General features: G+C 62.5%; 61 protein-coding genes and 1 pseudogene (1 of these 62 running past the window's edge). 4 read left to right on the forward strand and 58 right to left on the reverse strand.

Going from position 1 to position 54,401, the window contains the following annotated elements; genetic code table 11:
- The 3 genes from AB5Z25_RS05340 to AB5Z25_RS05350 all read left to right on the forward strand — a co-directional run.
- The coding region (locus AB5Z25_RS05340; protein WP_368134976.1) for a DUF5969 family protein at nt 1-543 on the forward strand (543 nt) is incomplete at its 5' end.
- 20 nt (nt 544-563) lie between these two features.
- Nucleotides 564-1,619 carry a radical SAM protein gene (locus tag AB5Z25_RS05345; protein ID WP_270253453.1) on the forward strand — a complete coding sequence of 352 codons (1,056 nt, stop codon included), beginning with the start codon at nt 564-566 and terminating at the stop codon, nt 1,617-1,619.
- Entirely contained in the window at nt 1,612-2,754 is a 1,143-nt protein-coding gene (locus AB5Z25_RS05350) for a methyltransferase (RefSeq protein WP_217750717.1), read from the forward strand. Before AB5Z25_RS05345 ends, AB5Z25_RS05350 begins: the two co-directional genes overlap by 8 nt.
- 616 nt (nt 2,755-3,370) lie before the next feature.
- Here the strand turns inward: AB5Z25_RS05350 and AB5Z25_RS05355 are convergent.
- From AB5Z25_RS05355 to rpsP, 8 genes are read right to left on the reverse strand one after another with little or no spacing between them, the layout of a single operon-like run.
- Nucleotides 3,371-4,246 carry a pyruvate, water dikinase regulatory protein gene (locus AB5Z25_RS05355; protein ID WP_368134977.1) on the reverse strand — a complete coding sequence of 292 codons (876 nt, stop codon included), beginning with the start codon at nt 4,244-4,246 and terminating at the stop codon, nt 3,371-3,373.
- A 34-nt stretch (nt 4,247-4,280) separates the two neighbouring features.
- The gene (gene glyS, locus AB5Z25_RS05360) at nt 4,281-6,377 is read right to left on the reverse strand and encodes a glycine--tRNA ligase subunit beta (protein ID WP_368134978.1); all 2,097 of its coding nucleotides are present in this window, start codon (nt 6,375-6,377) and stop codon (nt 4,281-4,283) included.
- A 3-nt stretch (nt 6,378-6,380) separates the two neighbouring features.
- Complete coding sequence (locus AB5Z25_RS05365) at nt 6,381-7,292, reverse strand: glycine--tRNA ligase subunit alpha (protein WP_117820562.1); 912 nt, start codon at nt 7,290-7,292, stop codon at nt 6,381-6,383.
- 59 nt (nt 7,293-7,351) lie between these two features.
- Nucleotides 7,352-7,915 carry a signal peptidase I gene (gene lepB / locus AB5Z25_RS05370; protein ID WP_368134979.1) on the reverse strand — a complete coding sequence of 188 codons (564 nt, stop codon included), beginning with the start codon at nt 7,913-7,915 and terminating at the stop codon, nt 7,352-7,354.
- A gap of 2 nt (nt 7,916-7,917) precedes the next feature.
- A complete protein-coding gene (trmD, locus tag AB5Z25_RS05375; RefSeq protein ID WP_368134980.1) occupies nt 7,918-8,676 on the reverse strand; it encodes a tRNA (guanosine(37)-N1)-methyltransferase TrmD in 759 nt (252 codons plus the stop codon).
- 10 nt (nt 8,677-8,686) lie between these two features.
- Nucleotides 8,687-9,178 carry a ribosome maturation factor RimM gene (gene rimM, locus AB5Z25_RS05380; protein WP_233547283.1) on the reverse strand — a complete coding sequence of 164 codons (492 nt, stop codon included), beginning with the start codon at nt 9,176-9,178 and terminating at the stop codon, nt 8,687-8,689.
- Nucleotides 9,179-9,212: 34 nt separating this feature from the next.
- The gene (locus tag AB5Z25_RS05385; protein WP_171021534.1) at nt 9,213-9,458 is read right to left on the reverse strand and encodes a KH domain-containing protein; all 246 of its coding nucleotides are present in this window, start codon (nt 9,456-9,458) and stop codon (nt 9,213-9,215) included.
- Between the two features lie 42 nt (nt 9,459-9,500).
- Nucleotides 9,501-9,842 (reverse strand): 30S ribosomal protein S16, encoded by a 342-nt coding sequence (rpsP, locus tag AB5Z25_RS05390; RefSeq protein WP_022094749.1) that lies wholly within the window; start codon nt 9,840-9,842, stop codon nt 9,501-9,503.
- 201 nt (nt 9,843-10,043) lie between these two features.
- Here rpsP and dinB point away from each other — a divergent pair, with 201 nt between their 5' ends.
- A complete protein-coding gene (gene dinB / locus AB5Z25_RS05395) occupies nt 10,044-11,297 on the forward strand; it encodes a DNA polymerase IV (RefSeq protein ID WP_368134981.1) in 1,254 nt (417 codons plus the stop codon).
- Nucleotides 11,298-11,391: 94 nt separating this feature from the next.
- Here the strand turns inward: dinB and rsfS are convergent, their stop codons facing one another.
- The 50 genes and pseudogenes from rsfS to AB5Z25_RS05645 all read right to left on the reverse strand — a co-directional run.
- A complete protein-coding gene (gene rsfS / locus AB5Z25_RS05400; protein ID WP_035138582.1) occupies nt 11,392-11,847 on the reverse strand; it encodes a ribosome silencing factor in 456 nt (151 codons plus the stop codon).
- Nucleotides 11,848-11,874: 27 nt separating this feature from the next.
- A complete protein-coding gene (gene yqeK / locus AB5Z25_RS05405; RefSeq protein WP_171025201.1) occupies nt 11,875-12,408 on the reverse strand; it encodes a bis(5'-nucleosyl)-tetraphosphatase (symmetrical) YqeK in 534 nt (177 codons plus the stop codon).
- Nucleotides 12,409-12,495: 87 nt separating this feature from the next.
- The gene (gene nadD / locus AB5Z25_RS05410) at nt 12,496-13,173 is read right to left on the reverse strand and encodes a nicotinate-nucleotide adenylyltransferase (protein WP_035138584.1); all 678 of its coding nucleotides are present in this window, start codon (nt 13,171-13,173) and stop codon (nt 12,496-12,498) included.
- A 3-nt stretch (nt 13,174-13,176) separates the two neighbouring features.
- Nucleotides 13,177-14,643, reverse strand: coding sequence for a GTPase ObgE (obgE, locus tag AB5Z25_RS05415; protein WP_368134982.1), 1,467 nt, complete (start codon nt 14,641-14,643; stop codon nt 13,177-13,179).
- 85 nt (nt 14,644-14,728) lie between these two features.
- Nucleotides 14,729-14,986, reverse strand: a complete 258-nt coding sequence (gene rpmA / locus AB5Z25_RS05420) for a 50S ribosomal protein L27 (protein ID WP_006236075.1) — start codon at nt 14,984-14,986, stop codon at nt 14,729-14,731.
- A gap of 33 nt (nt 14,987-15,019) precedes the next feature.
- Nucleotides 15,020-15,394 carry a 50S ribosomal protein L21 gene (gene rplU, locus AB5Z25_RS05425; RefSeq protein WP_035138585.1) on the reverse strand — a complete coding sequence of 125 codons (375 nt, stop codon included), beginning with the start codon at nt 15,392-15,394 and terminating at the stop codon, nt 15,020-15,022.
- Nucleotides 15,395-15,461: 67 nt separating this feature from the next.
- The gene (locus AB5Z25_RS05430) at nt 15,462-16,274 is read right to left on the reverse strand and encodes a TIGR03936 family radical SAM-associated protein (protein ID WP_368134983.1); all 813 of its coding nucleotides are present in this window, start codon (nt 16,272-16,274) and stop codon (nt 15,462-15,464) included.
- Nucleotides 16,271-18,148 (reverse strand): TIGR03960 family B12-binding radical SAM protein, encoded by a 1,878-nt coding sequence (locus AB5Z25_RS05435; RefSeq protein WP_368134984.1) that lies wholly within the window; start codon nt 18,146-18,148, stop codon nt 16,271-16,273. The genes AB5Z25_RS05430 and AB5Z25_RS05435 overlap by 4 nt, the downstream gene beginning before the upstream one ends.
- A gap of 10 nt (nt 18,149-18,158) precedes the next feature.
- Entirely contained in the window at nt 18,159-19,088 is a 930-nt protein-coding gene (locus AB5Z25_RS05440) for a YcjF family protein (protein ID WP_368134985.1), read from the reverse strand.
- A gap of 18 nt (nt 19,089-19,106) precedes the next feature.
- Nucleotides 19,107-20,333 (reverse strand): FtsW/RodA/SpoVE family cell cycle protein, encoded by a 1,227-nt coding sequence (locus AB5Z25_RS05445; protein ID WP_022094759.1) that lies wholly within the window; start codon nt 20,331-20,333, stop codon nt 19,107-19,109.
- 9 nt (nt 20,334-20,342) lie between these two features.
- Nucleotides 20,343-22,412, reverse strand: coding sequence for a penicillin-binding protein 2 (gene mrdA, locus AB5Z25_RS05450; RefSeq protein ID WP_368134986.1), 2,070 nt, complete (start codon nt 22,410-22,412; stop codon nt 20,343-20,345).
- A gap of 13 nt (nt 22,413-22,425) precedes the next feature.
- Nucleotides 22,426-22,992, reverse strand: coding sequence for a rod shape-determining protein MreD (locus AB5Z25_RS05455; RefSeq protein WP_022094761.1), 567 nt, complete (start codon nt 22,990-22,992; stop codon nt 22,426-22,428).
- A gap of 11 nt (nt 22,993-23,003) precedes the next feature.
- Nucleotides 23,004-23,945 (reverse strand): rod shape-determining protein MreC, encoded by a 942-nt coding sequence (mreC, locus tag AB5Z25_RS05460; protein ID WP_368135026.1) that lies wholly within the window; start codon nt 23,943-23,945, stop codon nt 23,004-23,006.
- Nucleotides 23,946-24,023: 78 nt separating this feature from the next.
- Nucleotides 24,024-25,055 (reverse strand): rod shape-determining protein, encoded by a 1,032-nt coding sequence (locus AB5Z25_RS05465; RefSeq protein ID WP_006236061.1) that lies wholly within the window; start codon nt 25,053-25,055, stop codon nt 24,024-24,026.
- Between the two features lie 127 nt (nt 25,056-25,182).
- On the reverse strand, nt 25,183-26,487 hold the full coding sequence (locus AB5Z25_RS05470; protein WP_368134987.1) for a tetratricopeptide repeat protein: 1,305 nt from the start codon (nt 26,485-26,487) through the stop codon (nt 25,183-25,185).
- A gap of 11 nt (nt 26,488-26,498) precedes the next feature.
- Nucleotides 26,499-27,041 (reverse strand): peptidylprolyl isomerase, encoded by a 543-nt coding sequence (locus tag AB5Z25_RS05475; RefSeq protein WP_006236059.1) that lies wholly within the window; start codon nt 27,039-27,041, stop codon nt 26,499-26,501.
- Between the two features lie 107 nt (nt 27,042-27,148).
- On the reverse strand, nt 27,149-28,291 hold the full coding sequence (locus AB5Z25_RS05480; protein ID WP_368134988.1) for a zinc ribbon domain-containing protein: 1,143 nt from the start codon (nt 28,289-28,291) through the stop codon (nt 27,149-27,151).
- A 103-nt stretch (nt 28,292-28,394) separates the two neighbouring features.
- On the reverse strand, nt 28,395-31,118 hold the full coding sequence (locus AB5Z25_RS05485; RefSeq protein ID WP_368134989.1) for an HAD-IC family P-type ATPase: 2,724 nt from the start codon (nt 31,116-31,118) through the stop codon (nt 28,395-28,397).
- 303 nt (nt 31,119-31,421) lie between these two features.
- Complete coding sequence (locus AB5Z25_RS05490) at nt 31,422-32,486, reverse strand: peptidoglycan recognition protein family protein (RefSeq protein ID WP_368134990.1); 1,065 nt, start codon at nt 32,484-32,486, stop codon at nt 31,422-31,424.
- Nucleotides 32,486-32,791, reverse strand: coding sequence for a hypothetical protein (locus AB5Z25_RS05495; protein WP_161160241.1), 306 nt, complete (start codon nt 32,789-32,791; stop codon nt 32,486-32,488). The genes AB5Z25_RS05490 and AB5Z25_RS05495 overlap by 1 nt, the downstream gene beginning before the upstream one ends.
- A 10-nt stretch (nt 32,792-32,801) precedes the next feature.
- Complete coding sequence (locus AB5Z25_RS05500) at nt 32,802-33,215, reverse strand: hypothetical protein (RefSeq protein WP_161160240.1); 414 nt, start codon at nt 33,213-33,215, stop codon at nt 32,802-32,804.
- A 20-nt stretch (nt 33,216-33,235) separates the two neighbouring features.
- The gene (locus AB5Z25_RS05505; RefSeq protein ID WP_117743573.1) at nt 33,236-33,403 is read right to left on the reverse strand and encodes an XkdX family protein; all 168 of its coding nucleotides are present in this window, start codon (nt 33,401-33,403) and stop codon (nt 33,236-33,238) included.
- Entirely contained in the window at nt 33,403-33,729 is a 327-nt protein-coding gene (locus AB5Z25_RS05510; protein ID WP_161160238.1) for a hypothetical protein, read from the reverse strand. The genes AB5Z25_RS05505 and AB5Z25_RS05510 overlap by 1 nt, the downstream gene beginning before the upstream one ends.
- Nucleotides 33,730-33,847: 118 nt before the next feature.
- On the reverse strand, nt 33,848-35,083 hold the full coding sequence (locus tag AB5Z25_RS05515) for an RNA-directed DNA polymerase (protein ID WP_368134991.1): 1,236 nt from the start codon (nt 35,081-35,083) through the stop codon (nt 33,848-33,850).
- A gap of 192 nt (nt 35,084-35,275) precedes the next feature.
- Nucleotides 35,276-35,416: pseudogene (locus tag AB5Z25_RS05520) on the reverse strand (DUF6273 domain-containing protein); the annotation flags it as partial.
- 31 nt (nt 35,417-35,447) lie between these two features.
- Nucleotides 35,448-35,918: a hypothetical protein gene (locus AB5Z25_RS05525; protein ID WP_368134992.1), complete on the reverse strand. Its 471-nt coding sequence runs from the start codon at nt 35,916-35,918 to the stop codon at nt 35,448-35,450.
- Nucleotides 35,919-36,023: 105 nt separating this feature from the next.
- Nucleotides 36,024-36,932 (reverse strand): DUF6273 domain-containing protein, encoded by a 909-nt coding sequence (locus tag AB5Z25_RS05530; protein WP_368134993.1) that lies wholly within the window; start codon nt 36,930-36,932, stop codon nt 36,024-36,026.
- 9 nt (nt 36,933-36,941) lie between these two features.
- Nucleotides 36,942-37,679 carry a hypothetical protein gene (locus AB5Z25_RS05535; RefSeq protein ID WP_368134994.1) on the reverse strand — a complete coding sequence of 246 codons (738 nt, stop codon included), beginning with the start codon at nt 37,677-37,679 and terminating at the stop codon, nt 36,942-36,944.
- The gene (locus AB5Z25_RS05540) at nt 37,676-38,074 is read right to left on the reverse strand and encodes a hypothetical protein (protein ID WP_368134995.1); all 399 of its coding nucleotides are present in this window, start codon (nt 38,072-38,074) and stop codon (nt 37,676-37,678) included. The genes AB5Z25_RS05535 and AB5Z25_RS05540 overlap by 4 nt, the downstream gene beginning before the upstream one ends.
- Nucleotides 38,075-38,095: 21 nt before the next feature.
- On the reverse strand, nt 38,096-41,350 hold the full coding sequence (locus tag AB5Z25_RS05545) for a phage tail protein (protein ID WP_368134996.1): 3,255 nt from the start codon (nt 41,348-41,350) through the stop codon (nt 38,096-38,098).
- Entirely contained in the window at nt 41,351-42,049 is a 699-nt protein-coding gene (locus AB5Z25_RS05550; RefSeq protein ID WP_161160839.1) for a distal tail protein Dit, read from the reverse strand. It abuts the gene before it with no gap.
- Nucleotides 42,046-44,517 (reverse strand): phage tail protein, encoded by a 2,472-nt coding sequence (locus tag AB5Z25_RS05555; protein WP_368134997.1) that lies wholly within the window; start codon nt 44,515-44,517, stop codon nt 42,046-42,048. Before AB5Z25_RS05555 ends, AB5Z25_RS05550 begins: the two co-directional genes overlap by 4 nt.
- Nucleotides 44,507-44,704, reverse strand: a complete 198-nt coding sequence (locus AB5Z25_RS05560) for a hypothetical protein (RefSeq protein ID WP_147356477.1) — start codon at nt 44,702-44,704, stop codon at nt 44,507-44,509. The genes AB5Z25_RS05555 and AB5Z25_RS05560 overlap by 11 nt, the downstream gene beginning before the upstream one ends.
- 152 nt (nt 44,705-44,856) lie before the next feature.
- Nucleotides 44,857-45,150 (reverse strand): hypothetical protein, encoded by a 294-nt coding sequence (locus AB5Z25_RS05565; RefSeq protein ID WP_271731906.1) that lies wholly within the window; start codon nt 45,148-45,150, stop codon nt 44,857-44,859.
- Complete coding sequence (locus AB5Z25_RS05570) at nt 45,150-45,752, reverse strand: phage tail tube protein (protein WP_368134998.1); 603 nt, start codon at nt 45,750-45,752, stop codon at nt 45,150-45,152. The genes AB5Z25_RS05565 and AB5Z25_RS05570 overlap by 1 nt, the downstream gene beginning before the upstream one ends.
- 9 nt (nt 45,753-45,761) lie before the next feature.
- Nucleotides 45,762-46,103 (reverse strand): hypothetical protein, encoded by a 342-nt coding sequence (locus tag AB5Z25_RS05575; protein WP_161160835.1) that lies wholly within the window; start codon nt 46,101-46,103, stop codon nt 45,762-45,764.
- Complete coding sequence (locus AB5Z25_RS05580; RefSeq protein WP_161160834.1) at nt 46,103-46,396, reverse strand: hypothetical protein; 294 nt, start codon at nt 46,394-46,396, stop codon at nt 46,103-46,105. Before AB5Z25_RS05580 ends, AB5Z25_RS05575 begins: the two co-directional genes overlap by 1 nt.
- A complete protein-coding gene (locus AB5Z25_RS05585; RefSeq protein WP_161160833.1) occupies nt 46,389-46,730 on the reverse strand; it encodes a hypothetical protein in 342 nt (113 codons plus the stop codon). The genes AB5Z25_RS05580 and AB5Z25_RS05585 overlap by 8 nt, the downstream gene beginning before the upstream one ends.
- The gene (locus tag AB5Z25_RS05590; RefSeq protein WP_161160832.1) at nt 46,727-47,122 is read right to left on the reverse strand and encodes a Gp19/Gp15/Gp42 family protein; all 396 of its coding nucleotides are present in this window, start codon (nt 47,120-47,122) and stop codon (nt 46,727-46,729) included. Before AB5Z25_RS05590 ends, AB5Z25_RS05585 begins: the two co-directional genes overlap by 4 nt.
- Before the next feature lie 2 nt (nt 47,123-47,124).
- Entirely contained in the window at nt 47,125-47,322 is a 198-nt protein-coding gene (locus tag AB5Z25_RS05595; protein WP_368134999.1) for a hypothetical protein, read from the reverse strand.
- Nucleotides 47,323-47,333: 11 nt separating this feature from the next.
- Nucleotides 47,334-48,221, reverse strand: a complete 888-nt coding sequence (locus AB5Z25_RS05600) for a phage major capsid protein (protein WP_195234083.1) — start codon at nt 48,219-48,221, stop codon at nt 47,334-47,336.
- A 25-nt stretch (nt 48,222-48,246) separates the two neighbouring features.
- Nucleotides 48,247-48,705 carry a hypothetical protein gene (locus AB5Z25_RS05605; RefSeq protein WP_368135000.1) on the reverse strand — a complete coding sequence of 153 codons (459 nt, stop codon included), beginning with the start codon at nt 48,703-48,705 and terminating at the stop codon, nt 48,247-48,249.
- A gap of 230 nt (nt 48,706-48,935) precedes the next feature.
- Nucleotides 48,936-50,207, reverse strand: a complete 1,272-nt coding sequence (locus tag AB5Z25_RS05610; RefSeq protein ID WP_273378171.1) for a VG15 protein — start codon at nt 50,205-50,207, stop codon at nt 48,936-48,938.
- Entirely contained in the window at nt 50,188-51,606 is a 1,419-nt protein-coding gene (locus tag AB5Z25_RS05615; RefSeq protein ID WP_195234079.1) for a phage portal protein, read from the reverse strand. The genes AB5Z25_RS05610 and AB5Z25_RS05615 overlap by 20 nt, the downstream gene beginning before the upstream one ends.
- Nucleotides 51,606-52,892: a terminase large subunit domain-containing protein gene (locus AB5Z25_RS05620; RefSeq protein WP_368135001.1), complete on the reverse strand. Its 1,287-nt coding sequence runs from the start codon at nt 52,890-52,892 to the stop codon at nt 51,606-51,608. The genes AB5Z25_RS05615 and AB5Z25_RS05620 overlap by 1 nt, the downstream gene beginning before the upstream one ends.
- Before the next feature lie 134 nt (nt 52,893-53,026).
- Nucleotides 53,027-53,449: a P27 family phage terminase small subunit gene (locus tag AB5Z25_RS05625; protein WP_217107454.1), complete on the reverse strand. Its 423-nt coding sequence runs from the start codon at nt 53,447-53,449 to the stop codon at nt 53,027-53,029.
- Nucleotides 53,450-53,704: 255 nt separating this feature from the next.
- Entirely contained in the window at nt 53,705-53,986 is a 282-nt protein-coding gene (locus AB5Z25_RS05630; RefSeq protein WP_368135002.1) for an HNH endonuclease, read from the reverse strand.
- Nucleotides 53,983-54,165 carry a hypothetical protein gene (locus AB5Z25_RS05635; protein WP_161160826.1) on the reverse strand — a complete coding sequence of 61 codons (183 nt, stop codon included), beginning with the start codon at nt 54,163-54,165 and terminating at the stop codon, nt 53,983-53,985. Before AB5Z25_RS05635 ends, AB5Z25_RS05630 begins: the two co-directional genes overlap by 4 nt.
- Nucleotides 54,166-54,179: 14 nt before the next feature.
- On the reverse strand, nt 54,180-54,302 hold the full coding sequence (locus AB5Z25_RS05640) for a hypothetical protein (protein ID WP_256441494.1): 123 nt from the start codon (nt 54,300-54,302) through the stop codon (nt 54,180-54,182).
- Nucleotides 54,303-54,401 carry the 3' portion of a hypothetical protein gene (locus AB5Z25_RS05645; RefSeq protein WP_275689377.1) on the reverse strand. It continues 24 nt past the right edge of the window, so the window shows 99 of its 123 coding nt (coding positions 25-123); its start codon lies off the right edge, out of view; its stop codon occupies nt 54,303-54,305.

Below are 54,401 nucleotides of genomic sequence, written 5' to 3' on the forward strand. Positions count from 1 at the left end.
TCTCTGTACGAACTGGTGGAGTCAACCGAAAAGGAGGCGCGTGTCCCCGTTGCACGCGCAGTATATCGTCGTATCCAACTTGCATATTATGACGAGGACAACGAAGCTGAGCCGCAAACGATACCTCTCGTAAACGTTGTACTTAATGCAAACGCAGTAACGAACGCAAACATCATTCTGAACACAAACGGAATGGCAAACGCAAACGCGAATGCTCAAAACAACGCCAACCTTAAGTACGACGTCAACACAATGGGCTATGGATCAGCTATTTTTATGAACAAACCTGATGTTGTTGAACTATCGGAATCGTACAAACAAACTTCTGTTTTCAGGAAATTTGATCAAGAGGGCTTGAGTGCAGCGAGGCAAGCAGCCATGCTTAAAACAGCAATCAAGAATTCCAGCTCCAATACCATCAACCCCGAAGGGGCTTCCAATGGGGTCGCCCGCGGGTATTATCGCTCCGTCGAATTCGAAGTTACTTACTCCGAGAACGAAGGCACCTTGGTAATCACCGACGCCCGTTTGCTCGCGGCATGATTTCCGAAAGCTCGCAGCACGTGCTGTTCCGCAGACCTCGAATGCTGACATTTATAACAACATATAAATGTGGCGCTGTGTGTGATCATTGTCTGATGAGCTGCACTCCGAACAACAGTGACAGGCTTACTCTTCCCCAAATGCGGCAATTCATCGATAGCTTCGCCGAAGTATGCGTCGGAAGTGGTGTTGTTGTGTTTACGGGCGGAGAATGCACCCTTCTTGGCGATGACCTTCTCGAGGCCATCGCATATGCGAATTCTTTAGGACTCTTTACTCGAATTGTAACGAATGCGTGGTGGGCAAAAAGCGAAAGAGACGCAGAAACGTTCCTCAACGAATTGAAGTCATGTGGCCTTGACGAAATCAATATCAGCTGCGACGACTTTCATGCGGAATATATACCCCTCGAGAATGTGCGCAACCTTTGGAACTCAGCAAAAACAATGGGCTTTCAAACTCTCGGCATTGCGGTCTGCAGAGATAACAACAGTACAATCAGCCCGGCATACCTGTGCAAGTACCTTAATGAAGACATTCCACTCCTGCATCAGTTCGACGATAATACCCAGCCTCCCAGCGCGCCAGCCCGCTTCATCACGGATTCAGGCATCACGCGAATTGGGCGCGCACGAAATCTCAGTCTCAACCAAAATGCGCGACCGCAGGCACGTCTCTTAGCGTCACACTGTTCCGACTGCGGCCGAGACTTCGTTATTTCCCCAAACTGCCATCTTGCACCCTGCTGCGGAATAAATGCAGAGGGAACTTGGCTTTTCGATCTTGGCAAAATCAATCTGACGGATGACATTAATGAACTGCAGCTGCTCCTACTTAATTACATACAATACATAGGACCAGGAGGGCTGCTGAAGCACTTGCGCACGAGCGGAGGCCTTTCTTCATTTGGGCGCTCAAGCTACCTCTCTCAATGCGAGATTTGCGAAGACATCGCCCTCTCGAAAGAGGCACAGACCTGTCTTGCAAAGCTAGCTCCTAAACTGGCAGCCGACTTGATTGTCGAGACTAAATTCGAGACTACCTTTATCGGAAATGGGTCTGATATACATGATTGAAGTGCTACCCTCTTTAAATTCGCTCTCGAGTAATCCACTCCGTAGATTGGACACTCTTGGAGTAACAGATTTTTTAGACACACTTGACATATCTATAGATCCTTTTGAATGCGCGCATCGCATCTGGGATCAACTTGACAGGGAGCATCAAGAGATCGTCTCCTTCCTGATGCTAGGTGGAGAGATTGATCTCGATTCAGAAGTGGCAAAAAGAAGTCTGCTGAAAGGCACTGTTGAAACCATAGCCTCACTCGGGCTGCTAAGCAAGCACAATGGCAATGCCTCCCTTTCCGGTTTATCTCTAATCCGATATCATGGCATCTGGCTTTTTGCCGATGCGCCATCACCCTCGCCTTTACTATATTTTGGCTCTGATTCAATTGGGCTCGCTCGTCGGCTAAGCCCATCCCCCGGAAAGAATGCCTTAGACCTCTGCTCTGGACCAGGCATCCAGGCACTCATACTGGCAAAATCTGGAATGCACGTCACGGCGATAGATATCAATCCAATCGCCTCAGAAATCTGCCAACTAAACGCACTGGTCAATGGTATTAGCGAAGATTTAACTGTTCTAACCGGAAGTCTCTACAACGCACTAAACAATATCGAAAGCTCTTGCAGCTATGAACTCATTACGGTGAATCCTCCTTTGCTCCCAATCCCAGAAGACGTACCATACCCCTTCGTTGGCGATGGCGGCCCAGATGGCCTCAACATCACAAGCAAGGTTATTCGAGGTGCAGGAGATAAACTCACTGATAGCGGATACCTCTCTGCAATTGGAATGATTGGCCTTGGAACCAACAATCAATCAGCATTTGAACGAATACAGAACGATTTGTTGCAAGCTGGCCTCAATGGCGTCTTGACAATAATCTCGAGCTTTAACCTCGGACCCCAATCTGGCTGGATCGACGGTATCGCATGCACATCTGTTGCACATGCTCCAGGAAAATATTCCAGCAAAGAGGAGGCTGTAAAACAGATATCGCGCGCATACAAAAAAATCCACTACGACCGCGTCTGCACCTATCACTTGAAGGCGTGGAGGGAGAGACAGCCCTTTCAAAATCCCATCCTAACGATTCAAGACTGCTCCGCAGATGGCAACCCACTTGGCCCCTGGATCCTCTAAAGCATCCGTCATACGAAAGCAGGTCAATAGGCTGCGCGCCACTCTCTGATGACGCGCAGCCTATCTCATTTCCCCCGCGCTTTACCGAGCCCGACTCACACCTCATAGTTGGCACCGGTTTTCAAAATGCAAGATTCCGCATACAAAATCACTTCTTCTGTCTAGGTGGCAGACCTACGATTTTTGTAGTATAAAGTTCCTCTCAATGCCTTCAATCTATTTCGAGATTGAGAAGAACTTGCATCGGGTTTCATAGAAGCGATATAGATGATACGTTTTGTCCTATCTATATTCCGACATACATCAGGTTGCCTCGTCTTTATCGTCATTTCAATAGTCGGCTTGGCCCTTTCCCACATTGCCCCCTTTTTGAACGGTAAATTAATTGACTTCCCGCACGTGGACCTCGTGGACAGGCCCCCTTGTGTAGCTGCACCCGAGGCGCCTCCCCGTCGCCCTCCAGCGCCGGGGTTCCCCTCCATCACGAAGAGGTAATCCCCGTCCGGCCTCGCCGTCTCTGCAACGCCGAGCCTCCCGAGCGACTCGAGGAGGGCGGGCTCGTCCCAGGAGATTTGACAATACTATAGAGACACGTCCCAAATTAGCTACTCAGTAGTTACTGCTGCTGGGCGCGGCGGGCGGCTCGGCGGGCCCTTGCTTCCTGGATCTCATCGAGGTGAGCGATGATCTCGGAGGCGCTCTCCTCGATCGCCCTGCCGTCGGTACGCACTACAAAGCAACCCAGGCGCTTCATGAGAGCACGAGCCTCCTCGAGCTCGCTTCGCACGCTCTCGGGCTCGGCATAGGAGCCGGCGACGGCACGGGCATAGTCGTCGCCCAAGCGGCTATCGCGAATCTCAGAAATAACGTCGACGGTCGAAATCAGGCCAAACAACCGCATCGGGTCTACCTCGTAAATCGACTTGGGCGGCTCCATACCGTGCGCCAACGGAACGTTGGCGACCTTGTAGCCCTGATAGGCCAAATACATCGACAGCGGCGTCTTGGATGTGCGCGACACGCCCAGCAGCACGATATCGGCACCCGACAGATCGTCGCAACCACGTCCGTCATCGTGCTCGACAAAGTACTCCATGGCCTCGATGCGGTGGAAATACCGGTCATCGGTCTTATGGATCACACCCGCCACTCCTTTTGGCGGCACGCCGATAAGCGACGACAGTACGGCAAGCGTCGGGCCGATCAGGTCGACCGAGCGAATGTGCAGCATGCCCAAGTAGTCGAGCACGCGAGCACGAAGCGCCGGATCGACAATGGTGTGGAATACGGCGATATCGCGATGGTCCGCATCGACATGCGGACCCACAAACGAATTAACCTGCTCCACCGAGGTCACCTTAGGCAGACGTAAAACACGAAAAGCCCCTTCATCAAATTGCCCGGACGCCGCAAGCACCACCTCACAAGCGGTATCACCGAGCGAGTCGGAGATAACGATAACGGTGGGACGAGCGGTGACCGGGCAATCCATGCGGGGCTCCTTTTGCGCTTATGCGCAGGATAGCTTACTTTTTGCGGGCAAGCTCACCGATGTTGGCGATGCCGGAGAAAACGGCCTCGAAGCGGTTGAGCAGCTTAAGGCGATTATCGCGGAGCTGCTCGTCCTTGTCCATGACCATAACCTCGTCGAAGAAACGGTCGATGGGGGCACGCAGGGCGGCGAGGGCAGCGAATGCGGCAGGATAATCCTCGGTAGCAAGCGCGGCATCGACGGCGGTCTGAGCGGCCTCGGAGGCGTCGGCAAGCGCAAGCTCGACCTCGCCCATCAGAGCGCGATCGTACTCCGCGCCCAGTTCGGACTTGGAGATATGCGCCGCGCGGGCGTAAGCGGTCGCCAGGTTGTCGAAGGTCTCGGCGTCGTTCTTGCGGGCCTCATCGAGGGCGGCGCAGCGGGCGAAGAAGACCGACGGGGCAATAATGTGCACCGCGGAAACGGCGGCAACGGTGTCGGCCGGGATCTTCTCGTCGCGGGCCATGCTCACCAAACGGCCGTGGAAGAAGTCGCGAACCTGCTGGGCGACCTCGGCGGCGTCGAACTCAATGCCCTGCTCGCTATAGAGCTCGAGCGCAAAGTCGATGAGCGACGTGGGGTCGATCGGCAGACGGTCGCGAAGGATGTTGATGATGCCGATGGCGGCACGACGCAGCGCGTACGGGTCGGAAGAGCCGGTCGGGGGCTCGCCGATGGCAAAGATGCCGGCAATGGTATCGAGCTTGTCGGCGCAGGCCACGATGCAGCCAGCGGTGCCCTCGGGGAGCTCGTCACCGGCAAAGCGGGGACGATAGTGATCGCGAATAGCGTGAGCGACCTCGTCGTTCTCCCCCATCGCGCTGGCGTAGTAACCGCCCATCACGCCCTGCTGGCTCGTGAACTCGACGACGGCGTTGGACACCAAGTCGGCCTTGCACAGGTGAGCGGCGCGAGCGGCGTCGGCGGCCAGGTGGGCACCCAGGTGAGCCTCGCGGGCAATAGCGAGCGCGAGCTGCTCAATACGCTCGGACTTGGCGAGCACGCTACCGAGCTTCTCCTGGAAGGCAACCTTGGCCAGACGCTCACGGAACTCGTCGAGGGAGATCTTCAAGTCCTCCTCGTAGAAGAACTTGGCATCGTCCAGACGGGCACGCACGACGCGCTCATTGCCGTCGATCACGCGCTCGGCATTCTCGGGCTTGCTGTTGGAAACGACCACGAACTCACGCGTGAGCTTGCCCTCGCCGTCATAGATCGGGAAGTAGCGCTGGTTGGTGAGCATGGACTCGCAGATGATCTCGTGCGGGACCTTGAGGAACTCCTCGTCGAAGGTACCGACGAGCACCGTCGGCCACTCGCAGAGGTTAATGACCTCCTCAAAGACCTTCTTGGGCGTATCGACATGGCAGCCGGAACGGGCAGCCTCGACCTCGGCGATACCGGCAAGGATGGCCTCGCGACGGCGCTCGGCAGAAAGCACACCGGCGTCCTCGAGCACCTGCTCGTAAACAGCGGGGCTGGCGACCACATGGTCACCGGGGCCAAGCACGCGATGACCGCGCGTGGTGTTGCCGCTCGTCACGTCGGCAAACGACACGGGCACAACGTCCTCGCCCAGAAGGCAGCAGATCCAGCGGACCGGACGAACAAAGGTCGCATGCTCGTGACCCCAGCGCTGAGAGCGGTAGTTGGGCCACTGCAGGCCAGCGATAGTCTTCTCGCACAGGGCCGTCAGGATCGGGGTGGCCGGGGCGGAAGGGATGTTCTTCTCGGCAAAGACGTACTCACGGCCGTCGGTGTCCTCGCGACGGACCAGATCCTCGGCAGCCACACCGCACTTGCGGGCGAAGCCCTGGGCGGCCTTGGTGGCGTTACCGTCGGCATCGAAGGCGATATTGGCCGCGGGGCCGCGCTTGACCTCGTGAACCTCGTCGGTCGCGGTGGCGACGTCGGCAACGAGCGCAGCCAGGCGGCGCGGGCTCGAGATCACACGGACCTCGCCGTGGGCCAGACCGGCCTCGTCGAGACCCTTGGCGATCATGGTGCCAAGCTGCTTGACGGCATTGTTCAGCGGTGCAGAGGGCATTTCCTCCGTACCGATCTCAAACAGGAAATCCTTAGCGTCTGCCATGGCTTACGCCACCTCGCCTTCCTGATCGGCATTCTCGTTGATTCCGGCGACCTCGGCCATATAGGCCTCGCAGCACGCCTTGGCGACGGCGCGGACGCGCAGGATGTAGTTGGCGCGCTCGACTGCGGACAGCGCACCACGGGCATCGAGCAGGTTGAAGGCATGGCTGCACTTCATGACACAGTCGTACGCCGGCAGCGGCAGCTTACGCTCCAGGCAGGAGTGACACTCGGCCTCGTAGTCGTCAAACTTCTGACGCATCATCTCGACGTTGGCGACCTCAAAGTTGTAAGCGCTGAACTCGCGCTCGTTCTCCAGGAACACGTCGCCGTAGGTCATGGGCGTGCCGTCGGGCAGGTAGCTCCACACCAGATCGTAGACCGAGTTGACGCCCTGGGCGTACATGGCGATACGCTCCAGGCCATAGGTGATCTCGACGGGCACGGGGTCGACCTCGATGCCGCCCACCTGCTGGAAGTACGTAAACTGCGTGACCTCCATGCCATTGAGCCAAACCTCCCAGCCAAGGCCCCAAGCGCCCAGGGTCGGGCTCTCCCAGTCGTCCTCGACAAAGCGGACGTCATGGTCGTTGGGGTCCAGGCCAATGGCGGCCAGCGAACCCAGGTAGAGCTCCTGGGCGTTGACCGGCGAGGGCTTGATGAGCACCTGGAACTGATAGTAGTGCTGCATGCGGTTGGGGTTCTCGCCGTAGCGGCCGTCGGCGGGACGGCGGCAGGGCTGCGCATAGCAGGTGCGCCACTCGGCGGGACCGAGCGAGCGCAGCGTGGTCGCGGTATGGAAGGTACCGGCACCGACCTCGGAGTCATAGGGCTGCATAATGACGCAGCCCTGCTCGCCCCAGTACTGCTGGAGGCGCAGGATGATGTCTTGGAAGGAAAGCGATGAAGCGTTCATGCCTCTAATATCCCCTCGTCGAAACGATTACACGGTTAGGTACTGTACTATAGCGGTTTTTAGTCGATAGCGCCGATACGGTTGAGCGGCCAGTAGCGCACAAGCGACACGGCGATCAAGTCGGAGCGGTCGACCGGGCCAAAGTAGCGGGAGTCAGCAGAATTCTCGCGGTTGTCGCCCATCACCCACACACAGTCGTCAGGAACGGTGTAGGGATAGCTCACCTGGGCAGCGGGCGCCTGAACGGAAAGCGGCCAGCTCATGCCGGTCGTATAGTCCTCATCGAGCGTCTGGCCGTCGACGACGACCTTGCCGTCCTGCAGGTCGACCGTCTGGCCGGCCGTGGCGATGACGCGCTTCACCAGCACGTCATGCTCGGACGTGGCATCGGGGTTGTGGAACACCACGATATCACCCTGCTTGACGGGCTGTCCGAGTTCGAGCGTCACCTTCTGCGCCAGAATCTGATCGCCGATCTCGATCGTGGACTCCATGGAGCCGGTGGGCACCACAAAGGGCTCGACCACAAACGTGCGAATCACGAAGGTGGCGGCGAGCGCAATCGCAACGATTACGATCCACTCAAAGGCGCCCCTCAGGGCAGAATGCTGCGATGGAACCATTCTCACTCCTCGCTCTGCGAATACGAAGCGTCCAGAATCTCTTGCGCGTACGCGCGTTCCTCGGGCGTAAGGTGTGCCGTCTCGATAAGATCGGGACGCCAGCGACAGGTACGCTCGATGGCGTTCTTACGACGCCAGGCATCGACCTTGGCGTGGTCGCCGCTCACGAGCACTGGAGGCACGCCCTCACCATTGAACTCGGCGGGGCGGGTGTACTGCGCATACTCGAGCAGGCCACCGTCCTCGGCGGTCGAGAAGGACTCGTCCACGTTGCTCATCTCGTCGCCCAAGGCACCGGGAATGAGTCGTACGACGGCATCGGCCACGACCATAGCGGGCAGCTCGCCGCCCGTAAGCACGTAGTCGCCGATCGACAGACGCTCATCGGCATACGCATATGCGCGCTCGTCGACGCCCTCGTAACGGCTGCACACAAACAGCAGGCGCTCGCTTTTGAGCAGGCGCTCGGCCACATGCTGCGTAAAGGGCTCGCCGCAGGGGGTAAAGAACACCACGGTGGGCTTGGGACCCTCGGAGCTAATAGCCTCGATTGCCTCAGCAATAGGCTCGACCTTCATGAGCATGCCCTGCCCGCCGCCGTATGGCTCGTCATCGACGGTGCGATGGCGGTCGTGCGTCCAGTCGCGCAGGTTATACGCCTTAAAATCAAAAAGGCCGGCCTTGCGGGCGCGGCCCAAAATCGACGTGGACATGACGGGCTCAAACATCTCGGGAAAGACCGAAAGGGTCTCAATCAGCATGCTGTCCTCCCTACTTGTCCATATCGATCAAGCCGTCCATAACGTGGACGGAAATTGTTCCTGTGTCGGGAAGATCGAGCACAACCTGCTCGATCACGGGAATCAGCACCTCGCCGTACCGATCACCCTCGACAACCCAAACATCGTTGGCGGGCGTCGACATGATCTCGACAATCGTGCCGAGCGAACCAAAGCGCTCGTCGATCACCTCGCGACCCATGAGGTCGGTATAGGCTGCGTCGAGCGAATCGAGCTCGAAGTCGTCACGATTGGCCAGCACATAGCATCCTGTGATGCCCTCAGCGGCCGTCAAGTCGTCTATGCCCTCAAACGAGACCAGATCGCCATCGCCCGTATCGGTGACGGACACGACCGTGCAAAAACGGTCGCGCTTGAGCGCCGGCGGCGTCAAGGCGACGCGCATACCCGGCTCCAATACAGAAGGAAGCCCCCGCAGCGGCTGCGCGAGGACCTCCCCCTTCCTTCCGTGCGGCTTGACCACACGGGCGATGTTTTTGTACTGGGACCTCAAGGTCCTAGCCCAGAACCTCTACCTCGACAGCAGTGTCGAGGCGAGCGGCCAGTGCACGGGCGAGCGTGCGAATGGCCTTGATGGTACGGCCACGACGGCCGATGACCTTAGCGACGTCATCCTCGGCAACCGAAACCTCAATCGTAGAGGCGTCGTCACCATCAATGACCTCAAGGCTCACGGAATCCGGGTCGTCGACGATCTGAACAACGAGATATTCGACGAGATCGGCGATGCGATCTGAGAGCATTGCCTCACCCTCGAGCTGTGCAGCGTCAACCTCAGGCACGATTTACTCCTCGGCGCCCTCAGCGGCCTCAGCGGCAGCCTTAGCGGCCTCGGCCTCTTTGGCGAGCTGCTTCTTGGACTTCTTGACGACGGTCTCGGTCTTCTCGCCCTCGTTGGCGGCCTTGACCAGAGCGGCGACGGCGTCGGTGAGCTGAGCGCCCTTGGACTGCCAGTCAGCGATCTTCTCGAGGTCGAGGTTGATGGTCTTGGGGGCGGTCATCGGGTTGTAGCGGCCAACCTCCTCGATGATACGACCGTCACGCGGGGCGCGGGAATCGGCGACGACGACACGGTAGTACGGACGCTTCTTAGCGCCGTGACGAGCAAGGCGAATCTTGACTGCCAAAGGAAACTCCTCCAACCAAGCAGCTTTAGGCTGCAACTACAAACAAACAGTTGAACATAATACGCCATCGACGCGGGCAGGTGAAGTCCGTGAGACCAACTTCTTCGGTGTAGTCGAGGGCAAATCCATATCTTAGACAAGAATTCGCGATTTGCAAGCGCATCCACGCACCCCACATGAGCTGCGCGGTATACTCATGACATGGAAAGACGCGAACATACATACGGTTATGAGGATGCTGCGGGCGTCACGCCGCCGCCCTGGACGGGTCCGGCGGTGGGCCTGATGGACCTCGATGCATTTTTTGCGAGCGTGGAGATGCTCGATCATCCCGAATGGCGCGGAAAGCCGCTCATCGTGGGCGGAGACGCCGAGTCGCGCGGCGTCGTGTCCACGTGTTCGTACGAGGCGCGTCGCTTTGGCGTGCATTCTGCCATGGCCTCGGCCGAGGCGCGGCGCCTGTGCCCGCAGGCCATTTGGACGCACGGACACTTTGATCGCTACCGCGAGGTGAGCGCGCAGGTCATGGCGATCCTTGCCGATGAGACACCGCGCGTGGAGCGTGTGTCCATCGACGAGGCCTTTATCGATATCACACCGGGTCGCTTTGCGCCCGAAGACCCGCTGCTGGTTGCGCGGCGTATAAGCGACCGCGTGGCAGCGCTGGGAGTGACCTGCTCCATTGGCGTGGGCTGCAACAAGACGGTCGCAAAGATCGCAAGCGAGCGGGATAAGCCGTTTGCGCTGACCATCGTGCGCCCCGGAACCGAGCAGCGCTTTTTGGCCGCACTGCCGGTATCTGCCATGAGCGGCATCGGGCGCTCGGCCGAGGAGCGACTGCGCCGCATGCGCATCTACACCCTCGGCGAGCTATCACGTGCACCGGAATCCACCTTGGCCTCTATTTTTGGCGTCAATGGCGAGCGCATGCGTCAGCGTGCGCTGGGACTCGAAATCTCCGAAGTCACGAGCCTCGATGAAGAGCGAGAGGTCAAGTCGGTCAGCAATGAACGCACCTTTGCTAAAGATCTGACTGAGCGTGGGGATATTGAGGCGGCAATTGCGCTGTTGGGAGAGTCAGTGGGACGCCGCCTGCGCCGTCAGGGGCTGACGGGTGCCACGGTAACGCTCAAGCTCAAGTATTCGTATGGAAGCGGGCGTACGGCACAGCGCCGGCTGCCTCATCCGACCGACGATGAGAACATCTTCGTGGCGGTTGCACTCGAACTGCTCGACAACATCTGGCAGGAAGGCATGCATGTTCGCTTAGCGGGCATCAGCATGAGCGACTTCGACCACCAAGGCGGCATCCAGACCGACCTGTTCTGCGAAGTCGACGACCGCGGAGCCCAATCCAGCGACCGCCGCGACCTCTCCGTCGCCATCGACGCCGTCCGAGACAAATTCGGCGACACCGCCCTTTCCTTCGGCCGCCAATCCCGCTTCAACGATTAGTCCCTGAGGCAAAAAGAAAGCCGGGTAGCTGCGGAAAACCGCAACTGCCCGGCGATATGCGTGAGGGTAGCTAAACCCCGTCTCAAATGAGCTACTAGAGGAGATTGAGGGGGAGCTGGGGGGCGTCTCCCCAGAGTTTCTCGAGGCGGTAGAAGTCGCGGGCTTCGGGAGTGAAGACGTGGACGACAACCGAACCGTAGTCCATGAGCATCCAGGTCTTCTGCTCGCGACCCTCGATGGAGAACGGGTGCTCGCCGCAAGCCTCGGCGACCTTCTCCTCGATCTCGTCGACGATAGAATCGACCTGGCGGTTGTTGGTACCGGTGGCAAGCACAAAGTAGTCGCATACGTCGGAAAGCTCGGTCAGGTCGAGCACCTGAACGTCCTCGCCCTTCTTGTCGTAGGCGGCCTGCGCGGCGGCGCGGGCGACATCCTCGGCGGCGACACCGCTCGCGGACAGCGAGGCGGCAGTGCGGTCGGACGTGGCGACGAAGCTCTTGTGCTCCACACCTTCAAGAATCTGCTCGTCGGTCATGGTCTCGTCGGCCATGGAATACCTCTTTCTAGACAGCCCGAGCTAACGCAGCTGGGCGTAATGGTTGTAAATCGAAATAGCCGTGGGATAAAGATAGCGCCCGGACTGGATCACATAGACCAAACCCTGCGCAAAACAGGAGAAGAACAACTCGTCGAGCGTCGACTCCCCCACCATCTTGCGCAGTGCATGGGCATAGTCGCCGTGGCGGTTGGGCTCGATGGCATCGGCCACAAAGACCACCATATCGAGCGGCGTCATATCGCAGGCACCCACGGTGTGACGGTCGACAGCCTGAAAGACCGCCGGCGACAGCTCGGGAAAAAGCTGCGGAAGCTCATAGGCGGCAACAGGGCCATGCAAAAGCGGCGTCGCGGCAGAAGGAGAGCCGGCAATCTTAATGCCGTAATGCAGAGCGCGCGTGACCAGCTCGTCATCGGAAAGCACCTTGTCCCAGTCGTGGATCAAGCCGGCGGCAGCGGCATCAAAGCGGTCGACGCCGTAGACCTCGGCCAGATGAAGTGCGGTCTCGGCAACACCCAGCGAATGCACATAGCGCTTGCGCTTATCCTTCATGCGAACATCGAGCAGCTCTTGAATGCGCTTGAGCAGCGCGCGCTCATCGCCCTCAAACTGATCCTCTACCGACAACGTAGACCCCCATCACTCAAAATCTTCTTGGCCCAGATCGGCATATAGCCTGCGTTTGCGAATGTAGCCGAGCACAGACTCGCTCGTAAGATAGCGCACGCTCATGCCGCGGGCAACTCGCTTACGAATGTTCGTCGAGCTGATCGCCAGCGCCGGAATCTGAATATAGCGCACGTCGAACGGCAGCCCCGACTCTTTGATTCGGGCACGCGCCGTATCGATATCAAAGCCCGGTCGCGTCGCCGCAATAAAGGTAGCAAGCTCAGCGATTCGTTCGGCATCATGCCAGGTAACAATATCGATAATCGCGTCGGCGCCCGTAATAAAGTAGAGCTTTACCTGCGGCGGGTAAAAGTCGCGAAGGGCATGAAGCGTATCGGCCGTATAGGTTACGCCCGGCCGGTCGATCTCGAACCGGCTCGCCAAAAAGGCCGGGTTCGCGGCGGTGGCGAGGACCGTCATGGCATAACGGTCCTCGGCAGGCGTCACCGGCTTGTCAAGCTTAAAGGCAGGAGAGCCCGCGGGCATAAAGAGCACAGCGTCCAAGTCGAGCGACTCGCGCGCCTGCTCGGCAGTCACCAAGTGCCCGTAATGAATCGGGTCGAATGTGCCGCCCATAATGCCGAGCCTAAACTCCCGCCCGTCCTCTAGAGGAAGCTCGGGCAGACCGATTCCACCGCGCAGCGACATGGCTTACTCGCCCTCCGAGGTCTCGGCATCGTCCGCGGCATCCGCCGCATCGACAACCTCGACGCCCTCATCCGCAGCATCGGCCACGTCAATGGCTTCAACGGCAACGTCCTCGTCAGCATCCTCGAGCTCCTCGTACTCCGAGAAGTCCTCAGCGCCCTCAAAGTCAAAGGCGCGCTGGCAAATGCGGACCTCGTCGCCCGCACGGCAACCGGCCTTCTCGAGCGCGTCGTCAACACCCATACGCGCAAACTTATGCTGCAGGTAAATGACGGCTTCCTCGTTTTCCCAGTCGGTCTGGATGACCATGCGCTCGATGGCACGACCGACCACGCGGAAGGCACCGGGCTCTTCCTGGACAATGCGGAAACGCTTCTCGCGCTGCAGACGGCGACGCTCCCACTCCTCGTCGCGCAGATCGACCGGCTCATCAGAGACCGCCAGCTCGGCGCGAAGCTTAGCCACCTGCTCGCCCACGGCAAGCATCAGCGTGTTGAGGCCGGCGCCCGTAACAGCAGACACGGCAAAGAACATATGGCCATCGTCGAGCGCCGCACGCTTAAGGTCGGCAATCTTGTCGGCCGTGCCCGGCGCATCGCACTTGTTGGCAACGACGATCTGCGGACGCTCCGAAAGCTCGGCGCCATACTGCTCAAGCTCACGGTTAATGATGTGGTAATCCTCGACCGGATCGCGATCCTCAAAACCACCCGTCATGTCGACGACGTGCATGATCAGGGCCGTACGCTCAATGTGGCGCAGGAACTGGTGACCAAGGCCCTTGCCCTCGCTCGCGCCCTCGATGAGACCGGGAACGTCGGCAACGACATAGGAGTACTCGCCGGCACGCACCATGCCCAGATTGGGCACGAGCGTGGTAAACGGGTAGTCGGCAATCTTGGGACGGGCGGCACTCATGCGCGCGATGAGCGATGACTTACCCACCGAGGGGAAGCCCACGAGCGCGGCATCGGCCATAAGCTTCATCTCGAGCTCGATCCAGTGCTCCTCGGCAGGTTCGCCCAGCTGGGCGAACGCGGGCGCGCGGCGCACCGACGTCACAAAGTGGGTATTGCCCAAACCGCCGGCGCCACCGGGCGCCACGACGACGCGCTCGCCGTCGTGCACCAGGTCGGCAATCTCGAACATCGGGGTCTGCGTCTCGGGGTCGAGCTCGCGCACCACGGTACCCATAGGGACCTTGAGAATCAGGTCCTCGCCGCTCTTACCGTTACGACGGGCACCCTGCCCGTGCGTGCCGCGCTCGGCGCGGAAGTGATGCTTAAAGCGGTAATCGATCAGCGAAGACAGCTGAGCATCGGCCTGGATGACGACATTGCCGCCACGACCGCCGTCGCCGCCATCGGGGCCGCCCTTGGGGACAAATGCCTCGCGCCTAAACGACATGCATCCGGCTCCGCCGTCGCCGCCGCACACGTTAATGCGGCTGATATCGGTGAACTGTGACAACAGAATCGCCTCCTACAAAAAAGAGGGAGACCCTTGAATCCTAAAACTCAAGTGCCTCCCACATATGTGCTCTATGAAGGGTGAATTACGCGTTCGCGAGCGGGCGTACGCTGACCCTGTGCTTGATACCCTTGTGGAACTCAACGGTACCGTCGACCAGCGCGAACAGCGTGTCGTCCTTACCACGGCCAACGTTCTCACCCGGGTGGATGTGCGTGCCGTGCTGACGGACGAGAATCGTGCCCGTGGTTACCGTCTGGCCGGCATAGCGCTTCGTGCCAAGGCGCTGACCGCGGGAGTCACGGCCATTACGGGAGGAACCGAGTCCTTTTTTGTGTGCCATTGTGTATACCTACTCTTTCGTTACGAGTGTAATCTACTCGGCGACGGGAGCCTCGGCAACAGCCTCAGCCTCTGCCTTGACAGCCTTCTTGGCGCGGGAGGTAGCCTGAACCTTCACGATCTTCAGCTTGGTGAGCTGCTGACGGTGACCCTTCAGACGACGATAGCGCTTGCGCTTGTGGAACTTGAAGACCAGCTGCTTCTCGCCCTTGAACTGCTCAACGATCTGAGCGGTAACCTTGGCCTTGGCCAGCTTGTCGGGATCGGTGACGATCTTCTTACCATCGTTGAGGAAGATAACCGGCAGGGTGACCTTGTCGCCCTCATTGCCCTCGATCTTCTCGACGGTGATGACATCGTCGGTGGCGACCTTGTACTGCTTGCCGCCCGTGTTAACGATTGCGTACATGTTTACTTGCCCTTCATGCATCAGTTAGTGCAACAGTCGAATATAGTAGCAGGCGAAAATACCCCCGTCAACGAGTATGTGGAGCAAATCCACAAGTTCGCACAGGTATGGGGCTGACGAGTCGGCCCTCGTCGTCCTCGCATGCTTGATTCTGACGCTCGACATCGTAGGAGCAGATGGTCACGAGGTCTTGCATACCGGTGGAAACAATAGGTGCATCCACGCCCGGGGTCAAGCCCTGCAACAAAACATCAGCCGCAGAAAGCAAAATTTCCGGACGCATGGAGCCCTCGTTGTCGGCATGGGTGTCGAGCATGAGCACCAAATGGTCCGGGCGCTCCCCCGCAGTGAGCTCATAGCCCACGAGCGTGTGATCCAAATCTAAGCGCTTGCTCTTTTTGCCGCGCGCGTAGTCGATGCCGTGGCCCGCGCGCAGCGTGTCGATCGCACGACGCACCTCATCGGCGCTTACGGGCGCCTCGGGATCCAGATGCAGGTCGATGCGATACGACAGGCGCGTGAGCTGCGCCGTCAATGCCGGCGTGCGCACGTCGATGTACGCCGCCTCGATGGGCGCCAGATCGGCCGGAGACGCCGCAGCCAGGCGCTCAAACGCCTCGTCGAGCGCCACGAACTCGGTCATAAACAGGTCATACCACTCGCAGGTCGACGACGTACCCACCGGTAGCGCCGAAGAGAAGCCCACGCGCATGTGCGGGGAGAAGCCCTGCGTGACGGCATAGGGAAGTCCCGCACGGCGCACGATGCGCTCAATGGTATGGATTACTTCGAGATGGCCCAGGTACTTAAGGCGATCGCGCTTGCCATAGCGAACACGAAGCCTAAAGAGCGAGGGGTTGTCGGTCAGGCGCTCACTCATGCGCGATCACCCATCAATACATTCTTGGCGTGGAGCGTGGGGCAGATCCCGCAGCCGGTGCACGACGTGCGGGTGCAGTCGGGAGTCGTGACGCCCTCGAGCGAGCGACGGTACTCGCGCTCGAGGAAGCCGCGCGTGCAGCCGGGGCTCACGTGCTCCCACGGCAGGCGCCAGTCCAACTCGTAAGGCAGGTGTACGAGCTCGTTGAGGTCGATGCCGTTTTTGGCAGCAGCCTCCTTCCAGTTCTCGAGCGAGAAATGCTCTACCCAGGCGTCAAAGCGAGAGCCCGAACGCCAAGCATCGATGATGACGGGCGTCATGTCACGACCGGCGCGGGACAGCGCGGCCTCGATGAGCGAGGTCTCGGCATCGTGGTAATGCACGCGGACGGAGCGGTTGCGAACGCTCGTGATAAGCAACTTCTGGCGACGCTTGACGTCGTCGTAGTCGAGCTGCGGGCACCACTGGAACGGCGTGGCAGCCTTGGGGATAAAGACCGAAACCGAGATCGACACCGAGATCGAGCCGCGACGAGCCTTGGGCACCACGGAACGACCGAGCTCCAGCACGTGATCGGCCAGATTGGCGATGGCCACGATGTCCTCGTCGCGCTCGCCGGGAAGGCCCATCATAAAGTAGAGCTTCATGCGGTTCCAGCCGGCCTCGAAGGCCGCCTTGGCCGCACGGTCCAGGTCCTCCTCGGTCACGTTCTTGTTAATGATGTCGCGCATGCGCTGGCTGCCGGCCTCGGGCGCGAACGTCAGGCCGCCCTTCTTTTCGCCAGCAACCGACTCGGCCATATCCACGCCAAACGAATCCAGGCGCTGCGACGGAATAGACACGCGAATACCCGTATCCTCCAGGCGACGGTTGAGCCTGCCGAGCACGTCGCGAATGCAGGAGTGGTCGGTCGTGGAGAGCGAGGTCAGCGACACCTCGTCATAGCCGGTCTTTTCCAGACCCTGAATCACCGACGAGACGATCTGGTCGGCCGAGCGCTCGCGCACCGGGCGATACGTCATGCCGGCCTGACAAAAACGACAGCCGCGGGCGCAGCCGCGCAGGATCTCGATAGACAGGCGGTCGTGAACCAGCTGCGCATAGGGCACGCACGACTGCGACAGCGGATTCGTGGCGCCGAAATCCTCGACGACGCGCTTGTAGACCACGGTCGGCGCATCCTTGCCCTCACGCGGCACGGTGTAGCCATGCGGCGAGCAGGGCTCGTCGTGACGAACCTCATAGAGCGACGGCACGTAGTTGCCGGCAATGGATGCAAGCTGCTCGACAATCTGCGCGCGCGGGACCCCTTCGTCACGCAGGCGGCGATGCAGCTGGCAGGTCTCGAGCAGCGATTCCTCGCCCTCACCGATGAGGATGGCATCGAAGAAGGCCGCGTACGGCTCGGGGTTGTACACCGAGGGGCCGCCGGCGATGATAATGGGGTCGTCCTCGGTGCGGTCAGCCGCTAACAGCGGAATACCAGCGAGGTCGAGTGCCTCGAGGAAGTTCGTCACCGCCATCTCGTGCGGCACATGCAGGCCGACGATATCAAACGAAGCAACCGGCGCTGCACCCTCGAGCGAGAGCAGCGGAATGCCTGCCTCGCGCATGGCGTCACCCATATCGGGCCACGGCACATAGCCGCGCTCGCAGGAGATGCCCTCGGCCTGGTTAAGGATGTTGTAGAGGATGGCGATGCCCTGATTGGGCAGACCGACCTCGTACACATCCGGGTAGATCAGGCAGCAACGGTAGTCGGCATCGGCCTTGGAAAGCGTGCCCCACTCGTGATCGATATAGCGGCTCGGTTTCTCGACCTTGGCGAGCAGCGGCTCAATTAAATGAAAACAGTCTTGGTATGCAACGCGCAACGGAAAACCCCTAAGCAGCGATATCGGATGCGTCCTGATAGGACGCCATAGGACGGGTAGCGCCCGCGACCGTGGTCACCAGATCGCGAACGCGGGAGAACGTGGCAGTGACCACCTCGTTGGCACGGCTGTAGTCGACATCGCGCTCGTAGAGCGAAACGAGCGCACGGCCCATGCCATAGGTGCCCGCGGCAGCAGTGAGCGCCTTGACGGCAAACCCAATATGCGGCGTCTGCTTGACGAGCGCGCGGGTGACCGCGCGGATCACAAGACCGCCGGCAAGCACGCCCGCGACCTCGTAGCCACGCTCTGGCTTAATGCCGCGTCCAAAGACGGCAGCGAGCTCAAAGAGCATGCCCACCTGCGCCAGCGCCATAACGGGATAATCGGCGCCCGGCAAAAACACCAAAGCCCCGGTCACCATATTGGTGAGCGCGCACGAGGTGATGATACGATTGGCCGCCGCGATGCGCATGAAGGCAAAGTTCGCCGCAAAAGCCGTTTCCTTGTCGGTGCGATCGAGAATCCAGCGGGCAAGCGTCTCGAGCAGATACGTCTTATCGGTTGCCGCTACCACGCCGAGCATGGGCGTGGACTCCTCGATAAACGGCACCTCCACAGCAGACTCGGCAAGCACGCACACGGGCGCGCCGGCGATCACGAGCTCCTGCACGGCACTCTCCAAGCGGTCGGAACCACACGAGAGCACCAGTACCACATCGGTATCGGTCTTTGGAGCAATTCGCTCCTCCCCCAGACGCTCGACGCGCACAATGCCCGAGGTCGTCTGCGGCACAAAGGCGTCACGCACCGTCTCGGCCAGAAAGCGCGAGGCGGACGAATCCAGATAGACCGAGACGCGCACCGGCGTATCGGAATCCTTCTTAACGGACGCGCCCATCTTAAAAGCGCGGGTCAGCTTATCTACGGGAATTTTCATAGCAAACCCCTCCAGCGGTTACGCGGCGCCCGAACGATGCCGCCATATGGATTGTACGATACCCACCGTCAGCAGCTGAATCATCATCGAAGACGAACCGAAGCTAATAAACGGTAGCGGAATACCGGTAATCGGCATCATGCCGATGCACATGCCGATGTTCTCGAAGGTCTGGAACGCCCACATGCCAACGATGCCCACACACGATAGGCGCAAGAACAGCGACTCACACTTAAAGGCGACGCGAATCGTCGAAAAGATCAGCAGCACGTAGAGGCACAGGAGCAAAAAGGAACCGCAAAAGCCAAAGGTCTCGGACAGGAAGGCGAAGACGAAGTCGGTGTGGAACTCAGGCAGAAAGCCGCCGGCCGACTGCGTCGCATGGCCCAAGCCCTTACCAAAGAAGCCGCCCGAGCCAACGGCGATAAGCGACTGCTGCAGGTTGTAGGCATCGTCCGAATCGGCATTATCGGGGTCGATAAAGACCGTCAGGCGGTTCATCTGATACTGCTTGATGAGCACATCGTGGCCGAGCAACGAATCAAAGACCGAATCGAGCGCCAGGACGAGGGCCACCAGGCCCACGAGCAGGGCCAGGGTCGACAGCACCCATTCGCGGCGTGCACCGCTCATACAAATGACGATGGCGCCCGAAACCAGCACGACCAGGCCCGAGCCCAGGTCGCCCATGGCAACGACGGCCAAAAACGGAATGGACAGCATGCCGCAGAGCTTGACGTAGTCACGAACGGTATCGATGCGACCGTTATACTGCGAGCCAAGCGTAGCAATAAAGAAGATGGTGATGAGCTTGGCAAGCTCAACCGGCTGGAATGTCAAGCCGATACCGGGAATCTTGATCCAGCCCGTCATGCCCAGACCGCCTGTATAGGACAGACCCGGAATCTTGGGCGAGAAGATCACGATCAGGTCGATGACGAGCAACGCCGTCGAGAAATTGGAAATACCGCGCAGGTCGGTTCGCCAGACGAGCACCGCCAGCACCGCTCCGATGCCAATTCCCAGCAAATGGCGCGAGAACGAAGCATCGGCCTTAAACTGCGAAGCCGACCAGATAATGATGGCACCGTAGGCGACGAGCGCCACAGTAGCCACGAGCACACCGATATGCACCTTTTGGCGAAACGTGCCGCGCGAGGCCGAAAGTTGCTTGTTGACACGGTCCAGGCTGCTGCGAGAGCCGGTCTTGGTTGAACGGAACAGATCCGCCGGAGAAAAATCCATCGCAACCTCCTATCGAACCGAAGAATCGCCCGAGGCCGAAGAGGTATCGGGCTCGTCATAAATCACGCCGAGCACGTCGCGCACGACATGCATCGCGGTATCTGAGCCGCCGCCGCCCTGCTCCAGGACAGTAGCGATGACATACTTGGGATCATCGGCCGGTGCATAGGCGCAGAACCACGCGTATTCGTCCTCACCGCTTTTCTCGCCCGTGCCCGACTTGCCGTATACCTGCGGCGTCAGGGTGCCAAAGTGAGCCGCCAGGGACGTCGATGCCGTGTAAATCACGTCGTGCATGCCGTTGCGAACAAGAGCCAAATCCGAATCGCTGTTGATCTTGGCCTCCAGGCGCTTCTTCTTGCCCTTGCCGTTGTACTTATAGGCATCGCCGTCGCCATCGCGCGACACGGCAGACAAAAACACGTGAGGCACGTACTGTTTGCCGCCGTTGGCAAGACCCATATAGGCGCACGCCATCTGCAGGGGCGTCACCAGGATGTCACCCTGACCGATGGCAATGTTGGTCATATCGCCGGCATTCCACTTGCGGTCCTCGGCAGAGGCGTCGGTGAAGTACGACTCTTTCCACTCGGCATCGGGAATACGACCCGCGCCCTCACTCGGCAGATCGATACCGCAGGTCTTGCCTAGACCCCAGCGACGAAAGACCTCCTGCAGGCCCTCGGGATGTTGCTCGTCATAAAAGAACGCCTTGCCCATGTCGTAGAAGACGGGGTCGCACGAGTTGGCGATACCCGACTGCAGCGTCATGGTGCCGTGGCCGGAATGCAGCCAGCAGTACTTGCCCCACGACTTGCCCAGACCCGTCCAATAACCCGTGCAGTTGGTTGTCTGCGTTGAAGTGTAGGTTCCAAACTCAAGACCGGCCAGCGCCGAGAGCGGCTTGATGGTCGAGGCCGACATGTACTGTCCGCTAATGGCACGGTTGAGCAGCGGGTGCGAACCCTTGTCATCATTGAGCTCGGTCCACACGTCATTTGAGACGCCGCCGATAAAGACGGACGGATCGAACTTGGGCTGGCTCGCCATGCCCAGGATCTCGCCATTGTTGGGATCGAGACACACCACAGCGCCGTTGCCGGCATTGCTGTAGCCAGTGGTCTTGGCAAGCTCGATAGCGCTCGCCAGCGCCGTCTCGCAGGCCTGCTGGATCTTAAGGTCGAGCGTGAGCTTAATGTCGGAGCCGGCCTTCGCGGGCACGGCGCCGGCCTGACCGGTCACATTGCCCGAGGCATCGACCTTGACGGTCTGCTCGCCACGAATACCCTGCAGCAGGTTTTCGTAGTAGCTCTCAACGCCCGCCTGGCCCACGATATCGCCCGACTGGTACGTAATCTTGCCAGCAGAAGCATCATCATCGCCAGAGGTTTTCTTATTCTGGGCCTCGAGCTGCTCGGAGGTAATGGTGCCGGTATAGCCCAAGATATGGCATGCCGTCTCGCCGTATGGATACTGGCGTTCGGTACGCTCGGCAATCTTGACGCCCGGGAACTCGCCGGCGTGTTCCTTGATATAGGCAACCGTGGAGCGACGGACGTCCGTCGCGATGGTATGCAGGCTCTGAGCGCCCTCTGTATTGTCCTGAATATTGCGAAGGACCGCCACATAAGGCATTCCAAGCACGTTGGCAAGATGGCGAACCAGAACCTCATCCTCGGCAAGGTCGCGGTAGGCCACGACAGCAAGTGAGGGACGGTTCTGGACAAGCGCCACGCCATTGCGGTCGAGGATGCGGCCGCGCACAGCGGGTGTGGTAACGGTGCGAGTCTGATTACTATTGGCCTGCTTCTCGTAATAGTCCGACGAGACCATCTGCATGCCCCACAGCTTGACGGCAAGTGCCGCAAACATCGCGCCCACACCCGTGGTGAGGATGGAAAAGCGGCCCTTAAAGGCGGTCGCCGCGGTATTGCCCTCGCCCTCGGTGGCGCGCGGGGCCGTTCCATGCTGTGTATCGTAGGTAAAACGGGAATCGCCACGACGAATGATGACCAGCGCGACCACGATGGCCACAACCAGCACGATACCGGCGATAATAACCGTCATCTGGGAAGACATCTACGGGCCTCCCCTATTTGAGCTTGCGGGTCTTGGGCTTAAAGCGCATACCCGTCTGGCGTCCGCCACGTGCGGAGAATCCATAGCCGGACTGCGGCACGACGCCGGACATCAAAAACGGAATGGCAACCAGACCCGTCAGGATCGAGGACGGCAGCGCATGGCCGAAGATCGCCACGACAAAGCTCGTCTCCAAACCCATAAACAGCAAGATGATGCTGTAGATCACATTAATGACGAGCGCAAAGGCGCCCACGGTGACGCCGCGCGCACTCGGGGTACCGCCCGTCTGACCGACGGCGCTGTGCACCAGGGCAAAAGAACCCACGGTCAGCAGGAGCGACATAACGCCCACCGGCACGGCAGCGGACAGGTCATAAAACAAGCCGCTGCAAAAACCGCACACGACGGCACGGGTCGGGTCGCCCGAGAACACGCTTAGGCACACCAGGATAATCATGAAGTTGACGCGACCTCCCGCAATGGAGATCTGCGGTGCCAGGCCTGCCTGCAGCAGCACACACACAATGGCGGCGATCACAAACGTGCGGGAGCTCATCCCCTGCTCGTGTAGATCCATGGACATGCCCCCTATTCGCTCGAGCCAGAATCGATCGTCTCGGACGTGTCGGAACTGTCATCCGAGCTCTCGTCCTTCGTCTTGGTCGCAGCATCGCGCGACGTTCCCTGCGGCGTGCTGTTGGCCGTGCTCACGTCCTCATCCGAGGCCGACTGTTCGTCGGTCAGCGAGGTGATGACCAGCACTTCCTCGTTGTTCTCGGCCGTGGTCTGAGCGCGCACCACAATGGTGTAGTACACGTCGTTTGCCGATTTCTCAACCGACGAGACGGTGCCAAGCAGAAGGCCCTTGGGGAACACGCCGCCGATGCCAGAGGTCACGATGATATCGCCAACCTTAACATCGGAGTCGACGCTCACGTACTCAAGACGCAGCGTGCCGTCAGCCTGACCCTGCAGCATACCCTGGGCGCGCGTGTCCTGCACCATGGCGGACACGCCCGAGTTCTCGTCGCCAATCAGGCGCACGGTAGAGGTCTTGGCCGATACCTCGATAATCTGGCCGATAACACCGGCAGAACTCGTCACGGGCATGTTGATGGTAAGGCCGTCGGCAGAGCCCTTGTCGATGGTAACGGTCGAGGTCCAGGCATCGCCGGAGGCACCAACGATACGAGCTGCGGTCGATTTGAGGTTGTAGGTCGATTGCAGCCCGACCAGGCCCTCCAGGCGCTCGGCAGTCTTTTGAGCCTCAGAAAGCTCGGCGACCTTAGAGGTCAGCTCCTCATTTTGCTTCTTGAGCTCGTCGAGCGTGTCCTGCGACGCCGTTAGGTTAGAGAACACGTTGCCAATCGCATTGAAGGGAGCCGCCACAGCCGAGCCCACAAAGCGCACCGGAGAGGTAATCGTCGTTACGCCCGAACGCACGGCATGAATCGGCCCTGCCTCGCCCTCGCGGATGTAAAACGTGAGCAGCAACACCGAAATCAGGCTGAAAACAATCAACGGGCGCATACCCGTTGATTGTCGCTTGGTATTCAGATTTGTGGAGAAACCCGAAGATCGTGCCAAATGGAATCCACCTTTTGGAAATTAAGCATTGGTCTGGACGAAGCCGCCATCAAACGCATTGGCCTCGAGCACGCGGGCGCAGCCGTTAACGACATTATCGAGCGCCGTGGGGCTGACGTTGACCGAAACACCGGTCTCATCGCGCAGGCGCACGTCGAGACCGCGCAGCAGCGCACCGCCACCGGTCAGCAAAATGCCGTAGTACATAAGGTCCGAGGCAAGATCGGGAGGCGTAGCGTCGAGTGCGTCCTTGACGGCCTTGGCCATCTCGTCGAGTGGCTTGTTGAGTGCGCGACGAATCTCCTCGCTCTCGATGCGCACGGTCTTGGGCAGACCGGTAATCACGTCGCGGCCGTTGACTTCGACGTCGAGCTCGTCCTTGAGCGGCACGGCGGAACCGACCTTGATCTTGATGTCCTCTGCCGTACGCTCGCCGATGGCCAGGTTGTAGGCATCGCGAACGTGTGTGAGGATGGCCTGGTCGAACTCGTCACCGGCAATACGGATGGACTGCGAGACGACGATGCCGCCCATAGCGATAACAGCGACCTCGGTGGTACCGCCACCGATGTCGATGACCATGGAGCCGGTGGGTTCCTCGACGGGCAGGTCGGCGCCGATAGCGGCGGCCATGGGCTCTTCGATCAGATAGGCCTGGCGGGCGCCGGCCTGGATCGTGGCCTCAAAGACAGCACGCTTCTCGACCGACGTGACACCGGAGGGAACGCAGACGACAACGCGCGGACGCGGGGTCCACGGATAGCGCTTCTCGGACGCCTTGTCGATAAAGTAGCGGAGCATGGCCTCGGTAACATCGAAGTCGGCGATGACGCCGTCCTTCAGGGGACGAACGGCCACGATGTTGCCGGGCGTACGGCCGAGCATGCGCTTTGCCTCGATACCGACCGCGAGGATGCGCTCGTCGTTCTTGTCGATGGCGACAACAGAGGGCTCGCGAATGACGATGCCCTTGCCACGCACGGAGACAAGCGTATTTGCGGTGCCGAGGTCGATGGCAAGATCGCCCGCATAGCTACCGAAGAACATATCCATCAAAGAAAACAACGCAACTCCTGATGTGTTGGATGATTGCTGGAAAACTACTAGCTCATCATACTAGCGCAAGCCCGGCACCTCACTTGCGGTGAAGCGCCGGGCAAAGCTAAATCCCATAAGGTCACTACCGGTTGTCAGCAGCCGAGAAATCCATATCGAGCGAGGAAACGGCCCAGCCGATATGGTTGTCGGAGCGCACGAATTTGACGGTGTACTCCTGCTCGCCGCCCTTGGACAGCGATGCCTTAACCTTGGCGGTCGTCTCGGTCATGGACTGATCCATGCCCTCGACGGACACGGTGGCACCCTGCGGAATCGAGGAGATGATCATCGACTTAGCGTCCTCGGACAGACTCGAGGCCAGGCAAGACTCGGCCTTTGCGGTGTCACCGTCGCCGGCAGCCTGGAATAGATCGGTAACGACAGACTCCTGAGACGGGAAGCCAAAGCCGCGCGTGTAGGCAAAGCCCAAACCGCCCGCGGCGATCAAAATGAGCAGAAGCAGCACGATGAAGACTTTGAGACCCGTGTGGCGATGGCGGCGACGAACCTTGGCCTGCTTACGATCCTGACGGTCCTGCTGGACCATCTCGGACTCGGACAGCGTAAAGAAGCCGGTGTCCGAGGGATCGGGCATGAACTGACCGGTCGCGCCCGTAGGATCGAGCGGATCGACGGCAGGAGCGTCCATCGCGGGCGCCGGAGCCGTGGCCATAGCCGTCTGGGCAGACAGCGCGGCAAGCGAATCGTGCACGCGGGCAAGCTCATCGGCCTGCTCGGAGGTGAGCTGGTAGATGCCATCGGCAGTAGCGGCGTTAAAGGCGTCGAGTGCGTCGGAGGGGCGGCCGGCGGCAGAAAGTGCCTGACCCATGCCGGCGTTTAGCGCACGCGTGTCGTCGCGGGGGCCGGCAAAGTCGATAGCCGTGCGGTAGGTCTCCACGGCATCCGCCGGACGGCCGAGCTTAATGAAGCAACGACCGAGCTCGCCGAGTGCGGCGGCAGGAGCCGGATTGGCGCCGTCGATGGCAGCCTGACGGAAGGCAGTACCCGCGTTGGCATAGTCGCCCGACTGGAACAGCGCGTTACCCAGGCCCAGATAGGCCTTGAACGGCGTGGCATAGGAAGCATCCTGCGTAGCAGCAGAGAACGCCTGAGCGGCCGTCGTGTAGTCGCCCACGGCGGCGAGTGCCTTGCCGCGGTTGGTGAGCAGCGCGCCGCGCTTGCCGTAGGTGCCGTCATTGAGGGCAGCGGCGTAGGCCTCGGCGGCCTCGGCATACATGCCCAGGTGCATCAAGGCGTTGCCACGAAGGTGATCGGCCTCGCCCATAATCTCATCGGGAGTTTTTGCCGCCCCAAGCATCTGGGCTGCAGCGGAAAAATCACCCGCGCGGTAAGCGGCGCGGCCCTGTTGGATCAGCTGGCTATTCAAGGAAGTCCCCTTTACTCGTGAACGATCTCGACATGGACGATCTCGTCGCCGGCACGCAGCTGCGAAATCACATCGAGACCCTCGACCGTGGTACCAAAGACGGTGTAACCGGAATCGAGGTTATGCTGGGCACCCAGGCAGAAGTAGAACTGCGAACCCGCGGAATCGGGGTCCATGGAGCGTGCCATGGCAAGGGCACCATCGACATGGCTGTTGCGCGGATTGGTGGCAAACTCGCCCTTGATGCAGTAGCCGGGGCCACCGGTACCGGGCATGCCGTCGGGGCCCTCAAGACCGGCAGCGACGTCGGCGCCGGACATATCGCGGGTATTGGGGTCGCCGCCCTGAATGACAAAACCGGGCACATAGCGATGGAATTTAAGGCCATCATAGAAACCCATCGTGGAAAGCTCGCAGAAGTTCGCGACATGAATGGGAGCGCCCTCACCGTCAAACTTGACCTTGATGGTACCCTTCGACGTCTCGATAACGGCGCACTCGTCGCCGGCAAGCTGATACTCGGGCGTGTAGAGCTCTTTCTTAAAACCAAACATGTGGTTCCTTCCTCGTGCGTTTAAAGCATATTTGTACGAATTGTAGCAATAAGCATGCGCTTACATCAATTGCGCACGTAGGTTATGCCGACTATGGCGAACTAATTTTAGGAACGCTGCTGCGGCTTCCAGGAGCCCACGTTGGCGTCGTACTGATTCAGCGCGCTGTTGCCGCCCTGTGCGATGGGCGCCAGGATCTCGCTTTGGTGGGAACTCATCGACTCGCCATCGGGAATGGCCAGCGAGATATCCCAGCTCTGGCAGATTACGTCGACGCGCTCATACATCCACTCGGCAAGCTGCTTTAAGTGGGCGATGTCGTCCGCATAGACCGTATCGTCCTGATACTTAAGGTTGTTAAGCTCATCTTGCGTCTTTTTGATCTGGTCGCGCAGGGCGTAGGCACTCTGCGACAGCTCCTGACGGGTGGACAGTGGCGTTCGAAGATAGCCATTGTTAAAAGAATCGATGACCTCGCCGATCTGGTCCTCGTCACCGTAGGACACGATGGTCTGATACAGACCGTCGAGCCTGGAATAGAGCTGATCATCGGTCAGCACGGTTTCTTCCTGGACCACCTCGGCAGAATCGTCCTGCTTGGTATCGTCCTCAGTCGCCTCGCCCTTTTGGCGCGTGGGGAAGGTCGTCTGCGCGGCCTGGCCAAACTGGTCGTAGAAGCCAGGCATGACACCCATGGGATCGGTCGTCACGAACCAATAGGCACCGCCGCAAACGACAGCAAGGACCGCGATGACGATGAGCGGCTTGGGGATATGACGCTTGTGCTTGTGATAGGCGTCCTCGTCGGGATGCACCTTGCGCTTGGGTTTTTGAGGATCGTCATGCAGGGAAACGGGCGTGGGAATATCGACCTTGGGGATACCGAAATCCTTATCGAAAGCCGGCAGCACGCAAGTCTCGTTAGGATCGGCGGCGTCCGAGAGCACCGCAGCGGCAGAGGCCGGCGCATGAGGCACCTCGGTATCGATCTGCTCTTGCGTTAGGCGCGGAAAGCCCGCCGTGCGGCCCGCTGCCAGGTCGGATGCGGCCGCGTCCTCAGAGAGGATTCCCGGAGCGGGGCGTCCGCATTTGGGGCACGTACGATCATGCGGAGAAAGACGGGCACCGCAGCCCTCACAGAACACGAACTCGGTGTGCTCGGGACCATCGCCCGGACCCACATAGGCGTTGCAGTAGGGGCAGAACGAGGCGCCGTCCTCGATAGTCTTAAGGCAATGCGGGCAGATCACGGCATCCTCTTTTCGAAGCAATTCAAACAATCGAGGTTAGAGCATAACATCGCCACGGCCCCACAGGAACAAGGCACCAATTCAACATCGCCAGGGCGCGTAGTTACTTCTTCTTTTTGCTTGGCATCGAGACTTTGATGCCTTGGGCGGACTTGGTCACGCGAGAGCGCTTGGCTCCGGTACTCCTCTTTTTCTTGGGCTGGGCCTGGGCCACGCCCTCGAGTGCACGGGCCTCGGCCTCGCGAGCGGTGCGATCTTCGCGGCGCTGCGCCATGTCGGCGGCGACGCGCTTGGCAAAACGCTCGGCCGTCGAACCCGTCGAGCTCACCTTGCCGCCACCGCGACCCAGGTGGACGCGCACACCACGGCCAAAACCAGTTGCGGCATGACGACGACGCGGCTTGAGCGAATCCATCATCGTGGCGAGCTTAAAGAACACCGAGCAGGTAAAGACCACGATGACAGCCAAGATAACCATCTGGCCCATCGACAGATTGGCAATAGACAGCAGCTCCGGGAATCCGATAACGCCCACCAGGATGCCGGCGACTACAAACACAAAGAGCACCACACGTAAGGGCGTGAGAGGCTGCGAGATGCGCCAGATTAGGCTGACGCTCGCCGCGCACGACGTAAGCAGGCACATCGTAGACAGCGTGAGCTGGCTAAAGCCAAACACGCGCGCCACAAAGATATCGAGCGCCGCAGCCAAAATGACCGCAATCGACGCCGGCAGTGCCCGCTTGAGTACGTTGCTCAAAAACGCACCCTTCACGCGAGCATTGTTGGGCTCCAGGCCCAACACAAAGCCCGGCGCGCCGATGCAGAAGAAGTTAATGAGCGTCGTCTGGATGGGCTCGAAGGGGTACGGCGGCAGCGCGATGCACAGCGCCGCCAGGCCCATCGAGAACAGCGTCTTGGTCAGGAACAGCGACGCCGAGCGCTGCAGGTTGTTGATGGAGCGACGGCCCTCGGCCACCACGGCGGGCATCGAGGCAAAGTCGTTGTCGACGAGTACGATCTCGGCCACGTTACGCGCGGCATCGGAGCCGGCCGCCATGGCCACGGAGCAGTCGGCCTCCTTGAGCGCCAGCACGTCGTTGACGCCGTCGCCCGTCATGGCCACGGTGTGCTCGCGGCGCTTGAGCGCCTGCACGAGCTCGCGCTTCTGCTGCGGGGTCACACGACCAAAAACATGGTAGCGGTCCACTGCGGCATCGAGCTTGGCCGGTGTATCGAGCGTCGTGGCGTCCACATAAGCGTCCGCCCCCGGCACGCCCACCACGCGCGCGATCGACGACACCGTACGCGGGTCGTCGCCACTGATCACGTTGAGGGTCACGCCCTGCTCGTTAAAGTAGCCGATGGTCTCGGCCGCCGAGGTACGAATCTCGTCGCGGATGGTCACAAAGCCCACGGGCTCGGCCTCGCCCACCATATCGCCATCGGGCGTAAAGCCGTCCACGCGCGCCACCACGAGCACGCGGCAGGTATCGGCAAGCTCGGCGACACGGTTCTCGACCTGCGAAAACACACGATCAGAGAGCACAAACTGCGCCGCACCCATCACATAGGAGCCCTGCGCAAACGACGCGCCGCTCCACTTTTTGGAGGACGAGAACGGAATGACCGACAGCGGCTCAGACACCTCGACCGGGCGATCGGCGTAATAGTTGAGCAGCGCCTGGCAGGTCTCGTTGGCATCGGCCGAAGTCGCACGCGCGACGTTAGCCAGCGCAAAATCGAGTACCGTGGTATCGACGGGAACGGCCGCCTTGTCCGAGCCGGCGCCTAGGCTCACGCCCTCAACCGGCAGCGGATACGTGCCCTCGACCTCCATGCGGCCCGACGTGATGGTGCCCGTCTTGTCCAGGCACAGCACGTCGACGCGAGCGAGCGTCTCGATGCAGTAGAGCTGCTGCGCCAGCACCTTGCGGCGAGCCAGGCGCACCGTGGCGATGGCGAGCACCGACGAGGTCAGCAGCACCAGGCCTTGCGGGATCATGCCCAGCAGGGCGCCCACCGTGGACAGCAGCGCCGACGAAGGCACATGACCAGCCAACAGCTCGGAGAAGCACCACGAAAGCGCGCTATCGCCCGGGGTTCCCGCGGCATCCCACAGTTCGCTCACACTCGAGGCAAACAACGCCAAACCGAGCGGGATCATGATGATGCTCGCAAAGCGAACGATGGCGTTAAGCGCGTTCATGATCTCGGAATTGACCTTTTTGACGTACTTGGCCTCGTTATTAAATTTGGCCACGTAGTTGTCGGCGCCGACATGAATCACGCGGGCGCGCAGCAGGCCCGAGTCGATAAAGCTGCCGCTCATGAGCTCGGAACCAGGCTGTTTCTTAATAAGGTCGCTCTCGCCCGTCAGCAGGCTCTCGTTCACGAGTGCCTCGCCCGAGACCACCACGGCGTCAGCGGGAATCTGGTCGCCGCGCCCCAGGCGAATGATATCGTCGAGCACGATCTGGTCCAGGTCGAGCTCCACCTCGACGCCGTCGCGCACCGCGATGGCCTTCTTAGAGGTGAGCAGCGTAAGCTTGTCGACCATCCGCTTGGAACGCATGGACTGAATGACGCCAATTGCCGTGTTCAAGAACACCACGAACAGGAACGTCAGGTTCTTAAACGAACCGGTCAGCAACACCAAAATCGCCAAGACCACGTTGATCAAGTTAAACAGCGTGCAGAGGTTCTCGATGATGAGCTCTTTGACCGACTTGGTCTTGAGCTCCATGTTGCGGTTGATCTTACCGGCGGCGATGCGCTCCTCGACCTCGGCGGTCGAGAGTCCGCGCTCGATATCCGTTGCTGCCATACCACGTCCCATCACGTCGCGTTGGTATAAGAAAACCGCCCGGACCATGCGAGGTTCGGACGGTCTTACGTTCGATGGTGCCCCGTCTGCCTAGATTCTAGAACCGAGATCTGCGCCGTTGGGACCGTCGTGCTGCTCAGGATACCACGGGCGGCGTAGCAACACCTTTTCTCGAGAAAAAACCCGCCCGGGATAACCCGAGCGGGCCGCGGCTAGCGCCCGTTGATGCTCACGAGGCACAGGCCGATTGTCGCCACGGTGCCGCCGAAGAGCGCGCCGAGGACGAAAGCCAGCGCGATCATGCTAGTACGGGTTGCCGTCGGTGACGCAGACTTGGAGTCGGTCGAGCGGCTCGCCGTAGAAACCGGCGTAGTCGTCGCCGCCGTAGGTGGAGCCGTCGTCGCACACGGTGTCGAGCCATCCGGCGCGCGCGGTGGTCTGCGAGCGATACCACGCCTGCTTGTACTCCTCGCCGCCCGGGGTCACGTAGTACATGCGTACACCGTCGATGGTGTGGCCGGCGATGCCGGCGCAACCGTTCACGGTATCGTTGCGGTCGCCCTTGGAAACATAGTCAAGCCAGCCGTCCTCGATGGTGTGGACCTGATACTTGAGCGTGCCGCGATCGACTCGGGCGCAAAGGAGGTCGTGCTGTCGGCACGGGTAGCCCGCGAAGCCGTTGTCCCCGGCGCCGAAGTCGGTCACCTCGTCCAGCCAGCCGCCGCCCTTGAGGTGGAGGGAGTAGTGGACGGGGATGCGCTTGCCAGATGCCTTCGTGAAGCCGCCGGATGCCGCCTGAGAGGGCTTTGCCGCGGCAGGCTTAGCGGCGGCGGAGGGGGCGGGCGCCTTGCCGCCCTTCATCGCGTCGTACCACGCCTGGGCGCGCTGCATGTAATGGTCGCGCTGGGAGCCCGCAAGCTCGCCGGGGCAAGCCGTGGCGCTCCAGTAGCGGTGCGGGAACACGTTCTTGCACCACTCGGGGCGACCGAGGCCGTAGTACAGGCACAGGGCCGCGACAAGGTGTGCGCCGCTCTCGATTGCCTTCTCGTGGACCGTCCACGGGTTGCTGCCGCTGTTGGCGTGCTCGATGGAGATGGTCGTATCGTTGCCGCGTCCAGTGCCGATTCCGTCGCCGCAGGCGTAGGCGCGGTCGAGATCGTTGACGTGCTGCACGATGTAGCCGTTGCGGTCGACCGAGTAGTGCGCCGAGCAGCCGTTGGCGCCCCAGATGCCGTTGCACTGGCCGGCGTTGAGGTCGCCCGCCATGTGGTGGATCGTGACGCCCTTGATGCCGAACGGACGGCCCGCCGAGAAGTTGCGCCCCAGAAGCTTGTACTCGTCCGGCTGGACGTTTGCGAAGTCTGCCATTAGTCCTCCTTGATGTCGCCGAGCGCCAGCAGGGCGTCCAGCCATTTGTCCGTGATGCCGACCGATTTGAAGGCCGCGTAGGCCACCTGAACGCCGCCTACCGCGGCGAAGATGGACGTAACCCATGCCGAGGGTTCGGTCGGGACGCCGCCCGACATGGCCGTGAGGGCGCCGCATCCCGCCGAGACGGCGATTGCCGTCCAGCGGGCGACGTTGCCCGTCATCGCCTTCGTCTTGATCGCCTGCACGATGTACGGCACGACCAGGACCGTGCACACCGTGAGGCCCGCCTGGATCTCATTCATTCGATTGCTCCTATCTGTCGGATTCCTTGCTGTAGATAAGGTCGACGCGGTCGCAGATGTGGTCGACCTTCTCGGCCATCCCCTGGCTCCTCGCCTGGCTGTGCGCCAAGTCCGCGTGCAAGACCTCGTTGGACGCCACGACGGACTCCATGAGCGTCTTCATCGCCTCCATGAGGCTGTTGCTGCGCTCCATCTGCGCGGCGATGCGGCCCTCCATCTGCGAGCGCTCGCGGTCCCGCTGCGCGCGCTCGTCGACTTCGGCCTGCTTGCGCTCCTCGCGCTTGAGGTCGAGCTCGCCCTTCCGCTGGTTTTGGCGTTTGTACTCCTCAAGAAATTGTTTCCCGAAGTAGAACGCAACGAGCGTCAGGAGCACGCCGCCAAGCCAAGCCGGTCCGTAAGGCGCAAAAAGTTTGAGCACTTCCATCCTGGGCGCCCTCCTTCCGCCTATTCGGCCGTGTACTCCTCGCCGGTGATCTCCTTGTACTCGTCGGCGGTGATCCACTTGCACTCGACGGCCTTGTGTACTCGCGCCTTACTCCAAAGAGGTCGGTCGTAGTACTTCTTGACGAGCGCGAAGTGCTTGGAATGCTCGTCGGTTTTCTTCGTTGGCATTACTGGTCACCTCCGACCGTCATGAGCAGGTAGTCGATGTTCGCCGTGTTCTGTTCGGTCTGCGTCGGCTGCGACGCCCGCTCGCGCATCTGGTCGATCAGCGCCGACACGTCGAGCGTCTCGCCACTGTCGTAGGCGGCGAGCGCCGCGGTGTAGGCGAGCTTTCGCGCCTTCCGCTCAGCGTACTCGTCATCGTCGATAACGCCCGCGTCGTGCGCCGCGTCGGGGTCGCCGATCTGCGACAGCAGATCGCGCAGGGCGTTGACCTCGGCCATGGTGCCATCTTGAAGATCGTTGGGGCGCGGCGTGTCTTCCTCAGTGTCCATGCGGACTCCTCTCTTGTCGGGGAATGTGCCGCCATCGTATTAGCGCCGTGAGATTGCCGAGCCGCTTTGATGGGCGCAAAGGAAGAAGGCGCGCCGCAGCACGCCTTCGATGTTTCTGTTATTTCGCAGCCGCTTCGCTTAAGCCGCTGCTTTGAGTTGCCGGTTCTCCGCTATTGCGAGGGCTTGCTTCCGCTTGAATCGTCCCTCTGGTTGGCCTGCATTGAGCACCCCCCCCCTGCGCGAGATTTCCGAACAGGCTTCGGTACAGCGCGTCCATGGCCCGCACGCTGCGGTGCGCGTCCAGCCGCTTCATGCCTCCGCGCCAGCTCTGGTAGCTCTGCTCCACCTGCTCGGGGGTCATGATGCCATCGGCGACCATGCGGGCCATCTTCTTGAGCTTGCGGCGCTCCCGCGTTATGGAGTCTCGGCACGGCTTCACGACTATGCGGCCCGTGTCCGTGTAGAAGATGCGCTTCTTCAGCCACGTGAACCCGCGCGTGAGCTTCACCACGCGGGTCTTGCGCGGGTTCAGCTCGATGCCCGGCTCGGCGCATTTGCGCTCTATGAGCAGCAGGCACACCTGCAGGTAGTCCTTGGACTCGTGTATCAGGTAGAAGTCGTCCATATATCGACCGTAGGCCTCGGGGCGCAGCATCTCGATTGCGTAGTGGTCAATGCGGTTGGGGTGCGCGACGGCGCATATCTGGTTCGGCTCGCTGCCCAGCCCCAGGCCCACATCGCCCTGCGCGTCTATCAGGCGGTGCTCCAAGGCGACCACGCGCGGATCTAGCAGCGCGGAGGCCACCTGGTCTTTGACGGGTTGGTGCGCTATGCGCGCGAAGTAGTCGGAGAAGTCGCCGAGCAGTATGTAGCCCTCGCGGCCGTGCCGCCTCCAGTGGTCGGCCAGGTGGCGCTTGAGCAGCTTCAGGGCGTAGTCGGTGCCGCGCCCCTTTATGTTCGCGGAGTTCGCGGCTATGAGGGTGGGCACGATCGCGGGCACGAGCGCGTTCTGCGACAGCGACTTCTGCACCACGCGCTCGGGAAAGTGCACGGCGCTGATGTGGCGCAGCTTGCCGCGCTCCCATAGGTCGAAGCGGATGAAGCCCCGGCATATGTCGCGGCCCTCCAAAAGGTCGCGGCGGGACAGGACGGCGTTGCGCAGGTAGTCCTTCATGTACCGCTGCGTGGACGCCTTCCACATCACGCCGCGCGCGGCCTGCTTGGAAGCCTTGCACAGGCTGTTGAGGTCGGCCACGGTCTCAAGCGTGCACGCCTTGACGCGCTCGGCCTTGGCCTTGGCCCGCTTCTCCTCGCGGCGCTTCCGTCGCGCCGCCCGCCTTTGCTCGGAGTTCACAGAAGGCACCCCGCACGGCTTTCAATGTGGCTCTGACAGCCGCTTGAGGTATGGCCATGAAACGCGGCGAAGCCACGGAGCGCCGCGCCATGCAAGCAGCGTCCGACCACCCTCGCGGGGTGCGTATTTACGGGCGTGAGCCCGACGGTCGCGCCTTCCTTCCTCTCTGCGCTCTGCTTTCGGCCCTGGGGCCTACTCGGTCTGGCAATAAGGGAATCCGGGGCGGGGGCGAACCCAGACGTTCGTCGCCGAGTTGTAGTTGGCATTGCCGTTGTTGTTGACGTAGCACACGTTGGACGAGGAGCCACCCATGACGGAACGCAGCCACCAATTGTACCGATAAACAAGGCGCGACCGCCGCCCATTATAGCGAACGCAGGCGCTCTAGCTCGGCCTCGGCCTCGGCTATGCGCTCCTCAGCGGACTTCTTGCCCGTCACGCGCACGTTCTTGCGCGCCCCCTTCAGCAGCCTGATCTCCTCCTCGACCATGGCCGCCAGCTCCTCGAAGCGGTTGGCGTTCACGGGCAGGCCGATATCCATGAGGCACTGCATGTCCAGCATCAGCTGCTCGCAGTCAGCTATGGCCAGCGTCAGGTAGCGTTTCCTCTCCAGCGCGTTGAACGAGGTGTTGGGGTAGAAGCAGTCGGCGCGGTTGACGTTGTACACGATGCTGCGCGCCGTCTCCACCGTGGGCACCGCGTTCAGCAGACGATAGGCCTTCGGAACCACGGAGGACGACGCCATCAGCTTGTTGACCTCCACGCGGATGGCGATTGCTTGAGTGAAAAACTTGTACTCGGAAACCTCGCGGTTGCGCTGGTAGACGCCGCTCACGTGCACCTCCTGGGGAAACTGGCGGAAAAAAACGGCCCGCTTCGCGGGCGAGAGGCGACCGCGCAAGGCGGTCGCCTAAAAGCAGAGTATAGAGCACTCGGCTGGCTAGCCGACGAGGAAGCCGGGGCGGGGGCGAACCCAGACGTTCGCCGCCGAGGTGTAGCCGGCATAGCCGTTGCGGTGGACGCAGCACACGTCGGACGAGGAGCCACCCATGACGGAACGCAGCCACCAAGAGCACCGATTTCCGTTGATTCGGTGCGCGGTGTCGCGGAACAGGTCCCACTGGCAGTCAAAGCCGACGCTGTAGCCCTTGGTGCCCCACACTGGGCAGCCGTACACCTCCATCTCGGACAGCGAGAACACCTTGCCGATATCCTGCCAGCTCCACGAGTTGGAGTCGTTGAGCGCGCCGCTGGCGCTGTAACGCTCCTCCAGCAGGACGCGCTGGGTCAGCAGGTACCTGGTCAGGCCCTCGGGCAGGCAGGCCTCGAAGGCCGTCTCCCACGCCTTGAGGTTGCTGTTGGGGTAGGGGCATTTCTGGTCGGCGGTGCCCTGGTTCGTGTTGGTGGTGTTCCACATCAGGAAGCTGTCGTTTGCCACGCCTGTCACGGTTTTTGCCACGGCCACGGGGGCGGACGCCACGAACGCGATGTGGTGGCCCTTGCTGTTGTCGCCGCAGCAGTAGTACGGGTCGAAGTGCGCCAGGAGGAAGCGCACGGACTGCTGCGCCGCCACGTTCGACGCGCTCACGAGGGGCACGTCGATGTAGTCGCCCACACGAAGGCCGGAGAAGTTGTTCGCCACGATGCGCTTGTGCAGCGCGTCGTACACGCTGCCGCTGCCGATCTCTCCCGCCAGGATGGTGGCGATGCTCTGCCCGCCGTACTTGCCGATTTGGCCCTGGCGGTTGTACTCGGCGTTGTTGAGCGCCGTCTGCGCGTTGCTGCGCGCGGTATCGTCGATGACGTTGAGCGACTGGCCGCCGACGACCAGCGTCTTTGCATTTGCCATTTATCCTCCTTAGGCAAGGGTTACCGTGCTGCCCGAGACCGAGCACGTGCCGCCGAACGACACCGTGTCGCCGGACACCGACGCCTTGGATGCCGGGCAGTAGACGGTCCCGTCCATGTAGATGAACTTGTCTGTCGCGTCGGCGAGCATCGTCGCGAGCTGGCCGTTCTGGCGGCGCAGCTCGGCGATGTCGGACTCGCCAGCGGCGCCCTGCGCCGCCGCGTTCGCGATCTGCAATGCCGCGCTTGCCGCCGCATCGGCCCTCGACGCCGCACCGCTAGCGGCGGATGCCGCATCGAACGCGGATTGACCGAGCCGAGATAGCTCAGTGCTCCACTTCCTGTAGAGCTCGTCGAGCTCCTGGTCGTAGCTGACGGCAGGCCCTGTTGTCCCGTCCACATTTCCCAGGATGACGAGCGCGAAGTCCTCGGTCGTCTCGGAGGCCCCGTTGGCGCTGTAGAACTCGAAGTATGCCAGCCTGCACCTGCCGGTGCCGTTGACGGCCTCCGGCGCCAGCGTGGCGCTCACCGATACCGTGCCGACGGTGGCGGCGCAGCGAGCCCACGTGCCGTCGGCATGGAGCACGCACAGGCGCGCGGACTGGTAGGTCGGCGTATAGGCGGTGCCGTCCACGGTGAGCGACGCCGTTATCTTCTGGGTCTGCGTCTCACCCCTGCGCACGGTGACACGCTGCGGGACTGTGCCCGGGCGCTTGCGCATGTCGAGCGCTATCCCGTGGTTGATCATTCCTTGGCCTCCAACGCCTTGAGGACGGCGAGCGCGGCCTTGAAGGCCTCGACCGGGTCGACGGCCTTGGCCCCCTCCTCCGTCTCGTCCGCCATGGCCGGCTGCGGGTCGACGATGGCCGAGAGCGCGTCGAACACGGCGACCGTGGCGGCGGTGCGCTCATCGACGTACCCGGCGGTCGCCAGTGGGATGCCGTTGACCGTGGGGTCGGGCTTGCGGACGTCTGCGGCCTTGACGACCTCGCGCGTGCCGTCGTCGTACTGGGCGACGAACACGAGGCCGGCGTCCTCGGCGCTCTGGAGCACCTCCGGGTCGTACTCCGTCAGGCACTGTTCGTTGTTTCCGATGATGTCGTGGACGGCATAGCCCACGACGATCTTCTTGCTTGCTTCCATTCCTTCTTGTCCTTTCATCTCTTATCCGCTCCACCCGGACGGCATGGTCGACACGCCGATCAGCAGGCCGTTCCTGAACTCGAGCACCGACGATGTCTGGGACTGGTCGTTGAAATATTTCTTGCCGTTCTCCGTGTAAAGCGGGTGGTATGCCGCTCCGACCTTGGTCGTCAGGCCTGACCACGTCGTGACGCTCGTGTCGGCGCTGCCGCTCACGCTGAGCCTCGGGGTCGAGACTCGCACGACGCCCTGTCCCTGCAGCTGCAGTCCGTGGTAGATAATCGACGGATTGTCGATGTCATGTGACGTTGAGGAGCATTCGATGTATCCGTACTGCGTGCCGTCCTTGAACCCAGCCAGCTTCCCGCTCGAGTCGAGTTCCATGGCGTACCCGCTGCTGCGGTTTCCACCGGTGAAGCTTCCGGTCGCCGTGATGTTCTTCGCCGTCATGTAGTTGGTCGTCAGCACGCCTTCCTTGAGGTTCCACGAGTTGCGCCCCTTTGCGTCCGCGAGAGTCCCGGTTGCGATGTATGTCGCGTTGACGTAGACCCTGTTGTTGCTCATGTAGAGCCCCTGGTCGGCACCGTTGTTGGTCAGGCGGTCGAAGATGGCCTTCTGGTCCATCTGCTCGTCGTAGGCGCTCAGGATGCCGTCGGCGTAGTCCGACGCGTTCTTCTGCTCGATGGCGTGGCGCGCCCCGGTCGCGGCATCGGCGTAGTCCTTGACCGCGCTCGAGTAGGCTCCGAATGCGGCGTCGTACTCGTGCATGGCAGCCTTGAGCTCCTCGGCGGTCTTGCATATGAGCACCTTGTCGACCTTGTCGGCATAGGAGCCGTACGTGCCGCCCTCATCGGTCGAGCCGAAGGCCTTGGTGTAGCGGGGGCCGAGGACGGACGAGAGGAACTGGGCGCTGAGGGCCTTGTTCGACTTCAGCGCGTTGTACTGGCTCGTGAGCTCCTCGCGCTCTTTGTCCACGTCCTGCTTGGCCTTCTTGACCGCCGCCCTCTCCGCCTCGGTCACCACACCGTCTTTGGCGAGGTCCTGCACCGTCGTGTCGAGGCCGTTGAGCGAGCCCGTCAGGTCGTGCGCGCTCTGATAGGCCTTGTTGTACGCGGCCTCCAGCACCGGCGCCGTGTGGGTGACGCTGCCGTCGCCGTAGGTGACGCGCTCCATCGACCAGACGAAGTATCCGTTCGACCATTGCGGGAGGTCCTCGGACCACCCCAGCTCGGGGTTCTGCGCGTTAATCGGCGGCACGCTGTCCGATTGATTCTTGGCGTAGAGCTTCACGCGCGCCGCGATGGCGCTGCCGGCCATCTGGTTGGAGCCGTTGATGGCCTTGGCGAGGCACGGCGCGGTGTAGGTGACCGAGCCGTCCGTCCACGCGATCTTGCTGCGCGTCCAGATGTACTTGCCCTTCGCCCACGCGGGCTGGGCCTCCGACCAGCTGCCGCCGGACTGCGCCGTGGAGCTCGTGGAGAGGTAGTACTGCTCGACGATGCCGCGCACGCCGGTACCGGTCGAGCCCTTGTCGCCCTTGGCGCCATCGATGCCGCTGATGCACACGGGCTCGCTGTACTCGATGTCGCCGGACTGCATGGTGGTCTTGGTGCGCGTCCAAATGTACTTGCCCGACACCCATTGCGGCGCCGTGGTCTGCCATCCGCCCTGCGGCTCGGTGACGCGCGACGTTCCCTGGGCGTACTCGACGTCCACCGACGCTATCACGGCATCGGCGACGGCGATGTCCTTGCCGTCGAGCTTGGCGCCGGGGCCTAGATTGACCTCGCTCTCGTCGAGGTTCCAGTAGTTCTTGCCGCTCCTGTCTTGGATGGTTCCGGCCTTGATCAGGTCGCCCATGAGCGTGCCGACCGTGATGAGGTCGGCCGTGAAGCCCGCGCCGGTGCCGAAGGTGCGCCAGTCCCACGAGCCGTCGGCTTTGCAGCCGGAGGCGATGCGGAATCCCTGGGAGCACAGCTGCATGGCCATGCCGTCGCCGGTCGTCGAGCGGCCGTCCGCGTCGAGGGGCACGGAGCCGAAGATCAGACCGCGCTCGAAGCTCGTATGGACGTAGCTGTTGCCCGCGAGGTTGAACTGCGTATTCATGCTGTCCATGACCTGCTGGAGGTATGCGGGCGGCGTGGATGCCGCCACGTCCCAGTTGGACGAGCGCTTCGACAGGCTGGACACTTTCTGCTGCTGAGCCAGCAACATGTCCGTGATTGTCTCGGTCACGTTCCCGAGCGTCACGCGCATGGAGCCGCCAAGCTCGTCGGTCACGAGCTTGGTCACGCGGCCCTCGCAGCGCAGCGCCGGGGAGAAGCACGTGTCGACGATCTGGACGTCGTCGCCCACGGCGACGCCCTCCCACTCGCGCCCGAACTGCACGAGGTCGACGACGTCGGCCTCGTAGGTCATTCCCGGCTCCTTGCGGGAGTCGAGGTACGCGCGGGTCTCGGCGAGCAGGGTTGCCGCGTCCTCGCAATTTGAATTTTCATATTGTCCGAACACGTGCGCGCGCCCGCCCCTGCCGTCGGGTCGCCCGTACAGCCTGAGCGCGGTCGCGTCCTCCACGTAGTTCCTGCCGTTGTTGATGTCACCGAAGGTCAGCTTGCGGCCGTAGCCGCCCGTGTCGGTCTCGATACCCTTGCCGTAGCCGTAGCAGGCAGTGATCGCCCCGTAGTGCTCGGTGCGTGATACCGATGTCAGGTCCTTGGTGTAGGTGAACCGGCGGTGGCCGCCCTTCGCGCCTCGGTGCGAGCGGATGCCCACCCTGCGAGATGTCACCCTGCCGCCGGATACGGTGATTTCAGTCTCAAGCTCACCGCCGCATTTCAAGATTGACTGGAGCGCCTCGCGCGCCGAGGTGTGGTAGAAGGTCAGGCCCTTGTCGACGGTGCCGGTCTGGTCGACCGTTCCGGCGGTCCAGCGGGTCGGCCCAAGGCAGACATTCAGCGCCTGCAAGAAGCCGTAGCCGTAGCGGCGCTTGTCCTCGATATAGTCGCCGTACGTCTCGCAGATTGAGTTGATCGCCGTGTCCGTGTAGACCGTATCGCCTCCGGCGTGGAGGCCCTTGGGGTCTTGGCAGACGTGCTCGTGGACCTTGCCGAGGCGGTCGACCCACACGAGGCGGTAGCCCTGCTTGAGCGCGAAGGTCGTGACGATGTCCACGCTGTCCTCGCCGTTGAGCTCGTCGGTATGGGTGAGGGAGAGCAGCTCCTCGGGGCCGATTGTCGATACGTAGGCGTCCTGCCACGTGTATACGTCAATTCGCACCTAGAGCCACCTCTCCTCCCATTCGAGCGTCGCGGTGCCGCCGCTCGTCTTGATCTGCTGCACGCCGTCGAGCGAGAAGAAGTCACTCGCGACGGTCACGGGCCAGTCCGCGCCGTTGACCGTGCAGCGCTCCGCACGCATGTCCAGCACGACGGTCTGTGCGCCCGTGAACGACGCCTCGACGCGGACGAACCGCCCGGTCGAGACGTTGGTGATTGTCCAGCTCGAGCCTGCCGGGGGCTTGCACGTGACCGTAGGGTAGGCCCTGTAGTTGCCCCCGGCGGCGACGGCGCGCTGGGATGCCGACACCTGCTCGGAGCGCCGCTGCCCGTAGGCGGCGGGGTCTGCACAGTAGAACCCGAGCGTGAGATTCGGCATGTGCGCGTTGCGCCCCTGCTCCGCCCCTCCCCTGTAGCGCGCGAGCATGTAGCGCTCGGGAGCGTCGTCGAGCACGAGGGCCTTCTCGCCGCCGGACAGCGCCGAGGCGAGCACGGCCCTTGCCTCGGCGACCTCGTCGAGGGAGCCGCCGACGATGTTGCAGTCGACCGCTATCTCGACGGGCTCGAGGCCCGTGGCGCGAACGTGTGTGCCGTCCATGCCGGGGACCTCGGTCTCATCGAGCCGCACCTTGGGGACAATCGGTCTCGTGACCTTGGTCACCAGCAGGTACGGCGTTAGGTCGATTCCGCCGAATATCATGCGAACCCCCTTGCGGCGAGCGTGTGCCTGCCGCGCATCGCGATGGCGGAGGAGACGCGCTCCGAGTCGATGTACAGGTTTCCGTCCTTGTCCCTGATCTGCTCGAGGACGGACAGGATGCCGGCGAGGGCGTCGTCGGAATCCTCCTCGGGACGCGCCGGAGTGTAGACAGCGGACGGCGCGACGGTCAGGCCCGTCGAGAGCATCCCCTGCGCGGTGTCCATGGCGCCGCTGATGGCGGAGACCACGGTGCCGGTGCCGGAGCCGATGCCCTGCGCCCAGCCCTGCATGAGGGCCTTGCCCGAGAAGGTCGTGTAGCCGTGCCCGGAGAAGGGGCCGACCTTTGCCGGCGAGAACGGGAAGAAGGAGCGGATTCTGGAGACTGCACCGGAGACCGCCGAGGTCACCGAGCCGATAGCGGACATGATGCCGTCCTTCAGGCCGTTGAGTATCGACTTGCCGGAGTTGAAGAGCCAGTTGCGCGCGCCCGAGAAGAATCCGGTGATCTTGCCCTTGATGCTCGTGACGGTCCTGTAGACGGAGTTGATTCCGTTGGACGCCGCGCTCTTGATGCCCTCCCAGATGGACGAGCAGGCGCTCTTGATGCTCCCCCACATGCTCGACCACGTGGAGCTGATGCTGTTGAGCACGGAGCTGATCACGCCGCTGACCTGATTTATCGCAGAGTTGACGGCGAACTTGATGCGTCCCCAGACCACCTCGGCGAAGTCGCGGACGGTGTCCCACACGCTTGACCAAATCGAGCTGATTCCATCGAGCGTGGACGTTATCACGGACTCGACGACCCCGATGGCCGCTCGCACGGCGAACTCTATCTGAGACCAGACGAGCTCGGCTACCGACTTGATGGTGTTCCAGACCGTATCCCAGTCTCCGCTTATCGCGGCGGTGACCGTGGAGATGACTGTCTGCACCACGGCCATCGCGACCTGGACGGCAGTGGAGATTGCATCCATCACGCCGGTCAGGACAGCGGAGATCACCGGCCAGACCGCGTTCCAGACGGCGGAGATGATGCCCATCGCCACCTGAATCGCGCCCTGGATGAGCGGCATCGCAGCCAGCACCGCCGACAGCACGGACTGCACGGCGGGCATGGCAATGGCGACGAGCTGCGAGACGGTCGTCATCACGTCAGCGATGACGGTGACCAGGAAGCCGATGACCGGCGACAGCGCCTGCACGATGCCGAGCACCACCTGTATGCCGGTTGAGAGCACCGGCAGCACGGCCTGCGCGATGTTGAGCAGCGCCGTGCCGATTGGCGCGATGAGCGGCGCGATGAACCCGATTGCCGCCTTGATGCCGTTACCGACGGACGTGGCCACGCCAAGGATGGCCTGAAGCGCCGAGCAGATCTGCGAGGAGTCCACCTTCGGCAGCTTGATCCCGATGCCGGCGAGCGCCCCGACGGCGATGTTCCACGCCGTGGCGAGCGCCTCGGACACGATGGGTGTGAGCACCGACGCGATGCCGGAGAGCGCCGCGGGGAGCGCATTGATGATGCCCTGCCCGATCTGGGCGACGCGCGGCGCGATGTTCTTGGCGACCGCGCCGACGGACGTGAGCAGCTGCTCGGTGAGCTGCGAGAAGTCCACGTCGTCTCGGCCAAGGCCGGTGAGGAAGTTCTCCCATGATGCCTTGGCCATGCCGATGGAGCCGGAGATGGTCGTCGCGGCCTCCTTGGAGGTCGTGCCGGTGATGCCCATCTCGGACTGCACGGTGTGGATGGCCTCGACCACGTCGGCGTAGCTGTCGATGGTGAGGTCGGCGGTCTTGCCCTGCGCCGCGCACAGCTTGTTGGCGTCCGCGATGAGTCGCTCCATCTCGGACTTCGTGCCGCCGTAGCCCAGCTTCAGGTTGTCCAGCATCGTGTAGTTTTGCTTGGCAAAACCTTGGTAGGCGTTCTGGACGTCGGCCATGTCCGAGCCCATCTTGTTGACGTTGTCCGCCATGTCGCCCATCGCCGTGTTGGCGGACTCGGCGGCCTTCGCCACGTCGCCGCCGCACGAGCTCACGAGCGATGCGGCGAAGCTGGTCGCCTGGGTCATGTATTGGTTTGCGCTCATGCCGCACGTCTTGTACGCATCCGCGGCGTATCCCTGCAGTTTGCCGGACGCGGAGCCGAAGAGCGTATCGACGCCGCCGACCAGCTGCTCGTAGTCGGCGTATGCGGATACCGCAGCGCCGCCGATTGCGGTCACCGCCGTGGTGAGCGCGCCCATGCCAGCCGCGGCGACGGTGCCCACGCCCCTTGCGACGGTGCCGAGCCCGTTCAGCAGCCCGCCCGAGCGCTTGACCCCGCCGTCCACGCCGGAGGTCATCGAGTCGCCGAATGACTTTCCGGCCTTGGAGCCCGTGTCGCCGAACTCCGAGCAGATGCTGCCGGCGAAGCCCTTCATGGACGGCATGAGCGTGATGCATGCCGAGCCTACGCTAGTCGCCATCCCGTCCTCCTAATCCTAGAATCTCGTCGATTTCCGCCCTGTTCGCGAGGGCGTTGCGCTGGTGCCTCTTGAGCTCCGCGAGCTGCCCGGGCGTCTTGAGCGGCTGCGGCTCCTGCGGCGGCCGGTGCTTCTTGTCGCTCAGTCCCCAAGCGAGGCTCCTGAGCTGGTGCTCGATGCGCCAGAGCATGTACGTCTCCTCGCTCCATTTGAGCTCCGGGTACATGCGGCGCGCGCACCTCGACTCCTTCGGCAGCTGCTCCCACAGGAGGGCGGCGCGCCGGAGGTCGTCCGGTCCGCCCTCGAGCGGGAGGTCGATGCCGTAGTACTGGCGGAAGTCCGCTACGACTTCTGCGCGGTGCCCTTCGAGCTCGAGGACGAATCCTGGGAGTTTTTTGCCTTCGCCGCCTCGAATGCGGCCTGCATGAGCACGCCGGTGAACTCGACGGAGCCGCCCAGGCGCTCCATGTACTCCTCATCATGTCCGGCAAACACGCGCTCGAATGCATCGAACATGCCGGCGGGCTCGGTCTCGCTCTTGGCGAACTGCTTGTTGGTCTTGTAGGAGGTGAGCTCGTCGTAGTCAGCGGTGAACTCCCCCTCGATGCCCGGGATGGTGAATGTGAGCTCGGTCATTACTTGTCCTCCGCGGTCTCGGCGGCCTTGGCGGCAGCGGTCTCAGTGGACTGGATGTAGTCGTAGCAGGTGTTGCCGGCATCGTCCGTGAGGTACTTGACCGTGAGGGCGCGCGCGGCGAGCTCGCCGACGGCGAGGGTGAGGTCGTCCAGCTCGGAGGACTGGGCGTTGGGGACGACCTTGCGCCAGCGTCGTCCGTCCTTGAGCACGAGCTCGAGCACGGCCGGCCACGTCTCGTCGGAGTTGCCGTTGTGCTTGACCGTGATCATGCCCTCCTCGTCCTTGACGTTGTCGGACCCGTACATGACCTTGAGGGTGGCGGCCTTGATCTCGGCGAGCGTGAGCTGGGCGCTCTCGACGCGGGAGGTCTGCGGCGACGCCATGAGGTCGCCGTTCATGTCCTTGATGTCCTCGGAGTCGCTGTCGAGCGTCTCGACGTAGCCGTCCTCGCTGATGTAGCCGAGGCATTTCCACGCAGCGGGCAGCGCGGTCTTGTAGTCGTTCGGCAGCGCCGTTCCGGCGGGCGCGGTGAAGATGTAGCCGCCCTTTACTCCCTTGGCGCTGGAGACGTTGGCGACGTTGTTTTTGTTGCTTTCTGCCATGATTGCTCCTTATTCGCAGATGGTCAGGTTGATGTTCGTCTGGTATCTGGGAGTCCCCGTGTCGGGGTCGTCCCATCGGTACGTGCCGTCGGACACGGCCGAGAACACGTTGGGCTCGTCCTCGATGGCGGAGCACGCCCGCTCGACGGCCTCGGCGATCTCGCGTGCGCGCCTGCGGGTCTTCGCCCACGACGTGGCGAGCACGCGCGGGGACTGGATGAACCGTGTCGCGCTCGTGGCGGCGAGGGTGACCTGGACGAACTCATCGGGTCTCTCGCGCGGCACGTCGGGCACGCACTTGATGCCGGTCGCGTCCATGAGCCGCTTGGCGACAACCCTCTCGATGTCCATCAGTCACCTCCAAAGATTGCCTGCAAGCGGTTGTGCTTCTTCTCGCTGCGGAAGGCGTGGACGCTCTCCGTGTGGAGCGAGCGCCCCTTGGCGAGGGAGCCGCTCATGACGTCCGAGGCATAGCCTGCGCCCTCCCCCGGTTTCGGGCTAAACGATGCGTTGGCGGACGCGACGACAGCGTTTGCCTTCTGGTCGAGCATGGCCTGCACGCCCCCGCCGTTCATGACCTCGGCGTATCCGCCGCGGTTCCAGCCCTTCCACTTGATCTTGACCTCGCACTTCGCCTTAGCCATCGGTTCGGGTCACCTCGCAGGTGAGGTCCCAGGGGCCGGGCGTATTGGCCGCGGTGTATCGCTTGGGGTCGCCGACCACCTTGTAGTCGGTGCCGCGCACCGTGACCGTCGCGTCCCTGAGGTCAACGTCCGCGCCCTTCGGGAAGCAGAGCGTGTAGGCGACCGTCACGCCGTTCGGGCGCGTCGAGTCGAGGTCGGCGGTCGCGCCGGGGCACACCACGACGTTGTCGACCGCCGCCTCGGTCACCGTCTCGCCGGTGGGCTCGCCAAGCTCGTCGAACGACTGGGCCGCACTGCGCACGGTCACGGTCTCGCCGGAGATGAGGCACGTCATTCGGCCACCCCTCCCCTCTCCAGAGGCGTGAGCGCCCCGAGCGCCTGACCGGTGAGGCCGAGGCGCCTGAGGTCGCTCTTCCCGAGGTACATCTCGCCGAGCGCCGAGCCGTAGGTCACCGATGCGGTGTAGATTCCGGCCCCCTGGCTGTACTGCGTGGCGCCCGCCATCGCGGACGGTGCCGAGAGCACGCGGTTGACGAGCAGGCAGCACACGGCGGGCGCGGCGCGGTCGAACGCCGGGCACGCCCCCTCGGTGTACTCGCCGATTCGGTCCTCGAATGCCGCGAGCATCAGGTCCGATGCGTCCTGCAGCAGCACCCCGGTGCGGGCCTCGTCCGCGGGCTCGCCGTAGCGGGCCTTGTAGTCGTCGACGCTGGCGAGCGCGGCCATCGCTACTCGGCCTCCATGATCCCGGCGTCGACGAGGGCCTGCACGACCTTCGCGACGGTCGGGCTGGCGCCGGGGTTGGCGACCTTCTTTGGCACGACGAGCGGCTTGCCGTCGGGCGAGACGAGCGCCACGTGCTGCGGGAGGATGCTGGACACCTTGCCCACGTCCTCCACGATGAATTTCTGGACTAGCTGAGCCATCTCGGTACCCCCTAGGCGCTCTTGAGGACGGCGAAGGCCTTCGGGTCGAGTACCGCGTATGCCAGGACGGCCTCGGTGCGGTAGGCGATCTGGTTGTAGCCCTTCAGGTCCTGACCGGTGTTGTCGGGGTCACCGTACTCGATGACCTCGGCTGTGATGTCGCGGACCATGCCCCACTTGATTGCGGAGAAGTCGCCCATGATCGCGGAGACCTTGGTCGGGGTCTTGGCGAGACGGCCGTTCACGGTGCCGGACACGGAGGCGGGGATGCCGTCGAGGTTGCCCACGTTGAGGGAAAGCGGCACCTCGGGGTACAGGCGCTGCCCGGTGGCGGGCACGCGCAGCTTGCGCAGCTCGGAGGCGAACTGGCGGCTCATGGCGATGCCGTTGATGCCGTAGTCGAGCAGGGCGTCGGAGAGGGAGTCGATGTCGTCGACCGGGGAGTCGGTCTTGGCGACGCTGTGGACGTCCTTGTCAGCGGTCAGGGCGGTGTAGCCCGTGAGGCCGAGGCCGGTCTTGGGGTTGATGGCGTGGTAGACGATGTAGTCGAGCGCGCGGCCCGCGGCGGCGGTCTGGTCGGCGATGATGTTGGAGATGATCTCCAGCTGGTTGTCCTCGTCGGCCCACTTCAGCTCGTCGGAGACGCGCGTGGTCGTGACGATCTTGGCGCGCTTTGCGACCACGGGGTCGGTGGAGATCTCGGAGCCGGACTTCTTGCCGCCCTCGGCGACGACCTCGGCCTCTGCGGTCGGGTTGAACACGAGGTAGGTCGTGTCCGCGAACTTCTGCGGGGTGCTGGGGCTCAGCGTGGCGATGGTGGAGGTGTCCTTCACCTTGCCGATGATGGTGGATACCACGCTGGACGGCAGCTTGATTTTCTGGGTGTCGTTTGCAGCCATTTCTGTGCCTTTCTTCGGGTTTGGCTTACTTCAGGAGGCGCTTGGCGAAGTCTCGCAGCGCCTCGTCCCCGCCCTTGCCGCCCTTGTCGAAGCTGCCGGGCTTCTCCACTCGCGGCGCGGGCTTTGTCTTGAATGCGGCGAGCATCTTGTCGCACCATGCGGCCATGCTCTCCTCGTCCTCGCCGACGATGAGCTCGGCGGGGACTCCCTTCTCCTGCGCGACCTTGGCGGCGGTCTTGGCTCGTGCCTCGGCCTTCTCCTTGGCGTCGAGTCGCTTCTCGAGCTCCGCGACCTTCTCGTCGGCGGTCTTCTTCGCCTGGTTGGCCTCGTCGAGTGCACTTGCCGCGCCCTTGTTGGCCTTGGCCTGCTTCTCCCACTTGCGGGAGTGCGCCTTCTCGGCCTCGTAGAGCGCCTTGTAGTCGGGCTCCTCGCCCCCGGTCGGCTCCGTACCGCCCGTGGGCTCCGTGTTGGTCTCTGCTGCCATGTCGCGTCCTTTCCCGGACCGTGCGGCCCGTCGGGCCAGCCGTGCGGCCGAGCCCCTTAGATGTGCGTTTCGGGCCGTGCGGCCCTGTCGCGCGGCAGTGTCCTACGGGCGTGAGATTTGGCCTGTTTGGCGTTTTTCGGCATGAAAAAAGCCGCCCGTGGGCGGCCATGCGGTATGATGGGGTTAGGCGGAAGCTGTTTGACTCACCTATTGAGACATGCAGCTCCCGCCTATTTTTTTATCGTTTGGAGCGACCCGTCGTGCCCCAGCATCCGCACCTCAGAGATTCCGTACCTCTTCATGTACTTGCGTATCCACGCTTCGGCTTGGCTGTCGGTGACCGACTTGTTCTCGCTGACGTCGAAGACGGCGAACCGCACCCCGCTCTTGTTGGCCACGGACTTCATGTGCGACTTGAACGTGTTCTCCGATTTCGACGTGTACACGGTCTTGATTTCGATACCTGTGGACAGGTCGGCGCGGCTTACGGTCGTTTTTCCCTGCGCGTTCTCGCTCTTCAGGTGCACCTCGTCTTCCCAGAACTCAGTCTTGTAGCCCAGAGTCGCTAACTTCTCTGCGGTTCTCCTCTCTCCGGGGTCTACCCTCCACCTCTTTACCTTGTCGCGCCTCACCGCATCGTCCGTGAACGTTATGCCCTTATGCTCGCCGCCGGCGTACCAGGACGGGTCGCGTAGCTCTATCTCGGATGCGACGCGGTTGTTGAGGTAGGCGGTGTACGCCTTCCCCTCCTTGTTGCCGTGGCGCCTCACGAGCGCTTCGCGTTCGTCCTCCGGCATTGCGTACCAGTCGGAGGCGATGCCGTCGCGGCCTCCGAGCGCGGCCAGGCAGTCGTTATACCTCTCGTACATCCCGTCAGGGTCGTATCCCTTGACTGTGGTCACCCCGTCGAAGCCGGGAACGATTCGGCAGTCGCAGTGCGCGTGCGAGTGCTCCGCCGCCGCCTCGGTCTTGGCGTAGAAGCCGAACGACGCGAGCATGAGGCAGAACCCGCACGTCTCGCCACGGGGAACGCGGGCGTACCACGGCTTCGCCGGGTCTTTGCGCGCGTTGTGGGCGACGCACCTGTTGGCGGCGCGCCTGATCTCCTCGTCGACCCTCGTGACGCACCGCGAGACAAAGACCTCGGGGGCGCCCTCGACGACCTTGCCGATGAAATATCTAACCGCGCCGAGCGTGGCGTCCGGGTCTCGCATGGACTCGGCGACCGCCCGATACTTCCCGGGGAAGCCCTGCGACGCCCTGACCGCGTCGTAGTATTCTGCGGCCCTCGCGGCGGCGCACGTGTCGGCGTAGTACCCGAGCACCGCCTCGATCGTCTCGTAGGCCCTCTCGCGGAGAGAGGCGACATCGCCGCCACCTCCGCGCTCCCAGCTCGACAGCAGGGACTCGAGCGCCGGCCTCACCTTCGCCTGGGCGTCTGCCGACAGCGCGTTCACCTCATCGGTCAGCTCGTCCAGCAGGCTAGTCGGCACCGCCGCCATTCTCGCCCTCCTTCGGCTCGAACAGCGATGCGATAGCCGCGCCCGCCTGCGCCTTCTTGGCATCCGACTCGATGCGCTGGATCTGCTCGTCCGTGTAGTCGAGCATCTCGTAGGCCACCGTGGAGTTGGCGAGCTTCGGGAGCGCCTGCACCTGCTTGAGCAGCGCGTCGGACAGGCTCACCGTGGACGGGTACGCCGGGGACAGGAATCGCGGGTTGATCTCATGCCCCGCGTCGCGCTCGGTGGCGAAATCGGTGCCGTTCGCCACGGCGAGCGCCATGTAGGCCACGTTGCGCAGCGCCGTGCCGTTGTCGCGGTTGAGGTTCTTGGCGTCGATGACCAAGGGCTCCAGGGACGCGGCGATAGCGTCCGAGGAGGACGGGTTGTCGTTGGACACGCCGAAGAAGCTCACCGGCACGTTGGTCACGGCCGACATCTGGCAGGCGAGCTGGCGCAGGTACTCCGTGAGCGGTGCCATCTGGAGCTGCGCGGACTGCCAGACCGTGGGCTTGTCGCCGTCCGGGTCTTTCGTGATCTCGTTGACCGCGCCCATCGAGGCGTCGTACTTGTTGCCGTCGTTGAGCATCTTCTTGTAGGTGCCCAGTAGCCAAGTCTGCGGCAGGGTCGCGGCCTCGGCGGCGACCTCCATTCGGGCGCGCTGCCGGATGGCGTCGTCGGTGATGCTCATCACGGAGCGGCTTATGCGCGAGGTGCCGAAGGGGCGCTCGAGCGTCGCGCCGTGTGCCATCGGCTCCATGAGGCAGCGCCCCATCGAGTGCTCGCGGTACTCGGCTACCCACGAGCCGCCGTCGCGCGTGAGCACCACGAGGCTGTCGTCGGTGAGCAGGTGCACCACGGTCGGCACGCGCTCGGTGTCGCCGGGCATCTTCTTGGACTCAGCCACGACGAGTCCCGCCCTGATGGCCTTGCGAGCGTCGTCCCAGAGCGCCGCCGCTGCGGTGGCGGGGTACGCCGAGATGACCGGGTAGCCGCCGCCGTCTGTCACGGTCCAGAAGCCGCAGCAGTGCTTCAGCTCGCCGATGAGGTTCTTGCGGTAGAGGCGCTCCAGCTGGTTCGACTCGCAGATGGCGCGGAGGGCCTTGCTCGTCTGCTCATCCGCGCACGTATAACCGTTGAAGATGGAGCGGTCGGCGAGTGCGTGCACGGCCTTGCGGGGCCAGTCCACGCGCGGGTTGATCTTCTTGGCGAGGCTCGCCGGCATGGCGATGCCGAGGTCCTTCACCGACACGTGCCCGAGGTAGTAGTCCTCGCGCTCGAGGTTGCTGGCTCGATGCTCGCGCCAGACGGTCATGAGCTCGCGGACGAGCGCCGCGTCGCCCGGCTCCAAGCCTGCGGCGGATGCTACCTGCCCCGCCAGTTCCATGTTCACTGCTGCCATCAGAAGCTGGCCTCCTGTTCCCTTCGCGGGTCTCGTTTCGTGGTTCTCGCCGCCCAGAGGGCGAGCGATGCGGACTCGATGGGGGCGGCGATGGAGTCGGGGCCATCCGCGAAGCCCCATCCGTCCCTGCCTATGTCGCGCTTGAGCGACTTGCGCGCCGAGTCGTCGAGCGCCGGCGACTCGATGTGAGACAGCGTGCCCGAGTCGACCTCGTCCTTGAGCATCGACGCCGCAGCCTGCACGATTGCGGGCGTGCCCATCACGAGCGCGCACTTGCTGAAGCCGCCGTCGAGCATCCGCCGCTTGAGCGCGTCCGCTCCGGACTTGCCGTCGATGCAGGCGCACGCGATCTCGTCTCGGTTGCGCAGGAGCATGTCCGAGATCGCGACCGTTCCGCCCGAAGCGCCCATCACGTCGTACAGCTCGACGCAGGACGGTCCGTCCCTGTCGGCGAGCGCCCAGGACACCGCGGCGTTGGAGCCGTCTGCGGAGAACTTCACGCCGAAGGCGAGCTTTCCGTCAGTGGGCGCTGAGTCGCGTCGGCACCCGTCCCACTTCTTGGAGGACAGGGCGTAGAGGAGCGAGCCTCCCGTCTTCGCCCACCACCCGAGGCGCTCGCGCGCGAACACGTCGGGCTGCATCTGCTCGGACTCGCCCTTGACGGCCTCGTAGTTGAGCACGGTGCCCATGGACGGGTTGTACTCGTACCAGCGGGACTCGTCGTGGACGTCGCCTATCTCGTCCGCGCCCCACTCGATCCACGCCATCTCGGACTCGCCGTCGTGCACGTCGTCGTGGAGGTCGCGAAACACCGTGCCGACGTTGTCGGGGCCTGGCGGCGTTCCGAGGTAGATGGTCTGCGGGTTGTGCATCGCGCTCGCCGAGATGGCAGGCAGGGACGCCGCCTGCTGCGTGTCCGTGAGCTCCTGCGCCTCGTCGTAGATGAGCACGTCGTAGGTCTTGCCTCGCGCCAGCGAGTTGGTGCGGGTGGTGAAGCGGATGAGTCCGCCGTTCTTGAGGCTGATGGCCTGCTGCCCGTTCGTCTTGCGCACGGCAAGCAGGAGGTTGCGCAGATCGGTCTCGTCCTCGTCCTCGAACGGCTGTGACAGCTCCTTGAACATCTGGTCGGATGTGTCGCCGTGCTGGCAGGTGTACAGGATCTTCTCGCCGTTGAGCGCGCCGTAGAAGCACCTTGCTCGCACGACCCAGCTCTTTCCGTTCTGGCGCGGGATGGAGATGCCCAGCGTGCGCAGCAGGTACTTGTCGCGCGCATCGCGGGCCAGCATCGCGTCGAGCAGGTGCGGCTGCCACGGGAGCGGGTCGCCGAAGTAGGCGGTCGCGAGCTCGCACGCCATCCCGCCGTCGCCGCTGAGGTCCTCCGGGACGTTCGCCTCGTATGTCGGCGTCTGCCTGGGCTCCATCAGGCGCCCGCCGCCTTGGCCTTGCGCTCGCGGTCGGCGAACATGAGGCTCAGCACCCTAGCGCCATCGCTCTGCGGACGCGCCTGCTGCACCTGGATGGGCACCGCCTTGCGCGACAGCCCGAGCAGCTCGTTGAGCGCGCGTATCTCGGCGGTCGCCTGCTTGAGCACGGACACGGCGGGGTGCGGGCGCTCCATGATGGCGTGCCTGCCGTTCTTCGCCTTGACGGGCTTGTAGCCGACGGGGTCGAGCACCTTCACGGACTTGCCCTTGCTCATGGCATCCTCCGCGGCCTTCGCCACGGCGTGCCAGTAGCACAGCAGCGCGAGGTTCGGCGCGTCCTCGTCGGAGAAGCGCCCCGATGCGGTGACGCTCGCCCAGATCTGCGATTGATAGTCGTCGGATGCGACCGATTCCGGCATCTCCGGCATCCCGGCCTCCTTTCTCGTGCCCGCATTGTGCGACGCGGGTGAGATTCGCGGCCTACCCCCGCCCTGGGGTCATGGGGCGGGGGGAAATCGGCACTGGCAAGCATGGGTGTCCGTGCACCCCCGGGGAGGGGCAATGCCCCCGCCATCGGCGGCTCAGCGCCCCAAAAAGCAGTGGGGCGCAGCCGAGCAAACGACCGCGCCTCCAGTTTGGCTTTTCAGCCCCGCCTATTCAGTTGTCTCGAGCCTTCAGAACAGCCTCGTGCGCCTTATCTCGACGGGCCTCGCGTCGCCCGGCATGTTCTTGCCCTTCCTCTGGTTGCAGATGCGGTGCGCCGCGTCGAGGTTCGCGTAGTCCAGCACCGCGCCGCCCCTCGCCCTCGGCACCACGTGGTCGGCCTCGAAGCTCCACGGCGTGCCGGGCGGCAGGCTGTAGTCTATGGGCTGTCCGCATATGTGGCACGGCCTGCCCTCGGCGCGGAGCCTCGCCTTGAGCTTGCGCTCGGCGTTGCCGTTGGAGCTCCACGTCATGCCAGGCGCTTCCTCGCGAGGTAGTCCTTCTTCACCGACAGGGTCGGGGTCTCGTCGGTGCTTCCTATCTTGATGGTGAGCGTTATGGGCAGCAGCACAAACCTTTCGTCGATGTCCCCCGCCACGTCTTCCGCCATGGACTCCAGCAGGGCCGCGGCGTCGCGGAGCTGCCGCGCCACCCTCTCGCCCGCACTCATGCGACCAGCCCCACGACCAGCTGCATGCACCACAGCACTGCGGCGACGCACAGCAACACGAGCACCGTCATGATGAGGCACCCGATGAGCCTGCCGATCAGCCTTCCAATCTCGTCCATTCAATCCTCCAATCTCACCCGCACGCCATGCGCACGAGAACGGTCAGAACCACGGCGAGCGCCCATGCGGACCTCGCCGCCCACGCCAGCAGCGCGGTG

Source organism: Collinsella aerofaciens, assembly GCF_040910325.1.
In the GTDB taxonomy this organism is placed as follows: Bacteria; Actinomycetota; Coriobacteriia; order Coriobacteriales; family Coriobacteriaceae; genus Collinsella; species Collinsella aerofaciens_BL.

Coding starts and splice junctions, on each gene's coding strand:
- AB5Z25_RS05540 (WP_368134995.1), bottom strand. CDS start 38,074: ATGGAAGCAAGCAAGAAGATCGTCGTGGGCTATGCCGTCCACGACATC.
- AB5Z25_RS05500 (WP_161160240.1), bottom strand. CDS start 33,215: ATGGAAGTGCTCAAACTTTTTGCGCCTTACGGACCGGCTTGGCTTGGC.
- AB5Z25_RS05565 (WP_271731906.1), bottom strand. CDS start 45,150: ATGACCGAGCTCACATTCACCATCCCGGGCATCGAGGGGGAGTTCACC.
- AB5Z25_RS05630 (WP_368135002.1), bottom strand. CDS start 53,986: ATGACGTGGAGCTCCAACGGCAACGCCGAGCGCAAGCTCAAGGCGAGG.
- AB5Z25_RS05350 (WP_217750717.1), top strand. CDS start 1,612: ATGATTGAAGTGCTACCCTCTTTAAATTCGCTCTCGAGTAATCCACTC.
- AB5Z25_RS05430 (WP_368134983.1), bottom strand. CDS start 16,274: ATGAGTGAGCGCCTGACCGACAACCCCTCGCTCTTTAGGCTTCGTGTT.
- AB5Z25_RS05465 (WP_006236061.1), bottom strand. CDS start 25,055: ATGGATATGTTCTTCGGTAGCTATGCGGGCGATCTTGCCATCGACCTC.
- AB5Z25_RS05590 (WP_161160832.1), bottom strand. CDS start 47,122: ATGGCCGCGCTCGCCAGCGTCGACGACTACAAGGCCCGCTACGGCGAG.
- mreC (WP_368135026.1), bottom strand. CDS start 23,945: ATGCGCCCGTTGATTGTTTTCAGCCTGATTTCGGTGTTGCTGCTCACG.
- AB5Z25_RS05595 (WP_368134999.1), bottom strand. CDS start 47,322: ATGGCTCAGCTAGTCCAGAAATTCATCGTGGAGGACGTGGGCAAGGTG.
- AB5Z25_RS05355 (WP_368134977.1), bottom strand. CDS start 4,246: ATGGATTGCCCGGTCACCGCTCGTCCCACCGTTATCGTTATCTCCGAC.
- AB5Z25_RS05570 (WP_368134998.1), bottom strand. CDS start 45,752: ATGGCAGAAAGCAACAAAAACAACGTCGCCAACGTCTCCAGCGCCAAG.
- AB5Z25_RS05640 (WP_256441494.1), bottom strand. CDS start 54,302: ATGGACGAGATTGGAAGGCTGATCGGCAGGCTCATCGGGTGCCTCATC.
- AB5Z25_RS05495 (WP_161160241.1), bottom strand. CDS start 32,791: ATGAATGAGATCCAGGCGGGCCTCACGGTGTGCACGGTCCTGGTCGTG.
- AB5Z25_RS05510 (WP_161160238.1), bottom strand. CDS start 33,729: ATGGACACTGAGGAAGACACGCCGCGCCCCAACGATCTTCAAGATGGC.
- nadD (WP_035138584.1), bottom strand. CDS start 13,173: ATGTCGCTGCGCGGTGGAATCGGTCTGCCCGAGCTTCCTCTAGAGGAC.
- yqeK (WP_171025201.1), bottom strand. CDS start 12,408: ATGAAGGATAAGCGCAAGCGCTATGTGCATTCGCTGGGTGTTGCCGAG.
- glyS (WP_368134978.1), bottom strand. CDS start 6,377: ATGGCAGACGCTAAGGATTTCCTGTTTGAGATCGGTACGGAGGAAATG.
- AB5Z25_RS05440 (WP_368134985.1), bottom strand. CDS start 19,088: ATGAAAATTCCCGTAGATAAGCTGACCCGCGCTTTTAAGATGGGCGCG.
- lepB (WP_368134979.1), bottom strand. CDS start 7,915: ATGGTTCCATCGCAGCATTCTGCCCTGAGGGGCGCCTTTGAGTGGATC.
- AB5Z25_RS05610 (WP_273378171.1), bottom strand. CDS start 50,207: ATGGCGGCGGTGCCGACTAGCCTGCTGGACGAGCTGACCGATGAGGTG.
- AB5Z25_RS05455 (WP_022094761.1), bottom strand. CDS start 22,992: ATGGATCTACACGAGCAGGGGATGAGCTCCCGCACGTTTGTGATCGCC.
- AB5Z25_RS05535 (WP_368134994.1), bottom strand. CDS start 37,679: ATGATCAACCACGGGATAGCGCTCGACATGCGCAAGCGCCCGGGCACA.
- AB5Z25_RS05555 (WP_368134997.1), bottom strand. CDS start 44,517: ATGGCGACTAGCGTAGGCTCGGCATGCATCACGCTCATGCCGTCCATG.
- AB5Z25_RS05605 (WP_368135000.1), bottom strand. CDS start 48,705: ATGGCAGCAGAGACCAACACGGAGCCCACGGGCGGTACGGAGCCGACC.
- rsfS (WP_035138582.1), bottom strand. CDS start 11,847: ATGGCCGACGAGACCATGACCGACGAGCAGATTCTTGAAGGTGTGGAG.
- dinB (WP_368134981.1), top strand. CDS start 10,044: ATGGAAAGACGCGAACATACATACGGTTATGAGGATGCTGCGGGCGTC.
- AB5Z25_RS05445 (WP_022094759.1), bottom strand. CDS start 20,333: ATGGATTTTTCTCCGGCGGATCTGTTCCGTTCAACCAAGACCGGCTCT.
- trmD (WP_368134980.1), bottom strand. CDS start 8,676: ATGCTGATTGAGACCCTTTCGGTCTTTCCCGAGATGTTTGAGCCCGTC.
- AB5Z25_RS05615 (WP_195234079.1), bottom strand. CDS start 51,606: ATGGCAGCAGTGAACATGGAACTGGCGGGGCAGGTAGCATCCGCCGCA.
- AB5Z25_RS05580 (WP_161160834.1), bottom strand. CDS start 46,396: ATGGCTAAGGCGAAGTGCGAGGTCAAGATCAAGTGGAAGGGCTGGAAC.
- AB5Z25_RS05485 (WP_368134989.1), bottom strand. CDS start 31,118: ATGGCAGCAACGGATATCGAGCGCGGACTCTCGACCGCCGAGGTCGAG.
- AB5Z25_RS05475 (WP_006236059.1), bottom strand. CDS start 27,041: ATGTTTGGTTTTAAGAAAGAGCTCTACACGCCCGAGTATCAGCTTGCC.
- AB5Z25_RS05365 (WP_117820562.1), bottom strand. CDS start 7,292: ATGAACGCTTCATCGCTTTCCTTCCAAGACATCATCCTGCGCCTCCAG.
- AB5Z25_RS05560 (WP_147356477.1), bottom strand. CDS start 44,704: ATGCTCTGGCGCATCGAGCACCAGCTCAGGAGCCTCGCTTGGGGACTG.
- AB5Z25_RS05585 (WP_161160833.1), bottom strand. CDS start 46,730: ATGACGTGCCTCATCTCCGGCGAGACCGTGACCGTGCGCAGTGCGGCC.
- mrdA (WP_368134986.1), bottom strand. CDS start 22,412: ATGTCTTCCCAGATGACGGTTATTATCGCCGGTATCGTGCTGGTTGTG.
- AB5Z25_RS05385 (WP_171021534.1), bottom strand. CDS start 9,458: ATGCTCTCAGATCGCATCGCCGATCTCGTCGAATATCTCGTTGTTCAG.
- AB5Z25_RS05530 (WP_368134993.1), bottom strand. CDS start 36,932: ATGGCAAATGCAAAGACGCTGGTCGTCGGCGGCCAGTCGCTCAACGTC.
- AB5Z25_RS05620 (WP_368135001.1), bottom strand. CDS start 52,892: ATGCTGGCCCGCGATGCGCGCGACAAGTACCTGCTGCGCACGCTGGGC.
- rplU (WP_035138585.1), bottom strand. CDS start 15,394: ATGTACGCAATCGTTAACACGGGCGGCAAGCAGTACAAGGTCGCCACC.
- AB5Z25_RS05575 (WP_161160835.1), bottom strand. CDS start 46,103: ATGGACATCGAGAGGGTTGTCGCCAAGCGGCTCATGGACGCGACCGGC.
- AB5Z25_RS05625 (WP_217107454.1), bottom strand. CDS start 53,449: ATGCCGGAATCGGTCGCATCCGACGACTATCAATCGCAGATCTGGGCG.
- AB5Z25_RS05600 (WP_195234083.1), bottom strand. CDS start 48,221: ATGGCTGCAAACGACACCCAGAAAATCAAGCTGCCGTCCAGCGTGGTA.
- rpmA (WP_006236075.1), bottom strand. CDS start 14,986: ATGGCACACAAAAAAGGACTCGGTTCCTCCCGTAATGGCCGTGACTCC.
- AB5Z25_RS05505 (WP_117743573.1), bottom strand. CDS start 33,403: ATGCCAACGAAGAAAACCGACGAGCATTCCAAGCACTTCGCGCTCGTC.
- AB5Z25_RS05550 (WP_161160839.1), bottom strand. CDS start 42,049: ATGATATTCGGCGGAATCGACCTAACGCCGTACCTGCTGGTGACCAAG.
- AB5Z25_RS05490 (WP_368134990.1), bottom strand. CDS start 32,486: ATGGCAGACTTCGCAAACGTCCAGCCGGACGAGTACAAGCTTCTGGGG.